The organism is Mycobacterium sp. E183, from assembly GCF_001667735.1.
In the GTDB taxonomy this organism is placed as follows: Bacteria; Actinomycetota; Actinomycetes; order Mycobacteriales; family Mycobacteriaceae; genus Mycobacterium.
In genome coordinates this window covers 1-57671 of sequence record NZ_LZJN01000191.1, presented here as the reverse complement: position 1 = coordinate 57671, position 57671 = coordinate 1, and the positions used below count along the sequence as shown (strand labels likewise).

The following is a 57671-nucleotide window of genomic DNA, read 5'->3' as shown; positions in this document are numbered from 1 at the left end:
CGCTGGGACTGGACCGCGAGGCCGACGACTTCTTCGCGTTCATCGCCGACGTCTCCGGCGCCAACAGCAACGAACGGCACCCGCTGCAGGTGATGTACGGAGTGGGCGGCGAACGCAGCCTGGTGGAGGAGGAACTCCATCACCTGTCCGGCTACGACCATGCGCGCCCGGTGCGCATCGGCAACGGCGCCTACGACCAGGTGCAGCACGACATCTGGGGTTCCATCCTCGACTCCTTCTACCTGCACGCCAAGTCGCGCGAGCAGGTCCCCGAGACGCTGTGGCCGGTGCTCAAGAAGCAGGTCGAGGAGGCCATCAAGCACTGGCGAGAACCCGACCGGGGCATCTGGGAGGTCCGCGGCGAGCCGCAGCACTTCACCTCGTCGAAGGTGATGTGCTGGGTCGCGCTCGACCGCGGGGCGAAGCTGGCCGAGCGGCAGGGCGAGAAGAGCTACGCCCAGCAGTGGCGGGCGATCGCCGAGGAGATCAAGGAGGACATCCTGCAACACGGGGTGGACGCCCGCGGGGTGTTCACCCAGCGCTACGGCAGCGACGCGCTGGACGCCTCGCTGCTGCTCGTGGTGCTGACCCGCTTCCTGCCGCCGGACGATCCGCGGGTGCGCAACACCGTGCTGGCCATCGCCAACGAACTCACCTCGGAGGGCCTGGTGCTGCGCTACCGGGTGGAGGAGACCGACGACGGGTTGTCCGGCGAGGAGGGCACGTTCACGATCTGCTCGTTCTGGCTGGTGTCGGCCCTGGTGGAGATCGGCGAGGTGGCGCGGGCCAAGCGGTTGTGCGAGCGGCTGCTGTCCTATGCCAGCCCGTTGCACCTCTACGCCGAGGAGATCGAGCCACGGACCGGCCGGCACCTGGGCAACTTCCCGCAGGCGTTCACCCACCTGGCGCTGATCAACGCCGTGGTGCACGTGATCCGCGCCGAGGAGGAGGCCGACGGCTCCGGGATGTTCCAGCCCGCCAACGCGCCGATGTAGCGGCGATCGCGAGCGCGGCCGTCAGGCCGGGCGACGCGGGTCGCCGCCATCGGTACCGCGGCGATCGCGAGCGCGGCCGTCAGGCCGGGCGACGCGGGTCGCCGCCATCCGTACCGCGGCGATCGCGAGGGCGGCCGTCAGGCCGGGCGACGCGGGTCGCCGCCATCCGTACCGCGGCGATCGCGAGCGCGGCCGTCAGGCCGGGCGACGCGGGTCGCCGCCATCAACACCGCGGCGATCGCGAGCGCGGCCGTCAGGCCGGGCGACGCGGGTCGCCGCCATCCGTACCGCGAATCAGCTCAGCGCGCTCACCTTGTCTCGCATGACTTGGGCGATGTCGAGCGCCCTGGCGTTCGCGTCACGCGTGCCGTCTTGCAATGCGCTTGGTGCGTCGAAGAAGTCGACCTCGACTTCGATGAGGCAATTGTCCCGGACCCCGACAGCCCGCTCAGCGGGAAGCGCTGGCGGCGAAAACGACGGTGGCATGTTCCACTGTGTCGAAATAGTCGCGGCGACAACGGAACTCGCGCTTTGCACGTGACTGACTTTCACTTCCAGCGGCAGACTGCCGCCCGCAATGGGGACGGTCTTTCCGTCGCATTCTTGCCACCGCCTGGCGATCGTCGAAAACAGCGCGTAGGCCTGATCGGCCGTGGGCAGGCCGATGGCGGCCTCTTGCACGCGGATGACCGCCGCGCCGGACGGGGCAGTGGGCCGCCACGTAGTGAAGGCAACGGCTTTGACGTTCGCGGACCGATAGGCGCCCGCCCGCATCATCACTGCCACCCCGAGGCAGCTTTCGGACCCCTCCGACCGCACGCGACCCAACATCTCGGGTCCCCCGACAAACGGTGGGAAACCCGGGTCGAGTTCCACGGGCTCCCTGACAACGCGGGACAGCGCGCTCTTGCCGAGGAGCACCCGCTCGAGGGTGTGCCCGTCGAGGAATCGCGTCGTGAGGTTCGCCGGAGCCCGCGCCGCGCCACCGACGGTGGTGGAGCAGCCCGTGGCCGAGATCAGCACGACCAAAAGTGCTACGGCGTAACAACGTGCTCGCCGGCCGCCGCTTCTACCGGTCGCCACGGCGACAAACGCAGAAGGCGGCAATTCGCTACCGCAAATTCTTTCCATGCGCTTCTCGGCTACCTCCCACTTCACCCGAGCTTAGGCTCGACGGCGCGGCGAAGCCGTCGCCCACGCGTGAGCACAGCTCAACCCCCAGAGAAGTCCCAGGTTTGTGGCAGCTGCCGGTCAGCTCAGCCCGCTGACCTTGTCCATCATGGCGTGCGCGATGTCGATGGCGCTGCGGTGCACATCGCCGGAGCCCTCATCCGACGAGCGCGTCGAATTGAAGAACGCCACTTCGACTTCGACGAGGCAGTTCCCCCGCACGCCGATGGCGCGCGCCTCGGGCCTGGGCCCGCTCGACGGTATGCCGGGCAATTGGGTGTCGATCGAAACGGTCGCGGCCAGAACCGATTCGGAGACCCTTACCTCAGAGATGGTGTCCGAGAAGACGATCGCGGGGCGGTCGATGATGATGCTGGGACGTCCGATGGTCACGGTCGTGCCCTCACAGTCGCGCCACTGTTGTGCAAACTGTTGGAACAGCGCGGCGGCCCCGCCGGTGCTGGACAGCGCGACCACGCCCTCGGCGACGCTGATCACCTTCGCCGGTCCGCGCTGGTTCCACCACGTCTCCCGCGCGGCGTTCTTGACGTCGGCGGATCGGTACGCATCCTTCACCATCATCGAGGTGACACCGACGCAGTTGGCGGGCGAGGCCGCGCCGAAGGCCGGCTGCAGCACCTCGGGACCGCCGAACCGCGCCGGGAGTTCGTTCTTGCTCCCGAAGGACTGGCCCAGCAGCTTCGACAGCTCGGCGTCATCGAGGAGCACTTTCTTGACGGGTTGCCCAATCACCGGGCGCGGTTTCAGATTCGGCGCGGGCCGCGCGGTGCCGTCGACCGTGCAACCCGTCGCGAGCGCGACGGTCAACAGGCAGGCGAGGATCGTCCGGCGCATCGACATCAGTTGGTGCTCGAGACTTTTCGCAACATAGCCTGAACGACGTCGACAGCCCGCGTCCCGGCCGGCACGTGCGGCGCGACGGCGACCTTGACGTCGGCGATGACGTCGCCCGCGGTGCCCACCGCCCGCTCGTCCGGGGTTGGCGGGGTGTGATGGTTGTCCCACGCGATGACGGTGGCGGAAAGTACCGGCCCGTCGACTCGGACGTCGGTCACCTTCGAGTACAACTCGGTGGCGCTCTCATCGTGTGTGTACATGGTGACCGTGGTGTCCGTGCAGTTTTGCCATTGCTGCACGAAGGACGCGAAGAGTCGCTGCGCGTCGGACGCGGTCGCCAGCTCGATCGCCGCTGCCGTCGCGCTGGACACCTGCACGCCGGAGCCGTAATTCCAGTAGCGCTGCGTCGCGACGCGGCGCACCGGGCCGGTTTCGTAGACGAGGCGCATCGCCGGGTCGACGGCGCCGAGGCATTCGATGGGAGCGGCGCCGCCGGCGTCACGAATCCCGTTGGGCAGCACCTCGATACCACCCACCAGCGGCGGACTGTGGGGCGGCAGCTCGTTTCCCACGGCGGCGCTGACCTCCGCGTCGTCCGGTAGGACCTGTTCGAGCGGCAACGCGGACGCGCCGAGAGGGCCGGTGCGGGTTGGGGTTCCGGCCACTGTCGTGACGCATCCGGTGCCCAGCAGGCTGAGACCGACGACAGTGACGGCTCGCATCAGCAGCACGGCTACTTCTTGCCCTTGTCGCCACCGGTGTCGGTGGACAGCGCCGCCACGAAGGCTTCCTGCGGCACGTCCACCCGCCCGATGGTCTTCATCCGCTTCTTGCCTTCCTTCTGCTTTTCCAGCAGCTTGCGTTTGCGGGTGATGTCTCCGCCGTAGCACTTGGATAGCACATCCTTGCGGATTGCCCGGATATTCTCGCGCGCAATGATTTTCGAACCGATGGCCGCCTGCACCGGCACCTCGAACTGCTGGCGCGGAATCAGCTCCTTGAGCTTGGTGGTCATCTTGTTGCCGTAGGCCGAAGCGCCGTCCTTGTGCACGATCGCGCTGAACGCGTCGACGGCTTCGCCCTGCAGCAGGATGTCGACCTTGACCAGCTGGGCCTCCTGCTCGCCGGCCTCCTCGTAGTCCAGGCTGGCGTAGCCGCGGGTGCGCGACTTCAGCGAGTCGAAGAAGTCGAAGATGATCTCGCCGAGCGGCATCGTGTAGCGCAACTCGACCCGCTCGGGCGACAGGTAGTCCATGCCGCCCAGCTCGCCGCGGCGCGCCTGGCACAGCTCCATGATGGTGCCGATGAACTCGCTGGGCGCGATGATCGTGGTCTTGACGACCGGTTCGTAGACCGTGCGCACCTTGCCCTCGGGCCAGTCCGACGGGTTGGTCACCACGATCTCGGTGTCGTCCTCCTTGATCACCCGGTAGACGACGTTGGGCGACGTCGAGATCAGGTCCAGGTCGAATTCGCGCTCCAGGCGCTCGCGGGTGATCTCCATGTGCAGCAGGCCCAAAAACCCGCACCGGAAGCCGAAGCCCAGCGCCACCGACGTTTCCGGCTCGTAGGTCAGCGCCGCGTCGTTGAGCTGCAGCTTGTCCAGGGCGTCACGCAGAACGGGGTAATCGGAGCCGTCCACCGGATACAGGCCCGAGTAGACCATCGGCTTGGGTTCGCGGTATCCCGTCAGCGCCTCGGTGGCGCCGTGCCGGGCCGTCGTCACCGTGTCACCGACCTTGGACTGGCGGACGTCCTTCACGCCCGTGATCAGGTAGCCGACCTCGCCGACCCCCAGGCCCGCGCTGGCTTTCGGTTCGGGCGAGACGATGCCCACCTCGAGCAGCTCGTGGGTGGCGCCGGTGGACATCATCAGGATGCGCTCCCGCGGGACGATCTTGCCGTCCATCACCCGGACGTAGGTCACCACACCGCGGTAGATGTCGTAGACGGAGTCGAAGATCATCGCGCGGGTCGGCGCGTCGGCGTCGCCCTGCGGAGGCGGCACCTCGCGCACGACGTGGTCGAGCAGGTCGGCGACGCCCTCGCCGGTCTTGCCGGACACCCGCAGCACATCTCCGGGCTCACAGCCGATGATGTGGGCGATCTCGCCCGCGTAGCGGTCCGGGTCGGCGGCCGGCAGGTCGATCTTGTTGAGTACCGGGATGATGTGCAGGTCGCGGTCCAGCGCGAGGTACAGGTTGGCCAGCGTCTGCGCCTCGATGCCCTGGGCCGCGTCGACCAGCAGCACCGCACCCTCGCACGCCTCCAGTGCCCGCGACACCTCGTAGGTGAAGTCCACGTGCCCGGGGGTGTCGATCAGGTGCAGGACGTACTCTTCGTCGCCAACCTTCCAGGGCAACCGCACGTTCTGCGCCTTGATGGTGATCCCGCGCTCGCGCTCGATGTCCATCCGGTCCAGGTACTGCGCGCGCATCGATCGCTCGTCGACGACGCCGGTGAGCTGAAGCATCCGGTCCGCCAGCGTGGACTTGCCGTGATCGATGTGGGCGATGATGCAGAAGTTCCGAATCTGCGCCGGCGCGGTGAAGGTCTTGTCGGCGAAACTGCTGATGGGAATCTCCTGGTCTGGACATGCTCGCGGCGGCGTGAACGCCGGCTCAGTTGGTATGTCCAGGGTATCTAGGCGGGGTGCCCGAGACCTACTTGGACACAATCGCACCCGCACGCGCGCGTCTATGCTGCGAATATGGCGTCTGCCCGCAAATCCCAGTGGAAGACGTTCCAGCGGTTTGCCGAGAACCTGGTCTTCGATCGGGCCCCGCGGCTGGCCCGGCACGTGCAGAACTCGCAGACGGTGCTGCGAGAACTGCAGCAGGCCGTCAAGATCACCGCGAACGTCATCGCGGCCGCCGCGCCGCAACCGCCGGCCGTCACCGCGGGCCGCCCGGTGACCAGCACGAGCTTCCCCACCGGCCAGCGGGCGCGCAAGCTGGTCTACGCCCCGGACCTCGACGGTCGAGCCGATCCCGGCGAGATCGTGTGGACGTGGGTCGTCTACGAAGACGATCCGACCCGCGGCAAGGACCGGCCGGTGCTCGTCGTTGGGCGGGACCGTCGGGTGTTGCTGGGGTTGATGCTGTCCAGCCAGGAGCGCCACGCCGAGGACCGGGACTGGGTCCGGATCGGCTCCGGGGCGTGGGACTACGAGGGCAGGCACAGCTGGGTCAGGCTGGACCGGGTGCTCGACGTGCCGGAGGAAAGCATTCGCCGCGAGGGCGCGATTCTGGATCGGGAGATCTTCGACCTGGTGGCCGAGCGGTTGCGCGCCGACTACTCGTGGAGCTAGGCGCCTGTCGCGCGGCGCTCAGCCCTGCGTGATGTAGGACTGCAGCTGCTGGTGCTCGGCCTCGAGTTCTTCCATCCGGGTCTTCACCACGTCGCCGATGCTGACGATGCCGATCAGCTTCTTGCCGTCGAGCACCGGGACGTGACGCACCCGGTTCTTGGTCATCAGCACGCTCAGCGAATCCACCGTGTCGGCCTTTGTGCAGGTCGCGACGGTAGCGGTCATGATCTTCGAGATCGGGCGTGACAGCACGCTGGCGCCATGGGTGTGCAGCTGACGCACGACGTCGCGCTCGGAGACGATGCCGACGACGCCCTCGTCGCCTACCACCACCATGGCGCCGATGTTCTGCTCGGCGAGGCCCGCGAGCAGCTCTTTGACCGTCGCCTCGGGATTGATGGTCACCACCGCCGCGCCCTTGTTCCGCAAGACGTCTGCAATCCGCATCAAGGCCTCCAGCTGGTTGTGATCGGCTTCACACCAGGCTACGGCTAACTCGCGCGGCGCAAAAGCCATGGCGAGAACCGGTAGCCGATCCGTGTCCATACCCTGACGTCGGCGTTCGAAACCGGCCCGCGCCGCCGCGCCGGGTCTGATCGCGCGATTGGGCCACTGCGCGGGGCTGGGGCTTGCAAGATAAGGGCCATGATCGAGATCACGCTGCTCGGGACCGGAAGCCCGATCCCCGACCCAAACCGCGCCGGGCCGTCGACTCTGGTGCGGGCCGGCGGGCAGGTATTTCTGGTGGACTGCGGCCGCGGTGTATTGCAGCGCGCGGCGGCGGTCGGCGTGGGCGCGGCGGGATTGTCGGCGCTGCTGATCACCCATCTGCACAGCGACCACATCGGAGACCTCGGTGATCTCCTGATCACCCGCTGGATCAGCACCTTCGCGCCCGATCCGGCGCCGCTGCCGATCATCGGGCCGCCCGGGATAGCGGAGACGGTCGAGGCCACGCTGCACGCGTTCCGCCACGACATCGAGTACCGGCTCGCCCACCACGCCGACCTGAACGCCCCGCCGGCGGTCGAGGTCCACGAATGCACCGACGGGGCGGTGTGGGACCGCGATGGCGTGTCGATCCGCGTCGCGCCGACCGATCACCGGCCGGTGGCGCCAACGATCGGGTTTCGCGTCGACTACGGGACGGCGTCGGTGGTGCTCGCCGGGGACACGGTCCCCTGCGCGGGCCTCGACGAGCTGGCCGCGGGAGCCGGCGCGCTGGTGCACACCGTGATCCGCAAGGACATCGTCGCCAACATCCCGCAACAACGGCTGCAGGACATCTGCGACTACCACTCGTCCGTAGAAGAGGCGGCGGAAACCGCCGCACGCGCGGGGGTCGGCACCCTCGTCATGACGCACTACGTGCCGGCGCTGGTGCCGGGCCAAGAAGAACAGTGGCGGGCGCTGGCGGCATCGCGGTTCGGCGGGCGGATCGAGCTCGGCGACGACCTGCATCGCGTCGAGATCGACTCCCCGTAACTCCTCATTCCCGAATGTCGTTGCGCCGCAACGGCAGCAGCGCCCCGGCCAGCACCAGCCAAGACAGCGCCAGCACCCGCGCGATTGGCAGGATCACGCCCAGATCCGGCCAGATCAACACCCCGAGCGCCGCTTCGGCGAGGGCGGCGGTTACCAGGCCGGCCCAGGCGACCGGCCTCGGGAGCACCCCCAGGTTCAGCGAGGTTGCCGCCATCGCGGCCACCAGCAGACCCAGGGCGACGATATGCCCCGGGCCGCCGACGAGGAACACCAGCAAGTACAGGACCCGGACCAACGGCGCGTCCGCGGCGACTCCGGGCTGCGACAGCGGCCAGGCCAACAATCCGCACAGCCCCAGCGCGCCCGCCGCCAAGATGCCCCCCGTCAGCGCGATCGCGGCTCCCGGCCCGCCCGCCCCGAGGCGCCGCAGCCGCACGCCCACCGTCGCGGCGTAGACGGCCAGGGGGACCGACGACGCGAACGTCGCAACCGCGACGACGCGCCCGGCGACCGGCTGCGCGCGGACGTAGGCCACGACCGCGGCCGCCGGCCCATACGGCAACGGCATCACGCCGCCCAGGCCGACGCCGACGGCGATCCCGCCGAAGAGCAGCGTCACGCACAGCGTCGAAAGCAGCGGCAACGAGAAGCCGGCGGGCCGGCGCGCGCTGTAGTCCATGCGTGCACGCTATGCCCGAACGGCTAAGCCAGCCGGGTGACCTCCACGACGACGTCGAGATCGGTCGCACCCTCTCCGGAGTAGATGCCCTTCAGGGGTGGAACGTCGGTGTAGTCGCGGCCGGCGCCCACGCTGACGTACTGCTCGGAGATCTCGGTCTCGTTGGTCGGGTCGTAGCTCCACCACCCCCCGGTCCACGCCTGAATCCAGGCGTGGCTGCGCCCGTCCACCGTGTCCCCGACGACGGCGTGGCGCTTGGGATGCAGATAACCCGACACGTAATGCGCCGGAATCCCCATGGCGCGCAACAACATCAGCGAAAGGTGCACGAAGTCCTGGCACACACCCTTGCCCGCGTTCAACGCGTCCAGCCCCGACGAGTGCACGCTGGTGGTGCCCGGCAAGTAGTCCAGCTCGCCGCGCACCCAGTGCGCCGCGGCGGCGACGGCCTCGGCGGGCTGGTGCGCCTTGGCGATCTTCTTGGCTATGGAGACAACCTTTTTGCTCGCCGGGGTGTGCGCGGTGGGGCGCAGCAACTCGTCGAACCGATCGATCACCGCCGCGGATCGCAGATCGTCCCAGCCGACGTCGGTCACCGCCGGTTCCGGCTGCTCGGTCTCGACCACCGAGGACGACGTCACGGTGAGATCGGTGTGCGGCGCGTGCAGATCGAACGCCGTCACCGCGGTGCCCCAATAGTCGATGTAGCGGTAGGACCGGGTGGCCGGGATCGTCTCGACGCGATTGAGGATGACGTTCTGCCTGGTGTTCGACCGCGGGGTCAGCCGCGCCTCGTTGTAGGAGGCGGTCACCGCCGACTGGTAGGCGTATCCGGTGGTGTGCACCACCCGCAGCCGCCACATCAGGCGTCCCCCTGCCTGCTGACCAGCCGGCGGTCGGCGGCATCCGACCACGCCACCCACGGAGTGACGTGAAAGTACTGCACGGACAACGCTTCTCCGACGTCGCGACACGTTCGCTGGAGTCCGGCCAAGCGGCTCTCCAGCGACTCCAGCAGCACACCGGGTTGCACGAATTCCAGCTCGCTGCGGGCCTGCCCGAGCAACCGCTGCGCCTCCCCCGTGGCCCCGATGCGGCTCTGGCGGTTGTGCAGCAGTTCGTCGAGGTTGTGTTCGGCCAGCCGCAGCGAATAGAACACCGAACGCGGGAACAGCCGGTCGAGCAGCATGAACTCGACCACGCGGCTGGCGTCGAGCACGCCGCGATAGGTGCGCAGGTAGGTGTCGTGCGCGCCCGCGGAGCGCAGCAACGTCACCCACGCCGGGGAGGAAGCGCTGTCCCCCACCCGCGAAAGCAACAGCCGCACCGTCATGTCGATCCGCTCGATCGCACGGCCCAGCACCATGAAGCGGTACCCGTCGTCGCGTGACAACGTCGAGTCGGCCAGCCCGGCGAACATCGCCGCGCGCCCCTCGATGTAGGACAGGAATTCATGGGGCCCAAGGCGTTTGGCCGCGCGCTCGCGTTCGGCCAGGGCATGATAGGTGCCGTTGAGGCACTCCCAGATCTCGCTGGAGGTGACCTCCCGTGCCGACTTCGCATTTTCCCGCGCCGCCGTGATCGCGTCGACGATCGATGAACCGCCCGAGGCATTGGTGCTGAAGGCCACCAGGTCGGTCAATGACCACACGTCCAGGTCGTGGCTCGGGGGATCGATCCCGAGCACCCGCAGCAGCAGCCGAGACGTCTGGTCCGGGTCGACGCTGGAATCCTCGAGCAGCTGGTGCAGCACCACGTCGAGGATGCGGGCGGTGTCGTCGGCGCGCTCGACATAGCGGCCGATCCAGAACAGCGCCTCGGCGTTGCGGGCCAGCATCAGCGCCTCCTCCGCCGCTGCTGTTGCTGAAGCTGCTGTTCCTGGGGTGATTCCGTGGTCAGCGACTGGGTTTGCGTCAGCCGCGGCGCGCCGTCCACCTCCGGGTCGGGCATCGACTCCGGCAGCGAGCGCACCACTTCCGCGGCGCCGAGCTCGTGGTCGCCGGCCGAGGTCCGCGACGCCAGCACCCAGGTGTCCTTCGAGCCGCCACCCTGGCTGGAGTTGACCACCCGCGAACCCTCGACCAGGGCGACCCGGGTCAGCCCGCCGGGCAGCACCCACACGTCGTCGCCGTCGTTGACCGCGAAAGGCCGCAGGTCGACGTATCGCGGCGCGAGCGTGTTTCCGATCTGCGTCGGCACGGTCGACAGCTCCATCATCGGCTGGGCGATCCAGCTGCGCGGATCGTCGCGAACCTTCTTGGCGACCGTGGCCAACTCCTTGTCGGAGGCTTCCGGCCCGAACACGATGCCGTACCCGCCGGACCCTTCGACCGGCTTGAGCACCAACTCGTCGATCCGGTCCAGCACCTCTTCGCGTTCGTCGTCGAGCCAGCACCGGTAGGTCTCGACGTTGGCCAGCAACGGCTTCTCACCCAGGTAGTACTCGATCATGGTCGGCACATAGGTGTAGACGAGCTTGTCGTCGCCAACACCATTGCCGATGGCGCTGGACACGACGACGTTGCCGGCGCGCGCGGCGTTGACCAGGCCTGCCACGCCCAGCACCGAGTCGGCCCGGAACTGGAGCGGGTCCAGGAAGGCGTCGTCGATGCGCCGGTAGATGACGTCGACCTGCACCTCCCCTTCGGTCGTGCGCATGTACACCTGGTTGTCCCGGCAGAACAGGTCGCGACCTTCCACGAGCTCGACGCCCATCTGGCGGGCCAGCAGCGAGTGCTCGAAGTAGGCCGAGTTGTACACACCAGGGGTCAGCACCACCACCGTGGGGTCGGCCTCGTTGGTGGCCGCGGAATTGCGCAGGGCCCGCAGCAGGTGGGACGCGTAGTCGTCGACCGCACGCACCCGGTGGGTGGCGAACAGATTCGGAAAGACCCGCGCCATGGTCCGCCGGTTCTCCATGACGTACGACACCCCGGAGGGCGAACGCAGGTTGTCCTCGAGGACGCGGAAATTCCCCTTCTCGTCGCGAATCAGGTCGATGCCGGCGACGTGGATGCGCACGCCGTTGGGCGGGACGATGCCCATCGCCTCGCGGTGGAAATGCTCGCAGGAGGTGATCAGGCGGCGCGGGATGATGTCGTCGTTGAGGATCTCCTGGTCGCCGTAGATGTCGTCGAGATACATCTCGAGGGCCTTGACGCGCTGGATGATGCCGCGCTCCAACCGGCTCCATTCGGCGGCCGAGATGACCCGGGGAACCAGGTCGAGCGGAAAAGGCCGCTCCTGGCCCGACAGCGAGAACGTGATGCCCTGATCGATGAACGCGCGGCCCAAGGCGTCGGCGCGCGCCTTGAGCTCCGAGGCGTCCGACGGGGCGAGCTCGGCGTAGATGCCCTTGTAGGGTCCCCGCACGGCGCCATGCGCATCGAACATCTCGTCGAAGGCCATCGCGTACACGTCCGACGACGTGTTGTATCCGCCGAAAATGCGCTCGCTGCGCGCGGCGCGCAAACTCCCCCTGGTTTCCTCAAGCTGACTCGGAAGACTCACGGTGTTAGATGCTGCCTCAAATTGACGTTATGGCAGGCCACGGGTTCCCGTTTTGGGAGAAAACGTAACCGACTGATAACCTGGGCAGTCGCCGTGGTGGTATCCGGCGCCCCAAGCAAACGTCGAATCGCAGAAGGAACTAAAGCGTGGCCAACATCAAGTCGCAGCAGAAGCGCAATCGCACCAACGAGCGCGCTCGACTGCGCAACAAGTCGGTGAAGTCGTCGCTTCGCACCGCCGTCCGCGCGTTCCGCGAGGCCGCCCACGCCGGCGACAAAGAGAAGGCCACGGAGTTGCTCGCGGCGACCACCCGCAAGCTGGACAAAGCGGCCAGCAAGGGCGTGATCCACAAGAATCAGGCGGCCAACAAGAAGTCCGCCCTGGCGCGCGCGCTCAACAAGCTCTGAGCCCCGCTCACCGGGTTCGGTTGGCGGCCAGCTCGGCCACCGTCCTGACCGCCGACTCCAGCGCGTAATCGGCGTCCGCGACGGCACCCTTGACGTTGGCGTTGAGCGTCGCCACCACCTTCATCGCCGCCGCCACGCTGTCACGCGACCAGTACCGTGCCTGCTTCTGGGCCTTTTGCACCCGCCACGGGGGCATGCCCAGCTGGGACGCGAGCCGATAAGGGTCGCCCGACAGCGGCCCGACCCGCCCGATCGTGTGGATGGCTTCGGCCAGCGCGTCGGCCAGCACCACCAGTGGCTCACCGCGCAGCATCGCCCACCGCAGCGCCTCGACGGCGCCCGCGACGTCGCCGGCCACCGCCTTGTCCGCGATGTCGAAGCCCTTCACTTCGGCTTTGCCGCTGTGGTAGCGGCGGACCGCGGCGGCGTCGACGACGCCGCCGGTGTCGGCGACCAACTGCGAACAGGCCGCCGCAAGCTCCCGCACGTCGGAGCCGACCGCGTCCAGCATCGCCGTCACGGTCTCCTCGTCGACCTTCACCCGCAACGCCCGAAACTCCTTGCGGACGAAGTCGACCCGCTCGCTGACCTTCGTGATCCGCGCGCACGGGTGTACGACGGCGCCGAGCGACTGCAACTCACTGGCCAGCGCCTTGGCCCGCCCTCCCCCCGAGTGCACCACCACCAGCATCGTGCCCATCGGAACGTCGGCCGCGGCGGAGGCGATCACCGCAGCCGCCTCCTTGCCCGCTTCCCCGGCCGCCTCCAGGACGACGATCCGCTCGTCGCCGAACAGCGACGGGCTCAGCAGTTCGGCGAGCTCATAGGTGCTGACGTCACCCGCCCGCATGCGGCTGACGGGAACGTCCTCGACGCCGGCCCGCTGGCGGGCCGACCGCAGCACGTCGGCCACCGCCCGCTCGACCAGCAGCTCCTCGTCTCCCAGCACCAGGTGCAACGGCGAATCGTCGCTCACCCCACGATGGTGTCACGACCGACCGACTAGACCGCCCCGGGATCCAGCAGGTCGGACAACCACCAAGCCAGCGCGCAGAGGGCGGCCGCGGCGCCGAGCCAGCGCCTTCCGCGCCGCCGCGCGACCACCACGACGATCAGCACGGTCACCGCGGCGACGAGCAGCACCCCGGGCATACCGGACGGCACGGGCACCGTCGCCGCGGGCGCGCCGGCCGACCAACGGGCCACCCGCACCACCCACCACAGCTCGGGGCCGGTGAAGCGGATCAGCAAATGGGCGCCCGCGGCCCATGCCACGCTCAACACGGCGGCGGCGCTGCCCAGCACCGTGATCGGCGCAATGACGGGTGCCGCCGCCAGGTTGGCGGCCATCGCCACCAGGCTGACCCGCCCGGAGATGCCGGCCACCAACGGGGCGGTCACCATGTGTGCGGCCGCCGCGATCGACAGCGCGTCGGCCAGCGGTTTGGGGCATCCCCTGCCCGCAAGGCGCCGCGACCAGCCCGGCGCGATGACGACCAACGCGGCGGTCGCGGCCACCGACAGCGCGAAGCCCACGTCGACGGCCAGTTGTGGGGCCAACGCGAGCAGGCCCAGCACCGTGGCGCATAACGCCGGAATGGCTTGGCGGTGCCGCGAAGTCAGGACCCCGGCCAGCGCGATGGCGCCCATCACGGCCGCCCGCAGCACGCTCGCCGTCGGCTGCACGACGACGACAAACGCGACCAGGGCCAGCCCGGCCAGGACGACGGCCGCCCGCGGTCCGACCACGCGCGCCGAGAACAGCACGGCCCCGCAGACGATGGTCACGTTGGCGCCCGACACCGCCATCAGGTGCGTCATGCCCGCCGCCCGAAAGTCGCGGTCCGTCTCGGCGGTGACCGCCGAGGTGTCACCCAGGACGAGGGCCGGCAGCATCGCCGCCTGCTCGGCGGGCAGCGTGCCGCGCACCGCGGCGGCGAACCGACCGCGCACGGTGTGGGCCGCCCGCTGCACGGCGCCCGCGGTGCCCATGGTCGGGCGGCCCGAGGCGTTGAGCACCGCGACGGTGAGGTCGCGGCGGGTCGGGTGTCCGATCCGCGCCGTGAACCGCACCGGCCGGCCCACCATCAGCCCATCGCCGTCGGATTCGAAGTCCGGGGCGCGCGCGAAGACGACGACCCGGCCCGAGATCTGTTCGTCGCGCAGGCGCTGCATCGTGGCCCGGAACATGAGCCGCCCGCGGCCCAACGACACCGGGCTTTCGCTAGGGGTGACCGTCACCGGGGCGGCGGTCCCGAACGCGGCCGTGATCGGGTGACGCTCTACCGCTTCGGCGCGTAACGCCACCGCCAAGCCGAATCCCGCACCGGTGACGCCGACCGCGGACAGGCCGACGGCGACGGCCCGCAGCCGACCGGTTCCGTCCGATCGAGCCACGGCGCTCCAGGCCAGCAGGCCGGAGACGGCGGCCAACACCACACAGCACGCCGCCACCGGCCTGCCGATCGGCCACCAGATGCCGGCGGCGGTCACCACCCAGCAGGTGAGCGCGGCCGGTACCAGGCGTGCATCGAGGCGCGCCGCGGCCGATTCGCCGGGGCACGGCTGGTCGTGGTTGTCAGACACGGACCAGGGCGCGCAGCTTCTCCAGGCGCGCCGGGCCGATGCCGTCGACGTCGGCGAGCTGGTCGACGCTGGTGAATTTGCCGTTCGCCTGCCGCCAGGCGACGATCGCCGCGGCGGTGACCGGTCCGACGCCGGGCAGCGTGTCCAAATCCTCCGCGGTCGCGGTGTTGAGGTCGAGCACCGCATCCGCCTTCGGCTTCACCGAACCCGTCCCGGGCCGCGGCGGCTTCGACGTCGGTGTCGAACCGGCAGCCACCGAGCTGCCCAACGCCGTCGGCTGCCCGGGGCCGGGGGCCAGCCCGACGACGATCTGCTCGCCGTCGCCGAGCGGGCGCGCCATGTTCAACCCGACGGTGTCCGCGCCGTTCACCGCGCCGCCCGCCGCCTGCAGCGCGTCCGCGACCCGCGCGCCGGGCGCCAGGGTGACCAACCCGGGGCTGTGCACCAGGCCCACCACGCTCACCACCACGGGCCGGTCGGGCCCGGGGGTCTCCGACGGCTTTGGACCGGCCGTCGACCCCTTCTCCACCGGCGGCAGCTTCGCCGACATCACCGGCGCCGGCCGGTCGTGAAGCAGCGTGAACACCGTCACCAGGACGGCCAGCGCGGCCACGATCGCCAATCCGATGGCGCCGGTCCGCCCCGGGTCGGCGCGCAGCCTGGCCATCCAGCCTCGATCCGGGGACGCGTCCGGCAGCCAACGTGGCAGCAGCGAATTCTGGTCCTCGTCCGCCGCCGGTGACATCGACTCCGCGCCGTCGGGCTCGGCGTCCGGTTCGGCACCGAGTCGCCGCTGGAGGCGCTCGGCGGGAAGTTCTGTCCGCATGCGCCGACCGTAGGTGCGGCGACCGCCAGCTGGGCCCCGCCGGGCGGCGCCGCGACCGGCAACTGTGGACTAAACCGAGGCTGTGCACAACCGCTCTACGCGATGGGTCAATATGGAACCAAGAACGCATCGCCAGAACCGGGCATCCATCCGACGCTGGTGGCCACGTTCACCCCCGACGACAGGAGGCCGCCGTGCAACTGGCGCTCACACCGGAGGAAGCCGCGTTCCGCGACGAACTCCGCACGATCTACACCACGAAGATCCCGGAAGAACTGCGCGAGCGGGTGCGCAAGGGCTCGGCAGAGGTGAACCACGACGACATCGTCACCAGCCACAAGATTCTGCACGAGCACGGCCTTGCGGTGCCGAACTGGCCGGTCGAGTGGGGCGGCAAGGACTGGACACCCACCCAGCACCAGATCTGGGCCGACGAGATGCAGCTGGCGTGCGTCCCCGAGCCGCTCAACTTCAACACCAAGATGGTCGGTCCGGTGATCGCCGAATTCGGTTCGGAGGAAGTCAAACAGCGCTTCCTGCCGCCGACGGCGAGCCTCGACATCTGGTGGTGCCAGGGCTTCTCCGAGCCGGAGGCGGGTTCGGACCTGGCGTCGCTGCGCACCACCGCGGTGCGGGACGGCGACAGCTACGTCGTCAACGGCCAGAAGACCTGGACCACGCTGGGCCAGTACGCGGACTGGATCTTCTGTTTGGTGCGCACCGACCCGCAGGCGCCCAAGCGTCAGGCCGGCATCTCGTTCCTGCTGTTCGACATGAAGACGCCGGGCGTCACACTGCGGCCCATCAAGACGATCGACGGCGGCCACGAGGTCAACGAGATCTTCTTCGAAGACGTCCGAGTGCCCGCGAATCAGCTTGTTGGAGAAGAGAATAAGGGCTGGACGTACGCGAAGTTCCTGCTGGGCAACGAGCGCACCGGCATCGCGGGCGTGGGCCGGACAAAGGTGCGCCTCGCCGAGGTGAAGAAACACGCCGCCGCCACCGGGGTGCTCGAAGATCCCCTGTTCGCCGCGCGGCTGGCCGAAGCCGAAAACGAGCTGCTGGCACTGGAACTCACGCAGTCGCGGGTGGTCACCGACTCCGCGAACGGACAGCCCAACCCGGCGTCGTCGGTGCTCAAGCTGCGCGGCAGCCAGCTGCAACAGGTGGCCACCGAACTGCTCGTCGAGGTGGCCGGCCCCGACGCGTTGCCGGCCGACGGCGAGGACATCTCGTCGCCGTCCTGGGCACAGCACAGCGCGCCGCACTACCTCAACTACCGCAAGACGTCGATCTACGGCGGCAGCAACGAAGTGCAACGCAACATCATCGCGTCCACCATCCTGGGATTGTGAGGCAGCCATGGACTTTCAGCTGAGCGACGAGCAAGGCCTGCTCCGCGACACGACGCGCGAACTGCTGGCGCGCACCTACGACCCGGAAAGCCGCAACAAGATCATCGACTCCGATCTCGGGTGGAGCCGCGAGGTGTGGAGTCAGCTCGCCGACACCGGCATCCTCGGCCTCGGCTTCGACCCCGACGAGTCGGGCCAGATCGAGATCGCGGTCGTGCTCACCGAAATCGGGCGCCGACTCGCCCCGGAACCGGTCCTGCATGCCGCGCTCGGGCCCGGCGCGCTGATCGCCGAGTTGGGCAGCGAGGAGCAGAAGCAACTGCTCGACGAGGTCGCGGGCGGACAGCGGTTGCTGGCGTTCGCCCACCTGGAACCGGGCCAGCGCAAACCGTCCGCCGACGTGGCCACCAAGGCTGCGCGCCAAGGCGATTCGTGGACACTGAGCGGACGGAAGAACCCGGTGCTGGCCGGCGACTCCGCCGACACCCTGGTGGTCAGCGCCGCCCTGCCGGACGGCGGCACCGGGCTGTTCCTGGTCGACGCGGCGACGGTCACCAGGCATCCGTACCCGACATTCGACGGACAACGCGGCGCCCAGATCGATCTGGACTCCACTCCGGCCGAACCCCTGGGGGAAGCGGCGGACGCGGCGCAGGCCATCCGCGGTGCCGTCATCCGCATCCAGTCGGGGCTGTGCGCCGAAGCGGTCGGAGCGATGGAGGAAGCGCTGCGACTCACGACCGATTACCTGAAGACCCGCAAGCAGTTCGGGGTCACGCTCAACAAATTCCAGGCGCTCACCCAGCGGGCCGCCGACATGTACGTCTCGCTGGAACTGGCCCGCAGCATGAGCCTCTACGCGTCGATGTCGATCGCCGACGGCAACCTGGACCCGGTGATCGCCTCGCGCGCCAAGTTGCAGATCGGCCGCGCGGGCCGGCACATCGCGCAGGAATCGATCCAGCTGCACGGCGGAATCGGCGTGACCGCCGAATATCCGGTGGCCCACTATGCGGCCCGGCTCACCGCGATCGAGCACACCCTGGGCACCTCCGGCGAACACCTGCACACTCTGATCGACCACATCGGCGACTACGACTTGGTCCGGCTCTAGCCGATGACAGAGCTGTCCGACAGGGTTGTCTCCTTCCTGTCAGCCGGCACCCGCACCGGGATGCTGGGGTACGTCACCGCCGACGGCCGGCCGCTGGTGACGCCGGTGTGGTTCGTCGTCGACGATGGGCAGCTGGCGTTCACCACGGGCCGTGACACGTCGAAAGGCCGTGCCCTGGCGCGTGATCCACGAACGGTGATCTGCGTCGACGATCCTCATCCGCCGTATTCGTTCGTTCAGGTGCAGGGCGTCGCGGCGGTCGGTGACGACCCGGCCGACGTGTTGGACATCGCCACCAGGACCGGCGCGCGGTACATGGGCGCCGATCGCGCCGAGGAATTCGGCCGCCGCAACGCCGTTTCCGGCGAGCTCGTGGTGCGGCTGCGTCCCACCAAGGTGATCGCCGGCTTCGATATCAGCGACTGAGTTTCCACCCGTCAAAGGAGACGCGATGAGCAAGCCACCGACCGACCGTCCGCTCAAGGTGATCCAGTGGACCACCGGGAACATCGGGCGGCGTTCCCTGCACGCCATCATCGGCAGGCCGGACATGGAGCTGGTCGGGGTGTACGCGCACGGGGCGGACAAGGTCGGCATGGATGCCGCCGAACTTGCCGGCTGGCCGGAACCGACGGGCGTGCAAGCGACCAACGACATCGACGCGCTACTCGCCCTGGGCGCCAATGCCTGTTGCTATAACCCGTTGTGGCCCAACGTCGATGAACTGGTCCGGTTGCTGGAATCCGGCGTCAACGTGTGCTCCAGCGCGGCGTGGATCACCGGGGGCAAGCAGACGCCCGAGGACCGCGAGCGCATCGCCGACGCCTGCAAGCGGGGCGGTTCGACCATCTTCGGCAGCGGCGCCCACCCGGGCATGACCAACATGGTGGGCATGGTCCTGTCCGGCGCCTGCGAACGCGTCGACGAGATCCGCATCACCGAGTCGGTGGACTGCTCGACCTACGAATCGGCGGAAACCCAGACGGCGATGGGCTTCTCGCAGGACCCCGATACTCCTGGGCTGGCCGAAAGCGTGCGGCGCGAAAGCGAGGTCTTCGCCGAATCGGCCGCCATGATGGCCGACGCGATCGGGGCGAAGCTGGACCGGATGACGTTCGACGTCACCTTCACCGCCGCCACCGGCGATTCCGATCTGGGCTTCATGACGATTCCCGCGGGAACGGTGGGCGGGGTTTATGGCTACCACCGCGGCTGGGAGGGCGACCGCAACGTGGTCAGTGTCGGGTTCAACTGGACCATGGGCGATCACGTGGTGCCGCCCAAACCGCTGGAGCACGGCCACGTCATCCAGGTGTACGGGCTGCCCAACATGCGCACCGTCCTGCATTGCCTGCCACCCAAGGATTGGACTGAGCCGGGGTTCATGGGATTGGGAATGATCTACACGGCCATGCCCGTCACGAACGCGGTCCCGGCCGTGGTGGCCGCCGGGCCCGGGATCGTCACGCTGGCCGATCTGCCCCCGGTCACCGGCCGCGTGGCCCGCTAGGCCCGACCCCATATGCAGTTCGCCACATCGAAGGCCCCCGGAGGAACGCTTGCGTGCACTAAGGTTTAGAGTGCTTAGCTGAGCAAATAGTCGAGAAGACAGCGATGTCGTCGACGACGTTGGTGAGCTTTGCGGCAATGCCCGGACGGCGGGTGAGCGGAAGGCGGTCAGGTGGTGGCTGGTCACGACTCGGGTCCACGTACCGGCACCATGACCCGTGTGCTCAAGCGGGCGTGGATACCACTGTTGTTGGTGGTCGTGCTGGCCGTTTCGGCGTTGATCGTGTCACGGCTCCACAGGATCTTCGGCTCTCAAGACCTCAACGCGAACGCCGGCAAGGGGATCGAAATCGTGCAGTTCAATCCGAAGGTCGTCGTCTACGACATCACCGGCCCGCCCGGGGCCACCGCCAACATCAACTACTGGGACGAGAACGCCAACACCCACCAGGTGAACGCGGCACCGCTGCCGTGGTCGACCACCATCTCGACGACCTTGCCATCGGTCAGCGCCAACATCATGGCGCAGAGCGACAGCGGTGAAATCAGCTGCAAGATCACCGTGGACGGCGTCGTGCGCGAACAGCGGAGTTCCGACGGGCACAACGCGCAGACCTTCTGCCTGGTGAAGTCCGCATGAGCAACACGAGCAACGAGACCCAACGTGACCTGAGCGCGGCCGACACCGGCCCGATCAGCGCCAAGGGCCTGTCCAAGGCCGAGCGGGGCCACCGCCCGTACCTGCCGCACGCGATCCGCATCTTCGCGGTGCCGATCATTTTGGTCTGGCTGTTCGTGACGGTCTTGGTGAACGTCATCGTCCCGACGCTGGAGAAAGTCGGTGAGGCGCACTCGGCGCCGATGACCCCGCTGGACGCGCCGTCGATGAAGGCGATGATGCGCCTCGGCCACAATTTCCACGAATTCGACTCCAACAGCACGGTGATGATCGTGTTGGAGGGCCAGCAACCGCTCGGCCCCGACGCGCACCAGTACTACGACAAGCTGATTCGGCAACTCCGCCAGGACCCCAAGCACATTCAGCACATCCAGGACTTCTGGGGCGACCGACTGACGGCCGCGGGTGCGCAGAGCGCCGACGCCAAGAGCGCCTATGTGCAGGTGAACCTCGCCGGTAACCAGGGCACGACGCTGGCCAACGAGTCCGTGGACTCCGTCCGCAAGGTGATCGAGGAGAACAAGGCGCCACCCGGCGTGAAGGCCTACGTCACCGGTCCCGCCGCCCTGTCCGACGATATGCACATCATCGGTAACGCCAGCCTGGCCAAGATCACGCTGTTCACCCTGGGCGCCATCGCGATCATGTTGCTGCTGGTCTACCGGTCCATCGTCACCACGCTGGTGCAGCTGTTCATGACCTTTGTCGCGCTGGCATGTTCGCGCGGGGTCGTCGCGGTTCTCGCGTACCACAACGCATTCGGGCTCACCACCTTCGCCGCCAACATCCTCACCATGCTGGCGATCGCCGCGGGGACGGACTACGGCATCTTCCTGATCGGCCGCTACCAGGAGGCGTTGGCCGCGGGCGAGGACCGAGAAACCGCGTACTACACCACATTCAAGGGTGTCGCCCCGGTCGTGTTGGGGTCGGGCCTGACGATTGCGGGTGCGACGTATTGCCTCAGTTTCTCGCGGCTGCCGTGGTTCAACACCATGGGGGCGCCGGTGGCGATCGGCATGATCGTCGTCGTGCTGGCGGGCGTCACGTTGGGGCCCGCGGTGGTCTTCGTCGGCAGCCGCTTCCACTTGTTCGAGAGGCAGGCCAAGCGTGGCCGGCTGTGGCGCCGGGTGGGCACCGCCGTAGTGCGTTGGCCCGCACCGGTTTTGGCCGTGAGCGCCGCGGTCGTGCTGGTCGGCATGATCGCGCTACCCAGCTTCCACACGAGCTACAACGACCGCCATTACCTGCCCCTGTCGGCCCCGTCCAATCAGGGACAGGAGGCCGCGAACCGGCACTTCTCCGAGGCACGGATGAACCCCGACCTGCTGATGGTCGAGTCCGATCATGACATGCGAAACCCGGCCGACATGCTGGTGCTGGACCGGGTGGCCAAGAACGAGATGCGCACGCTGGGCATCGCGATGGTCCAGGACATCACCCGGCCGCTGGGCATTCCGATCCAGCACAGCTCGATACCGTTTCAGAACAGCGTCCAGAGTCAGACGACGATGCAGAACATGAGCTTCCTCAAGGAACGCATCGCCGACATCCTCCGGATGGCCGACGACCTGCAGACCCAAATCGAGACCACGCAACGCCAATACGAGGTGTCGCTGGACCTGGCCAACGCCGCCGACGACAGCGCCAAGACCACCGCGGTGACGTCGCAGATCACCGACACCCTGCGCGACCACATCGCGGATTTCGACGACACCTTCCGGCCGATCCGCAGCGTCTTCTACTGGGAGCGGCACTGCTACGACATTCCCGTGTGCATCGGGCTGCGGTCCCTGTTCGACACGTTCGACGGGTTCGATCAGCTCGCCGAGCAGTTCCACTACCTGACCACCGACATCGAGCACACCGCCAAAGCCTCACGCGACCTGACCGCGCTGTTTCCCACGCTGATCACCACGCTGAAAACCACCAGGGGCATCACGCTCACCCTGTATCAGACGTTCAAGGCGATGATCGACCAGATGGAGGCGATGAGCAACACCGCGATCGTGATGGGCCAAAGCTTCGACGCGTCGAAGAACGACGACTTCTTCTACCTGCCGCCCGAGGCGTTCGACAACCCGGACTTCCAGACCGGCCTTCGAATGTTCTTGTCGCCGGACGGTAAATCGGCGCGGTTCTTCATCACGCATCAGGGCGATCCGATGTCGCCGGAGGGCATCGCGCAAGTCGACGCCGAACGCACCGCCGCGCAGGAGGGTCTCAAGCAATCGTCGCTGTCCGACGCCCGGGTCTATCTGGGCGGGACCGCCGCAACGTTCAAGGACATGGCCGACGGCGAGAAGTACGACCTGATGATCGCCGTGGTGTCCGCCCTGACGCTGATCTTCATGATCATGCTGCTGCTCACCCGGAGCGTGGTTGCGGCGTTGGTGATCGTCGGCACCGCGGCCAGCTCGATCGCGGCGTCGTTCGGCCTGTCCGTGCTGATTTGGCAGGACCTGTTCGGCATCAGGATCCACTGGATCGTGATGGCGCTGTCCGTGATCATCCTGCTGGCCGTCGGATCCGACTACAACCTGTTGCTGGTCTCCCGGTTCAAAGAGGAGATCCATGCCGGCCTCAAGACGGGAATCATCCGGTCGATGGCGGGTACCGGCGGGGTGGTGACCGCGGCCGGTCTGGTGTTTGCGTTCACCATGGCGGCCATGTTGGGCAGCGACTTGCGGGTGCTGGGGCAGTTCGGTTCGACGGTGTGCATCGGTCTGTTGCTCGACACGCTCGTCGTGCGCACGCTGCTGATGCCGTCGATTGCGACGCTGCTGGGCCGTTGGTTCTGGTGGCCGCAGGTGGTGCATCCGCGGGGTGACAACGCCCGGCGACCGGTGCCCGCCGCCGTTTAGGGCTGCACGACAACCGCGACGGCTCCGGCGCCGACGTGCAGCGCGAGCACCGGCCCCAACGGGGTGATGATCGCCGGCTCACAGGCCGGCAGCCGCCGCGCCAGCGTCGCCGCCACGTCCTTGGCGCCGTCCGGGTTGGCGACGTGATGCACCGCCAGGGCGGCGGAACCGTCGCCGACGACCTCGCAAACCCGGTCGATCATCGCCTCCGTCGCGTGGGTGACGGTGCGTACCCGTTGCGCCAGAACGAGTTTCCCGTCGTCGATGCGCAGCAGCGGCTTGAGCGCCAGCGCGGTGCCCAGCCACGCCTTCGCCCCGCCGATCCGCCCGCTGCGCCGCAGGTTGTCCAGTCGATGCACCACCATGAACGCATGGGTCCGCCGTGCGGCCGCATTCGCCGCCTCGGTGACGGCGTCGAGGTCACCGCCCGCGGCCGCGACCCGCGCGGCCGCCAACGCGACGAAGCCGGTGCCCATCGCGGTCGACTTCGAGTCGACGACCCGCACGTGCGGGTCCAGGTCGGCGGCCGTCCGTTGCGCGGCACCGCAGGTCCCCGACAACGCGGACGAGATGTGCACCGCCACCACGCCGTCTCCGCCGCTGTCGGCCAACGCTTGCTGATACGCGTCGGCCAGTTCGGCGGGTGTGGCCGCTGCGGTGGTCGCGTGGCGCTGGTAGACGTCTTCGGGGATCTCGTCGACACCGTCACGCAGATCGACGCCGTCGAGCAGAATGTGCAACGGGACGACGCGTATCGCCCATTCGTCCAGCAGCTCGGCGGGCAAGCGCGCCGACGCGTCGGTTACCACAACGACAGTCACGGGGATTACCCGCGCGGCTTGTCGGTCGGCACGCCAGCCTCGGCCAGCGCCTTGAGCATCAGCTCGGCAACCGCTTGGTGCGCTTCGAAGTTCCAGTGGATGCCGTCGGGATTGCCCCGGCCGGACATGATCTGTTCGGCGACGGCGGCTTTCAGGTCGACCAGCGGCACATCGTGGGTCTGCGCCCACTCGGTGATCGCCGCCGCCGTTCCCGGCCGGCCATGGTGGGCGTGGGCGTAGGTGTCGGCGATGTGCACCGAGGGCAATGCCGCCACGATCGGGATCCCCGGGCGATTGAAATCGATTGCGCCGCGGGTCTGTTCGAGGTATTCAACGCTGAGATGTGGGGGCAGCGCCGACCGGGCCACCGGTGACAGCCGGGGCTGCAGCCAGCCGTAACCGTCGCGAACCCAGCGCCGCAAGCGAGGCGGACGCACGTAGCGGATCAGTTCCCGCAGCGCGGTCGGCAGCACCGACGGCAGCGAATCCATGCCGCCGGTGGCGAAGATGACGGCCCCCGCCCTGGGCAGCGCCGCCCACGCGCGCGGGTCCTGGGTGGCCGCCCACCAGATATCGCGACAGGTCCAGCCGATGCGGCCGATGAGCTCGACGTCCCAATCCAGTTGTTTGGCAACGATGTTCGGCCAGATCCGGGGGTCGTCCGCGGGCAGGCCACCGGTGGGCCCGTAGTACGCCAGTGAGTCGGCGAAGATCAGCAGAGTCGGACGCGCCTCAGAGGACATCGTTGGACACCTGCGCCGAAGCGTTCCACACGTCGAGGCGCCACCGGATGGCGTCGAAACCCGCGCCCTGCTCGTCGGAGTGACCGGACAGCTGAACCCAGCTGGCGTTTCCCATGCCGCCCAATACCGGCCAGTTGGCGACCGGGAGTTTCAGCAGGGCGGCCGACAGCGCGGCGATCAGGCCGCCGTGGGCCACCAGCACCACCGGCCGCTCGGCTTGCTGTGGATCACCCCAGTCCGGTTCGCCGGACACCAGTTCGGAGACGAGTGGCACGCTGCGGGCGGCCACATCGACGCGGCTCTCGCCGCCGTGCGGCGCCCAGGTGGCGTCCTCGCGCCAGGCCAGCCGCGCGCCCGGAGCCTGCGCGTCCACCTCGGTGTGCGTCAACCCCTGCCAGTCGCCGAGATGGGTTTCCCGCAACCGTTTGTCCACCCGGATCGGCAGGCCGGTCCGCTCCCCCAGCCTGATCGCCGTGTCGTAGGCACGATGCAGGTCCGACGACACGATCAGCAACGGCTGCAGCTTGCCCAGGACCTCGGCGGCGGCGACCGCTTGGGCGCGACCGAGCTCGCTGAGTTGGGAATCCAGTTGCCCCTGCATCCTGCTGCCGGCATTGAACTCGGTTTGCCCGTGCCGCAACATGATCAGCCGACGAATCGTCATGGCGCGCCCACCGAGTCGTCGGGTTCTTCGGTTAGATCCACGGGCACCACCGGGCAGTCGCCCCACAACCGGTCCAGGGCGTAGAAGTCGCGGTCGTCCTGGTGCTGGATGTGCACGACGATGTCGCGGTAGTCCAGCAGCGTCCAGCGCCCTTCCCGGGTGCCCTCCCGGCGCGCCGGCTTGTAGCCGGCCCTGCGCATCTTCTCCTCGACCTCGTCGACGATGGCGTTGACCTGCCGCTCGTTGGACGCCGAGGCGATCACGAAGCAGTCCGTGATGACCAGCTGGCCCGACACGTCGATCACGATGACGTCGTCGGCCAGCTTCGATGCGGCCGCACCTGCGGCCACGGTCGCCATGTCGATGGCCTCCTGCGTGGCGCTCATGTGTTGTTCCCGGCGGGCAGCGTTGATCGGCTCACGGAGTCCTTCGATTGGTCGCCGGCGCGATACAGCCGGCGCTTGGAGACGTATTGCACGACGCCGTCGGGCATCAGGTACCAGAGGGGCCGGCGTTGTTCGGCGCGCAGCCGGCAATCGGTCGACGAGATGGCCAGCGCCGGAATCTCGACGAGGGTGAGCACATCCTCGGCCAGCTCGCCCAGCACGCCGGTGATGTGTTCGCGCCGCAGCTCGTATCCCGGCCGGCTGACGCCGACGAACCGCGCCAAGTCGAACATCTCCTGCCAGCCCTGCCACGACAGGATTGAGGCGAGCGCGTCCGCGCCAGTGATGAAGTACAGCTGCGAATCCGGGTTGAGGGCGTGCAGATCCCGCAGGGTGTCCTTGGTGTAGGTGGGGCCTGCGCGGTCGATGTCGACCCGGCTGACCGAGAAGCGCGGGTTGGACGCGGTGGCGATCACCGTCATCAGATACCGGTCCTCCGCCGCGGAAACGTGCCGATCCTTTTGCCAGGGCTGGCCGCTGGGCACGAAGACCACTTCGTCGAGGTCGAACAGGTCGGCGACCTCGCTGGCGGCAACCAGGTGCCCGTAATGGATGGGATCGAACGTCCCACCCATCACACCCAGCCTGCGCAGCTCCTTTTGCACGATTTGCCAGCTTACTTGAGGCGACGCCGTCGCCCGATTTCGTCACACCGGCCACAGCAGGTCCACGCGAGAGGCTCCCGCCTGCGGGCGCCACGCTGGCGTGACACACGGCGCTCGCGATCACGCTGGCGTGACGCTCGCGGGCCGTGCCCCGGTGCCCCGTGCGCCGCGACGAGCCGGCCCTACACCGGCAGCAGCTGGTCGATCACCGCGGCCAACTGCTTGGCCGACCGGCATTCGTGCATCGTGATGACCTCTTGATAGCGCGGCACCGCCGAGTCGCCGCTGCCCCACAGGTGCTTGGGTTCGGGATTCAGCCAGTGCGCGTGCCGGCTGGCGGTCACCATGTGGGAGAGCAGCTCGGTCTCCGGATTGCGGTAGTTGGTGCGTCCGTCACCGAGCACCAGCAGCGAGCTGCGCGGCGACAGCACGTTGGGGAACGCCTGCGCGAACGACGCGAACGCGTTGCCGTAGTCGGAATGCCCGTCGCGGCTGAACACACCGGCCTCCCGGGTGATCCGCTGGATCGCCACGGCCAGATCGGCTTCCGGCCCGAACATGTGCGTCACCTCGTCGGTGGTGTCGATGAAGGCGAAGACCCGCACTCGCGAAAACTGTTGGCGCAGAGCGTGTACCAGCAGCAGGGTGAAGTGGCTGAACCCGGCGACCGAGCCGGACACGTCACACAGCACCACCAGTTCCGGCCGCGCCGGGCGGGGCTTGGCCAACACCACATCGATCGGCACGCCGCCGGTGGACATCGACTTGCGCAGCGTCTTGCGCAGATCGATCACACCCGCGCGGGACCGTCGCCGCCGGGCCGCGAGCCGGGTGGCCAGTGTGCGCGCCAGCGGCGCCACCACCCGTTGCATCTGGCGCAGCTGTTCACCCGAGGCCCGCAGGAACTCGACATTCTCCGAAAGCTGTGGGATGCCGTACATCTGGACGTGATCGCGGCCGAGTTGCTCGGCGGTGCGCCGCTTGGTCTCGGCGTCGACCAGCTTGCGCAATTGCGAAATCCGCTGCGCGGCCATGGCTTTGGCGATCTGCTCCTGCGTGGGCGTGGGCTCGTCACCATACGGGGCGAGCAGCCCCGCCAGCAGCTTGCCCTCCAGCTCGTCCAGCGCCATGGCTTTGAGCGCCTGGTACGACGAGAAGGACGGGCCCCGGCTGGAGCTGTACTTCCCGTAGGCCTCCACGATGCGCGCGATCATCGCGACGAGCCGCTCGTCCATGTCGGCGAGGTCGGGGTTCTCGTTGAGCAGGTCCAGCAGCATCTGGCGCATCGCCTCGACGTCGTCGGGCGGCAACGAGTCGTCGCCTTGTGACCCGTCGGCTCCTTCGTCGGTGACCACCGCGCGTGCGCCCAGCGCCGCGGGGAACCACAGGTCGAACATGGCGTCGTAGGTGTCACGGTGATCGGGTTGGCGTAGCACGGCGCAGGCGATGCCCTCGCGCAGCACCTCACGGTCGCTCAAGCCCAGGGTGGCCATCACGCGGCCGGCGTCCACCGTCTCGGACGGCCCCACCGAAATGCCAACTCCGCGAAGCGCTTCGACGAAGCCCACCAGGTGGCCCGGCAGCCCGTGCGGGGCGAGCGGCCGGGTTGGTCGGATGCGGCGGGCGGCCATCAGTTCAGCCGGAGCTCGCCGCTTGCGCGCTGCTGATCGGACTGATGCTTGAGGACGACGCCCAAGGTGGCGGCAACGACGGCGTCGTCGATGGTGTCCAGGCCCAGCGCCAACAGGGTGCGACCCCAGTCGATGGTCTCGGCGATGGACGGCACCTTCTTGAGTTGCATGCCGCGCAACACGCCGATGATGCGCACCAGCTCATCGGCGAGGTGCTGGGGCAGCTCGGGCACCCGCGACAACAGGATGCGGCGCTCCAGCTCGGGACTGGGAAAGTCGATGTGCAAGAACAGGCAGCGGCGCTTGAGGGCCTCGGACAGCTCCCGGGTTGCGTTGGAGGTCAGCACGACGAACGGCGTCCGCTCCGCGGTGATCGTGCCCAGCTCGGGGACCGTCACCGCGAAGTCGGACAGCACCTCGAGCAGCAGGCCCTCGATTTCGATGTCGGCCTTATCGGTTTCGTCGATCAGCAGCACCGTGGGCTCGGTGCGCCGGATGGCGGTGAGCAGCGGCCGCTGCAGCAGGAACTCCTCGCTGAACACGTCGTCCTTGGTCTGATCCCAGTCCCCGGAGCCGGCCTGAATACGGAGTATCTGCTTGGCGTGGTTCCACTCGTACAGGGCGCGCGCCTCGTCCACCCCCTCGTAGCACTGCAGGCGGACCAGTCCCGAGTCGGTCGCCTGGGCGACGGCGCGAGCCAGCTCGGTCTTGCCGACACCGGCCGGACCCTCCACCAGCAACGGCTTGCCGAGCCGGTCGGCCAGGAACACGGCGGTGGCGGTGGCGGTGTCGGGCAGGTAACCGGTCTCGGCCAACCGTCGCGAAACGTCGTCGATGTCGGCGAACAACGGCTTGGGCCGGGCGGGCACGCTCACTATCTCGGTTCTCCTAAAGCACTTTCGTCGCGGTCAGGCGGGCCGGACTTGCCCGTCACCCCACGCGATCCACTTGGTCGAGGTCAACTCCGGCAGCCCCATCGGGCCGCGCGCATGCAATTTCTGGGTGGAGATCCCGATTTCGGCGCCGAAGCCGAACTGCTCGCCGTCGGTGAACGCCGTCGACGCGTTGACCATCACCGCCGCCGCATCGACCCCGTCGCTAAACCGTTGCGCGGCAGCCATATTGCTGGTCACAATCGCCTCGGTGTGCCCCGTCCCGTACTCGTTGATGTGAGCGATCGCGGCGTCGATGCCGTCCACCACGGCGACGGCGATGTCCATCGACAGGTACTCGCGGCGCAGGTCGTCCTCGGCGGCGTCCGCCGAAACCCCGCCGTGCACGGTCACGCCCGCGTCCTCGAGGGCCGACACCAACCGGGGCAGCGCCTTCTTGGCGATCGTGGCGTCGACCAACAGCGTCTCGGCGGCATTACAGACGCTGGGGCGGCGGGTCTTGGAGTTCAGCAGGATTCGTTCCGCGAGGTCCAGGTCGGCTCCTTCGTGCACGTACACGTGGCAGTTGCCGACACCGGTCTCGATGGTGGGCACCTGCGCGTCGCGAACCACTGCGTCGATCAGGCTCGCTCCGCCGCGCGGAATCACCACGTCCACCAGGCCGCGGGCCTGGATCAGGTGCGTCACCGTGGCGCGATCGGCGGCCGAAAGAAGTTGCACCGCATCGGCGGGCAGGTCCTCACTGACCAGCGAGGCGCGCAGCACCTGCACCAGCGCCTGATTCGACCGCGCCGCCGACGAACTCCCGCGCAACAGCACCGCATTGCCCGACTTGAGCGCCAGGCCGAAGGCGTCGACGGTGACGTTGGGCCGGCCCTCGTAGATCATGCCGACGACGCCGAGCGGCACGCGCTGCTGCCGCAGGTGCAAACCGTTCGGCAGGGTGTACCCGCGCAGCACCTCGCCGACCGGGTCGGGCAGCCCGGCGACCTGGCGCAGGCCGGCGGCGATCCCCTCGACGCGTTTGGAGTCCAGCGCCAGCCGGTCGAGCATCGCGGTCGGTGTGCCCGCGGCTTCGGCAGCGCTGAGGTCGTCGGCGTTGGCGGAGAGAATCAGATCGGTGTGAGCCGCTATCGCGTCGGCCGCGGAGCGCAGCGCCTGGTCCTTGGCCACCGTCGGCAACAACGCCAGGACGCGAGAGGCGACCCGGGCGCGCCGGGCGGCATTGTGGACCTCGCGACGCAAGTCAGGAAGCGATGGTGCTTGCAGACTCATTGAACCAGGGTATCGGGCCTTGACCGGCCCAGCGCGGCGGCCCGGGTATTACGCCATCCGCTCCGCACGTAACGCGCCGGGACCGAGATTTCAAGCGTCGGCGAGTCAGCGCCGCGGTTTGGCCGGCTGCTGTCGCTCGACACCGGCATGGCCGGCCCGGTCGCGGCGGCCCGCCTCTCGCACCTTGGCCTGCCGCTCATCGATCAGTCGCCCTAAGTCTTGAAGCAGCAACGGTTTACGCATCACGAGGTGCTCGAGGTGCTCACGCTCGATCTGCAGCGCCGTCACCTCGTCCAGCGCGTAGGCGCCGGCCAGGTTGGGTTGACGGGTCAGCGCCGTCAGGCCGAGGAACGATCCCTCGTCGAGGATGCTGGCAGGCACCACCGACCCGTCCTCGGTCGTCGCCGTCAGCCGGACCCGCCCGGCGACCAGGAAGGTCATGCCCGAGGACACCTGACCGGCGGACTCGATGATTTCGTCGGCACCGTAGCGGACGAGCTTGGCGTACGGCACCAGCGATTGCTGATCGGTGTGACTCAGCCGCAACGCCGGGGCGACCACCGTGCGCAGCGCTTTCTCCACGCGCTGCTTGGTGGAGTAGTTGTCGTCGGCGCCGTCCAGCCGCAGGCGCGACCGCCGCGCGGCGTACCAGACCCAGCGCAGGAAGGTGGCTTCGGTGGCTTCCGCGTCGGCGGGCGACGTCAGCCTGATGGTGGTGCGGTACTGGGCGCCGCCCAGCGCGACGGTGGTCGGCAACACCTCCGGTCTGCGGGCCGGCAGCGCACCGGCGACCCGCGTCAACATCGCGCACACCTTGTCCGGGGCATCGCCGGCCGCGAACTTCGTGGTGATTGCACAGTCGTATGCCCGCGACGGGCGACTCAGGTTCGTGAACGAGGTGCTGGCCAGCATCGAGTTGGGCATGATGCGGATGCCGCTGCCGGTGTCGATGTGGACGGACCGCCAGTTCACTTCGACGACGCGCCCCCGCGTGGTACCGGTGTCCAGCCAGTCGTTGATCCGGAACGGCTGCTCGAAGAGCATGAACAAGCCGGACACGACCTGGCCCACGGAGTTCTGCAGCATCAACCCGATGACCACCGAGGTGATGCCCAGCGCCGTGAACAGGCCGCCGATCCGGACGCCCCAGATGTAGGAGAGCATCACCGCGAGCCCGACGCCGATCACTCCGAAGCGGGCGACGTCGATGAAGATGGCGGGCAACCGCTTGCGCCAGCTTTCGTCGGGCGCGCCCTCGAACACGGTGGCGTTCAGGGCCGACAGCACCAGCACCAACACCAACAGGCCGAAGATCGTGGTGAGGATCCGCACCGAGCCATCCCCGGCCGGGATCTGCGACGCCTTGACGACCAACAGCAGCAGTGCGCCCAGCGGCAGCAGATAGTTGCGCAGCAGGCTGACCTGCCTGGCCAGGTGGCTTCTCCGGCGGACCAGCGCGCGGTGCAATTCGGTGAGCAGGATCAAACAGACCGGGAATCCCAGCGCGACCCCGATCGCCCAGTAGAACCACGACGATTCGAACAGGTTCATGATCGCTCCGACAACCGGTAGATCGCCTGGTCCGTTCCGCCGACCGAGATGGTTCCCGCGGGCGCGAACTGGCGCACGTCACGCATCGCCTCGTACACCTGCGATGTTACGTAGATGCCCGATTGGTTTGAGCCGCTCTGCATTTGGTAGGCCAGGCTCACCGCGGCGCCCCACATGTCATACACGAGCCCCGAGCGGCCGACCAGTCCGCTGATGACGTTGCCGGTGCTGATGCCCACTCGAAGGCGCAACTCGTGACCCGTCTGGTTGTTGAACCGCTCGATGATGTGGCGCATTTCGAGCGCGAAGTCGACGCTCCGGTGAATGCTGTCCAGCCGCGGCGTGACCACGCCGCAGCTGGCGAGGTAGCCATTGTGGAAGGTGCGGATTCGCTCGACGCCGAGAGATTCGGCGGCCGAGTCGAATTGCCGGAAGAGTTCGTCGACGATCCCCACCAGCTCGTCGCCGGATATGCCGACGGAGACCTCGTCGAGCCCGACGATTTCGGCGAAGATGACGGCCACGTCCTGGTGTTCCTGCGCGATGGTCTCCTGTCCCTCGCGATATCGCTGCACGACGGACTCGGGCATCAGCGCCAGCAACAGGCGGTCGTTCTCCCTGCGCTGTTCGTTGAGCAACTCCTCCTTGATCGCCAGGTTGCGGCTCATCTCATTGAAAGCCGCAGTCAGCTCGCCGATTTCGTCGCGCGTCTTCACCGGGATGTTGACCTCGTAGTCGCCCGAGGTGATCTTCTGCGTGCCGGCCTGCAGCCGACGGATCGGGCGCAACATCAGCTGGGCCAGCACCATCGACGCCACGCAGATGGCGAAGATCATGATCGACACGGCCAGCACGAGCGTTCTGCTGAACCGGCCGAGGCGTGCGAACGCGTCGGAGTTGTCGCGCGTTGCCAGGATCGACCAGTGCAGATCGGAGTTCGGCACCGTCAGCGGGGCGTAGGCCTCCAGTTCCCTGTTGCCCAGATAGTCGGTGGCGCTGAGGACTCCGGTTTGTCCGCGCTGGGCGGCGCGAAGGCCCGCGGTGGGCACCGGCTGCACCAGCGTCGTGCCACCGAGGCGGATCGCTTGCTCGACGACGTCGGGCGGGGTGCCGGACGCCACGGCCTCGCGTTTGTACTCGGCGGGATCCTCGAGGAAAAGCCTTGAGTCGGAACGCATCAGGTTATCCGGACCGGCGAGGTAGGTCTCGGTGGCCGGGCCCATCCCGGCGGCCTCCCAATGTTTGTCGGCCGTCATGATCTTGTTGATCTTCGAGATCGGCAGCGGCAGCGCCATCACGCCGTTGAATTTTCCGTTCATTCCCACCGGCGACACCACCCACGCCGTCGGGGCGTCGAGTTGCGGCTGGTACGGCTGGAAGTCGGTGATCCAGACGAAGTCGAGATCGTTGGAGCGCAGGGCCTTTTGGTATGCGTCCCGCAGATTGGACTCGCGGTACGGGCCGGTGAGGATGTTGGTGCCCAGATCGGGGCCCTTGTTCACCGAGTACACGACGTTGCCCTGCATGTCCAGCAGCAGCGCATCCGGGTACTCGAAACGGGTGACGATGTCGCGCATGTAGAAGCCGTAGCGGCCGCTGGCCGCCGACCAGGCGCTGCCGTCCCCCGCGTCCTCGACCTTCCTCGCCTCGGCGATCGATGGGTACTGCGCGGTGTAGTTGGCCTGAAGGTACTTCTGTGCGTTGGAACTCGGGAAGATCGCGTTGCGATCGAGCTCCTCACCGGTGATGCGCTTGATCGGCTTGATCATGTTGTTGTCGTAGTAGTTGACGAGGGCCTGCTGTTGGGCCGGGGTGATCGTCGCGTTGGACAACTGCGCGAAGCCATCGGTGAACGCCGTGGTCGCCTCGACGATGCTGAAGCCGCCGCTGTACACGATCAGCGAATTCGTGACCTCTTTGAACAGTGACTGCACCTGCCGCGCCTGGGACTCGCGCAGTTCGGTGAGTCGCTCGGATTCGACCTGGCGCAACGCGTTGCGGCCCGACGACGCCCCGATGAAGGCGATCACCCCGATCGACAGGATGCTGCACAACAGCAGCGTCAGCAGGAGCTTGGATTGCAGGCCGATCCGGAAGAGCCGACGACGGCGGAACTTACGGCCTCTACGGGCCTCGCCCGATTGCGCCACAACCGTTTCGGCCGGGTCGGGTGCCGGGGCGGGCGCAGGTGCGTTCTGGGAAGCCGGCTCAGCGTCTCGTAGCTCGCTCGATGTCACTCGACTTCGCCCTTCCTCGGACAGGCAGCATCGCTCACGCAGCACACTAGCGCGCGCGCCTCGAGATATGGGCGATTGCGGCAAAGCGTTCAAGGCGAAGAACGCTCGGGCCTTCAACAACCCGACTGAGTGCACCTATCCTTGGCGCTATGAGCGACGCCTGCGCGGACGGTTGCGGCTGCGGCCCCAGCGACGTGGCGACCGTCCGGGGCGCCGAGCCCGACGCCGCTTGGACACGCGCCGCGCGCCGGGCGCGATGGCTCGCGTGGGCGAGCCTGTGCTGGATGTGCGCGGAGGGCGCGCTCGGGCTGTGGCAGGGGTTCGCCGTCGGGTCCATCTCGCTGATCGGCTGGGCGCTCGGCAGTGCCGTCGAGGGCTTGGCGAGCGTGATCGTCGTGTGGCGGTTCACGGGTGACCGCACGCTGTCGGAGACCTCGGAGCGCCATGCCCAGCGCGGGGTGGCCGTGTCGTTCTGGCTCATCGCGCCCTACATCGCTCTCGAATCGGTCCGGAATCTGCTCACCGGGGCCCGCCCCGGGACGACGGTGATCGGGATCGCCTTGACCGCGGTGGCGCTGGTCATGATGCCGCTGCTGGGATGGGCCAAGCGGCGGCTCGCCGGGCACCTGAACTCGCGGGCCACCGCCGGGGAGGGCACCCAAAACTATTTGTGCGCCGCGCAGTCCGCGGCGGTGCTGCTGACGCTGGCCGTCATCGCCGTGTGGCCGGGCGGCTGGTGGCTGGACCCGGCGGTCGGCCTGGTCATCGCCGGTGTTGCGGTCCGCGAGGGATTTGAGGCGTGGCACGGCGAGGACTGCGAATGCTGATGCAAGAGCCAAAATCGCGGCGCCGCAGACTGTTTGGCGGTTGCAATCGACTGACGTCGGCGTAATGGCGCGAGTCTGCGTGGTCGGCAGCGTGAACATGGACCTGTCGCTGCGCGTCGACACCCTCCCCCGCCCCGGCGAGACGGTGCTGGCGTCGTCGCTGACCTCCGCGCCGGGCGGCAAGGGGGGCAATCAGGCGGTGGCGGCGGCGCGTGCGGGTGCGCAGGTGCAATTCGTCGGAGCGTTCGGCGACGACTCGGCCGCGGCGCGGTTACGCGCCCACTTGCTGGACAACGGGGTGGCTCTGGACGGCACCGCCGCAGCGCCCGGGCCGAGCGGCACGGCGATCGTGGTTGTCGACGCCGACGCCGAAAACACCATCGTGGTGGCGCCCGGGGCGAACGCGCGGCTGACGCTGGACCGCGCCGCCGCGCGCGGCGCCATCAGCGGCTGCGACGTCTTGTTGACGCAGTTGGAGATCCCCGCGCAGGCGGCGGCGACCGCGGCACAGCTGGCCCGTTCGGCCGGCGCGGTCGTCATCGTCAACGCCTCACCGTCCGGGCAGGACCCCGGCTCGTTGTCCGACCTTGCCGCCGCGGCAGACGTGGTCATCGTCAACGAGGCCGAGGCCGACGAATGGCCGTGGCGCCCCGATCACCTGGTCACCACCCTGGGGGCGCGCGGCGCGCGGTACGCAGGTGTCGACGGCGACTTTGTGGTGCCCGCTCCGGCGGTGGCCGCGGTGGACACCACCGGCGCCGGGGACGTGTTCGCCGGTGTGCTCGCGGGAAGCTGGCCACCCCATCCGGGCTCGCCCGCCGGACGGCTGCACGCGCTGCGACGCGCCTGCGCCGCGGGGGCGCTGGCGACGCTGGTAGCCGGTGCCGGCGACTGCGCACCGGATGCCGAAGCGATCGACGCGGCGCTGCAATCGCTGGCCTGACCTGCGGTTGGCAGCAGTTGGCAGCGTCCGGCGTCGATCTGGCAGTGGTTCGCGGGCAACGTCGGTGGCGATCGTTTTCAGCCATCGAGAAAGGAACATCATGTCCGCTACCACGATTGATCGCACGGGCACCCGGGACGGCCTGCTGCGCCTGGCCATGCGCGCCGACGCCGCCATCAGCGGGCTGGTCGGCCTGGCCGGCATCCCGCTGGCCGGCCGGCTCGCCGAGCTCTCGGGTACCACGAAAGCGTTCGAGTACGGGATGGGCGCCTTCTTGCTCGGCTACGGCGTGCTGGTGTTCGGGCTCGCCAACCTGCCGTCGGTGCGCCGCGCCGGCATGGCCGTCATCATCGGCAACCTGCTCTACACCGTGGCCGCCGTGGTGCTGGTGCTCACGGACGTCTTCCCGCTGACCTCGGCCGGCGTCGCGTTGAACCTGGCGGCCGGGGCCTACACGCTGGTGTTCGCGGAGCTGCAATACCAGGGCTGGCGCCGCGCGAGGGCGTGAGCCGGGCCGTTCGTGGCCCGTCCGGCGATCCCGGGCGGGCCCGCAGCACGTTATTCCTCGGGAATCTGGCGGTCGATCTCGTCGAGCCAGATGCGCGCGGACATGTCCGACGGGGCGCGCCAGTCACCGCGGGGCGACAGCGCGCCGCCGTGCGACACCTTCGGGCCGTTGGGCAGCGCCGAACGCTTGAATTGGCTGAACGAATAGAAGCGCTGCACGAAGACCCCGAGCCAATGCCGAATCTCCTTCAGCGAGTAGGTCGGTCGCTTGTCCTCGGGGAATCCCGGCGGCCAGTTGCCCCGCTCGGGGTCGCTCCACGCGTGCCAGGCCAGGAACGCGATCTTCGACGGCCGGAACCCGTAACGCAACACGTGGAACAGTGAGAAGTCCTGCAGCGCATACGGTCCCACCTTGTCCTCGCTGCTCTGCAGCTCTTCCTCTTCGCCCTTCGGGACGAGCTCCGGGGAGATCTCGGTGTCAAGCACCGACTCCAGCACGTCGGTGACGTCGGATTCGAACTGGCCGGACGAGATCACCCAGCGGATCAGGTGCTGGATCAGCGTCTTCGGGACACCGCCGTTGACGTTGTAGTGCGACATCTGATCGCCCACCCCGTAGGTCGACCAGCCCAGCCCGATCTCGGAGAGGTCGCCGGTGCCGAGCACGATTCCGCCGCGCTGGTTGGCCAGCCGGAACAGGTAGTCGGTGCGCAGGCCCGCCTGCACGTTCTCGAAGGTGACGTCGTAGACCTTTTCCCCACGCCCGAACGGGTGGTCCATCTCTTTGAACATCACCATCGCGGTCTCGGTGATGTCGATCTCGGCGAAGGTGACACCGAGCGCGCGGCACAGCTCGATCGCGTTGCGTTTGGTGCGGTCGCCCGTCGCGAAACCGGGCAGCGTGAACGCGAGAATGTCGCTGCGCGGCCGTTCCTCCCGGTCCATCGCGCGCGCGGCGACGATCAGCGCGTGCGTCGAATCCAGGCCGCCGGAGATCCCGATCACGATCTTCGGGTAGTTCAGCGCGCGCAGCCGCTGCTCGAGCCCCGAAACCTGGATGTTGTAGGCCTCGTAGCAATCCTGTTCCAGGCGTTCGCGATTGGCCGGGACGAACGGGAAACGCTCCACGTCGCGGCGCAATCCGAGGTCGCCGGCCGGCGGCTCCAGCCGGAAGTCGACGCGCCGGAACGACTCGGCCGCCCCGCGATGGTGGCGCCGGTTGTCGTCGAACGTCCCCATTCGCAGGCGTTCTGAGCGCAGCAGGTCGAGATCCACATCCGCGACGCTGCGTCGCTCCCCTTTCGGGAAGCGCTCGGACGAGGCCAGCAGTTCGCCGTTCTCCCAGACCATGGTCTGACCGTCCCAGGCCAGGTCGGTGGTCGACTCGCCCTCGCCCGCGGCGGCGTAGACGTAGGCGGCCAGGCAGCGCGCCGACGCCGAGCGGGCCAGCAGGCAGCGGTCTTCGGCGCGGCCAATCGTGATGGGACTGCCGGACAGGTTCGCCAGCACCGTCGCGCCGGCCAACGCCGCCTCCGCACTGGGCGGGATCGGCACGAACATGTCCTCACAGATTTCGACATGCAGGACGAAGCCGGGGATGTCGGAGGCGGCGAACAGCAGGTCGGGGCCGAACGGGACGTCGGCGTCGCAAATCCGGATGGTGCCGCGCTCGTCATCTCCCGGCGCGATCTGGCGTCGTTCGTAGAACTCCCGATAAGTGGGCAGGTACGACTTGGGCACCACCCCCAACACGGCGCCACGGTGAATCACCACCGCGGTGTTGTAGATGCGATGGCGATACCGCAGCGGGGCGCCGACGACGAGGATCGGCAGCAGATCGGTCGAGGACGCGACGAGGCTCTCGATCGCGGCCGTCACGTCGTCGAGCAGGAGGTCCTGCATCACGATGTCCTCGATCGAATACCCGGACAGCGTCAGCTCGGGGAACACCGCCACCGCGACGCCGTCGTCGTGGCACTCGCGCGCCAGCCCCAGGACCGACTCGGCGTTGGCCGCCGGATCGCCGATCGTGGTGTGATGGGTGCACGCGGCAACCCGGACAAAGCCCTGGCTGTAAGCGTTGTAAAAGTCCATCGCCCTTCCATTGTCGCCTGACCGGTGTCAACCCGCGGCCGCCGGGTATCCCCTCCATCATGAGCGATACTGCCGTCGTGGTGGTCGACATGATGAACACCTATCAGCATCCCGACGCTGAAGAATTGATACCCAATGTGGGCAAGATCATCGACCCGCTGGCCGATTTGGTCCGGCGCGCACGGGAATCCGACGACGTGGACCTGATCTACGTCAACGACAACTACGGCGATTTCGCCGCTCAGTTCTCCGACATCGTCAGCTCCGCGCTCGACGGAGCCCGGCCCGATCTGGTGAAGCCGATCGCGCCGTCCGGAGACTGCCGCGTGATGACCAAGGTGCGGCACAGCGCCTTCTACGCGACCGCGCTGGCGTATCTGTTGAACCGGCTGGAGACCAAGCGGCTGGTCATCGCCGGGCAGGTCACCGAGCAGTGCATCCTCTACACCGCACTCGACGCCTACGTGCGCCACTTTCCCGTCGTCATCCCGACGGACGCCGTGGCCGGCATCGACACCGACCTGGCCGAGGCGGCGTGCAAGATGATGGAGAAGAACATGTCGGCCGAGATCACCACGGCCGCCGACTGCCTCGGTTAGTCAGGCGCGCCAGACCCGAAGGCCCGCCCTGGGAGAGCCACCCGGCGGGATCAGGCAACGAATTTCGGTGGCGGAAGCACCCTGCGGGTCGCGCGCGTCGTCAGCCCCGGAGACGAGCCCCAAGGCCCCATGTCGCTGCAGTCCCAGGCGTAGGCGGGCACACCGTCGCGGAGCAGCGGCGCGAGCTCGGGTATCGACAATTCCCTCGCGGACCAGGAGTACAGCTGGTCAAGTCGTGGCCGGATGACGCCGAGGTCGAGAACACGACCGAATCCGTTTTCCCGGCCGACGTACCAGTCCAGGTCCTCCCGCAGCGGGTAACGGTCCGGCAGCACCCTCGACAGCTGCAAGAAGATGCCGGTGACTGCCAGGCGCGGGTCGCCCAACAAGGGTGCGAGCGGTGACAGCCAGCCCAGCGCCAACCGCGGCGCGGCCACCAACGCGTGCGCGAAGAGGACCCGCACCAGCACCAGGTTGATGAAGAAGCGTTCGACGCGCGACTCGCCCTCGGCCAACTCACGGTTATCCAGGTAGGCCCTGACGATGATGGCGTTGTGGGCCCGGTACCACGTTCGCACCGACGGCCGGCGGATGAACGTCACCGAGTCGGCGACGCTCGACGAGGTGGTGGGGCCGCCCAGGCCGAGCACGTGGGCGCGCGCTTCGGCGGTATCGCGCAAGAGCCGGTCGTTGATCGCACGCCACCAGGGACTGCCCGGCGCCGCGGCGTCAGTGGGGTTCAGCACTCCGCGACGCAACTCCCAGCGCATGAACGCCAGCGCCGCGCGCCGGTAGGGCAGACGCCGCTCGTCCCAGCCGGCCGGTGTCTCGTAGAGGGTCCGCAGCAGCGCGAGCCGCGCCATCGGGTCATCACGCACCGAAGCGAGCTGTCCCGCGGCATGCTCGGCGGCTGTGGCCATGGCAACAATCAACCACATTGCGCCCGGTGACCGCTTGTGAAGGCAGACGTCCGGAGCTCGACGCCCCGTACCCTCGAACAGGTGACCACCCGCCGCGCCGAATCGCCGGAGCTGGTCGCGTTGCTGACCGGTCGCCGGATCGCGGTGCTGACCGGCGCCGGCCTGTCCACCGACTCCGGCATCCCCGACTACCGCGGACCCGATTCGCCGCCCAGCAATCCCATGACGATCCGCCAGTTCACCTCGGATCCGGCGTTCCGGCAGCGTTACTGGGCGCGCAACCACGTCGGCTGGCGACACATGGACGACACGCTGCCCAACGCCGGGCACCGGGCGTTGGCCGCCCTCGAGCGCGCTTCGGTGGTGACCGGGGTGATCACCCAGAACGTCGACCTGCTGCACACCAAGGCCGGCAGCACCAACGTCGTCAACCTGCACGGCACCTACGCGCGGGTGGTCTGCCTGGGCTGCGGCTACACCATGAGCCGCGCCGCGCTGGCCGATCAGCTCGAATCGCTCAACCCGGGATTCGTCGAACGCGCCGGAGCGGGCGGCGGTCTGGCCGTAGCCCCCGACGCCGACGCCGTCGTCGCCGACACCACGTCGTTCCACTACCTCGACTGCCCGAGCTGCGGCGGCATGCTCAAACCAGACATCGTCTACTTCGGTGAGAGCGTGGCCAAAGCGGTTGTCGACCAAGCCTATTCACTGGTGGAAGAAGCCGACGCGCTGCTGGTCGCCGGCTCCTCGCTAACAGTGTTCTCGGGCTACCGGTTCGTGCGTCATGCGGCAGCGCTCGGCACGCCGATCGCCATCGTCAACCGCGGTCCTACCCGCGGGGACGACCTGGCCACCGTCAAGGTCGACGGCGGCTGCTCCGAGCTGCTGACGTTGCTCGTCGACGAATTGTCGCCGATCGCAATGCTTTAGAACGTGCACCGCATGCTGCGGATGGCGTGGACGAAATTGCCCGCCACGTAGGCGGGATCGCCCGCCTGGATATCCGGCAGCTGGCGCAGCAGCTCCGCGAAGATGGCCCGCAGCTGTGCCCGGGCCACATGGGCACCGAGGCAGAAGTGCAGCCCGCCCCCGCCGAACCCGACGTGCGGGTTGGGACTGCGGCTCAGATCCAAGCGCTCCGGATGGCCGAACACCTCGGTGTCCCAATTGCCGGACGGATAGAACATCACCACCTTCTCCCCCGCCCGGATCGTCTGGTCGCACAGCTCGAAATCCGTTGCCGCCGTGCGCCGGAAGGTCATCACGGGACTGGCCCAGCGCACGAATTCCTCGACGGCCGTTCCTATCCGGTTGTCGAAATCCTCCAGCAACCAGGCTCTTTGATCTCCGAAGTCGGTCAGCGCCTTCATCGCGTGGCTGGTGGTCTGACGGGTGGTGTCGTTGGCGGCCACGGAAAGCAGCACGAAGAAGGCCGCCACCTCCGCGTCGGTCAGCCGGTCGCCGTCGACTTCGGCGTTCACCAGGCCGCTGAACAGATCGTCGCCGGGATGATTGCGGCGCTCGGCCGCCAGCGCGCCGGCGACCTGGTGCAGGTACCCCTGATTTTCGAGCAGAACCTCCAGGGGGTGGCGACCGTCGAGGTAGATCGGGTCGGCCCAGGACACCAGCGCGTCCGCGGCGTGCGCCACCCGCTCTCGCTCCGATTCCGGAATCCCCACCATGTCCGACAAGGTGCGGATCGGCAGTTGCTTGGCGCAGTGCTCGACGAAGTCCGCCCCGCTGCCGGCCGCGCGCAGCTCCTCGACGATCGCCCTGGCGTTCGCCCTGATCGAGTCCTCGATGCGCCGGATCTGGCGTGGGGTGAACGCGGCGCTGACCAGCTTGCGCAGCTTCGTGTGCCGCGGCGGGTCCATCGCGAGGAACGACTGCGACGCTTCGAGGAGTTCCACCGGGATGTTCTCGAACATGACGCCCTGGCCCGAAAGGAACACCTCGTTGTTGCGGCTGACCGTGGCGATGTCGGCCCGCCGGGTGACCGCCCAGTAGCCCGGATCCGCGGGATCGGGCATCAGCGCGTCCTCGACCGGCGGATGCCAGCTCACCGGCCGCTCGGCCCGCAGCACCGCGAACGATCGTTCGCGGTCGGCCGCCGTCGTCGACCAGAACGCGCGGGAGGACAGGTCGATGGGGTCGTAGGGGCGGCCGGGCTTTTCGCTGCCCGACGTTCCGGTCATCACGGTCATGGCGATCCTCCGTTGCGTATGACCTCGGTCACAGACTCCAGCGACACTATTCCTAGACATCATGTCTAGTCAAGTTGTCCAAGATGGCTCTATGCTGGGGGAATGCCATCAGTCACCCGGAAGCCGCAGGCCAACCGCGAGCAGGAGCGACAGCAGCGGCGAGAACAGATCGAGCGCCGGTTGCTGGACGCCACCGAGCGACTGATGCGCGACGGCGCCAGCTTCACCGAGCTCAGCGTGGACCGGCTGTCGAGTGCGGCCGGTATCTCGCGCGCGAGCTTCTACATCTACTTCGAGGACAAAGGCCACCTGCTGCGCCGCCTGGCCAACCAGGTGTTCGCCGACCTCGCGGACAGCGCCGACCGCTGGTGGAGCGTGGCGGGTCGGCACGATCCCGGCGACGTCCGCGCCGCGATGGACGGCATCATCGCCAGCTATCGGCGACACCAACCGGTACTGGTCGCCCTCAACGAGATGGCCGGCTACGACCCGCTGGTCGCGGCGACCTACCGCAACCTGTTGACCGCCGTCACCGGGCGGATGACGCGGGTCATCGAAGACGGCCAGGCCGATGGCTCGATCCGGGCCGAGTTACCCGCGGCCACCACCGCCAGCGCGCTGACTTGGATGGTCGAGCGGGCGTGCCAACAGAATCTGCCGACCTCGCCGGCTGATTACGACAGCGAACTGGCCGCCACGCTGGCCGAAATCGTCTGGGGTGCGCTGTATCTCAAGCCGACCTCGGATCGCTGATGCGCGGGGTGTGACGAACGCGATATAGTTAATACCCTAACTATTCGCCTACCATGCAATTATGGCATCGCTGGCCGCACCGGAGATCGACCCGCTTTCCCTCGAACAGCAGGTCTGTTTCGCGCTGAGCGTGACCAACCGGGCCGTTTTGGCTGTCTACCGGCCGCTATTGGAGCCGTTGGGGCTGACCCATCCCCAGTACCTGGTGATGCTGACCCTTTGGGACCACCAGAAGGCGGCAGGGGCACGGCGGAAACCGCTGTCGGTCAAGGACATCGCGACCACATTGCAGATGGATTCCGCGACCCTGTCGCCGATGCTCAAGCGTCTGGAAGCGATCGGCCTGATCACCCGTACCCGAAGCGCGGTCGACGAGCGCTCCACCGAGGTGAAGCTCACCGAGAGCGGCGCCGCCTTGCGTCGCCGTGCGCTCAAGATCCCACCCGCCGTGGTCGAGCGCCTGGGTGTCGACATCACCGAACTTCGGCACCTGCACGAAGTGCTTACCCGCATCAACACGGCCGCCCTGGCAGCGGGCGCATTACAGTCCTGACCCGTCCGCACTAGGAGCCACCATGACCGACACCAAACCGAACGTCTGGCAACGCATCACCTACTCGTACGGTCGATGCCTACCCAGCTCGATGCGTACCTGGGTGGCCAACGACCTGGCCGGCCCGGGAGCCGTGCGCAGGCACATGATTCGGTGGGCCATCCCGCCGCTGTTCGTTCTCGCACCGTTCTGGCTGCTGCCCGCGTCGCTGTATGTGCACTCTGAGATGACGGCGCCGCTCTACATCTGGGCCCTGCTGATCTCGCTTGCGCTGAACAAGGTTTGGCGCCGGCACCGGCTGGCGCAGCACGGTCTCGACCCGAACCTGGTCGATGTGATCAAGAACAAGAAGCAGGCCAAGATGCACGAGGACTACGCCCGCCGGTTCGGGCCGCGGCCCGAATCGGCCGCCTGGCAGGACAACAGCAACCCGTTCAGCTAGCCGCCCTATACGGCCACGAGGTCATCGGCGTGCACCGCGGGCCGGCGGAGTTCGCCTGGCAGCTCTGAGGTCGACCGGCCGATCATGGTCGCCAGTTCGGTGGCGTCGTAGGCCACCACACCCCGGGCCACCATGGCCGTGTCCGGGCCGCGCAATTCGACGACGTCCCCGGCGTAGAACCGGCCCGACACGGCGGTGATGCCGGCGGCCAACAGCGACCGACGCTGGTCCACCACCGCGCGCACCGCGCCGTCGTCGAGGATCAGCGCGCCGGCCGCCTCGGCGGCATACCGCACCCAGAACCGGCGAGCCGACATCCGGGCCGGCCGTGCGGCGAAGACCGTGCCGACCGATGCGTCGGTGAGCGCGGAGGCGGCGTCGGACGCCGCGGCCAGCAGGACCGGCACCCCGGCGTCGGCGGCCAGCAATGCCGACGACATCTTCGACACCATTCCTCCGGTCCCGAGGTCGCTGCCCGGGCCGGCGACCACACCGGACAAATCCGCCGCCCCGGAGACTTCCCCGATGAACCTGGCACCCTTGATTTTTCGGGGATCGGAGTCGTAGAGGCCGTCGATGTCGGAGAGCAGCACCAGGGCTTCGGCACCGACGAGGTGGGCCACCAGCGCCGACAGCCGATCGTTGTCGCCGAACCGGATCTCGTTGGTGGCCACCGTGTCGTTCTCGTTGACGATGGCCACCGCGTGCAGGGCGCGCAACCGGTCCAGGGTGCGCTGGGCGTTGGTGTGCTGGGCCCGCATCGAGATGTCGTGAGCGGTCAGCAGCACCTGTCCCACCGTGCGGCCATAGCGCGCGAACGCCGCGCTCCACGCGTTCACCAGCGCAACCTGCCCGACGCTGGCCGCCGCCTGTTTGGTCGCCAAATCCTTGGGGCGGCGGGCCAATCCGAGCGGTTCGATGCCGGCGGCGATGGCGCCCGACGAGACGATGACGACGTCGGTGCCCGCCTTCATGCGCGACTCGATGGCGTCGGCCAGCCCGGCCAGCCGGCCGGCGTCGAACACGCCGGACTCGGTGGTCAGCGCGTTGGTCCCGACCTTGACCACCAGGCTGCGCGCGGTCCGGATGGCCTCACGCTGAGCTGTCACGGTGCGCCCCGCCTCATCGCTTCGCTCTGCGTCGTCACCGGCGGTCACGACTCGTCACCGCGCTCGCGACGCTGCCGCCGGGCCGCCTTGCGCTCCGAGGCGCCCGTGCGCTCGCTGCGTTCCAGCCGCACATCGGTGCCCCGCCCCGACATCGCGACGTGTTGTCCCGCAGGCGTTTGCGGCTCCCAGTCGAACGTCATGTCCCCGATGGTCACGGCGCACCCGGGTTGCGCGCCCAGCCGCAGCAGTTCCTCCTCGACACCCAGCCGGGCCAGGCGGTCGGCCAGATAGCCGACGGCTTCGTCGTTGTCGAAGTTGGTCTGCCGGACCCAGCGCTGGGGCCGGGCACCGGTGACCACGAAGCCGCCCTCGCCGTCCGGCTCGACGGAGAAGCCGCTGTCGTCCACCGGAACCGGACGGATGACCGGCCGGCGCGGCACGATCTCCGGCTGGGCCTCGTTGTACTCCGAGATGATCCGCCAGAGCCCGAATATCAACGGCTGCAGGCCTTCCCGGGAGACCGTCGACACCAGGAAGACGGGCCAGCCGCGCTCGGCGATCTCATCGCAGACGAACTCGGCGAGCTCGCGCGCCTCGGGCACGTCGATCTTGTTGAGCACCACCGCCCGCGGCCGCTCGGCGAGGTCACCCAGCGTCGTATCCCCTTGCAGGGTCGGCTTGTACGCGGCGAGTTCGGCTTCCAGGGCGTCGATGTCGGAGATCGGGTCGCGGCCGGGCTCCGCGGTCGCGCAGTCGACGACGTGCACCAGAACGGCGCAGCGCTCGATGTGCCGAAGGAAATCCAGGCCCAGGCCGCGGCCCTGCGACGCGCCGGGAATCAGGCCCGGCACGTCGGCGACGGTGAACGTGTGCTCGCCCGCCGACACCACACCGAGGTTGGGCACCAGCGTGGTGAACGGGTAGTCGGCGATCTTGGGCTTGGCCGCCGAGATCGCCGACACCAAGGACGATTTCCCGGCCGAGGGAAACCCGATGAGACCAGCGTCGGCGACGGTCTTGAGTTCCAGCGTCAGGTCCCGGGTCTCACCCTCCTCGCCGAGCAGCGCGAAGCCGGGGGCCTTGCGGGCGCGTGACGCGAGCGCCGCGTTGCCCAGGCCACCGCGGCCGCCGGCCGCGGCCTCGAAGCGGGTGCCCGCCCCCACCAGATCCGCTAGCAGGCGGCCGTTTTCGTCCAGCACGACGGTGCCGTCGGGCACCTTGACTTCCAGATCCGCACCGGCCGCCCCGTCGCGGTTGTTGCCCATCCCCTGTTTTCCCGACGGCGCGGTGACGTGCGGATGGAAGTGGAAGTCCAGCAAGGTGTGGACCTGCGGGTCGACGACGAAGACGATGCTTCCGCCGCGGCCGCCGTTGCCGCCGTCGGGACCGCCCAGCGGCTTGAATTTCTCGCGGTGGACGGACGCGCAGCCGTTACCGCCGGAACCCGCGCGCGCGTGAATGACGACCCGATCGACAAATCGAGGCATCGAATACCAGCCCTTCGAATGTCACGCCAGGGCGAAAACACCTCGTGAAGCCGCCGCAGCGTTGCCCCGCACGGGGGCGGTGCCCCCGGCTCGCGGCGCCTAGACCTGGGGCGTGATGCTCACGGTTTTGCGTCCGCGCTTGACGCCGAACTCGACGGCGCCGGCCGCCTTGGCGAACAACGTGTCGTCGCCGCCACGCCCGACGTTCACGCCGGGGTGGAACTTGGTGCCACGCTGGCGAACGATGATCTCGCCCGCCTTGACGATCTGGCCGCCGAACCGCTTCACGCCCAGCCGCTGAGCAGCGGAATCGCGGCCGTTGCGCGAGCTGGAAGCGCCCTTCTTGTGTGCCATGTCTGTCGCCTCCCGCTACTTGATCCCGGTGACCTTCAGGACCGTCAGCTGCTGACGGTGTCCCTGACGCTTGTGGTAGCCGGTCTTGTTCCTGAACTTGTGGATACGGATCTTGGGGCCCTTGGTGTGCTCGAGCACCTCGCCGGTCACCGCCACCTTGGCCAGGGCCGCGGCGTCGGTGGTGACCTTCGCACCGTCCACGACCAGGGTGACGGGCAGCGAGACGTTAGCGCCCGGGTCGGAGTCGAGCTTCTCGACCTTGACCACGTCCCCGACGGCGACCTTGTACTGCTTGCCGCCCGTCTTGACGATTGCGTAGGTCGCCATCGTTACTCCTGCCTTCTTTCCTCTGCTCAGCCGGTTCTTCGGCGCTTCGCGCGCGAGCCACCGGCGTGCGCGTGGTGGGTCTGGGTTGCGGGTCCGCGCCGACTGCCCGGGAGCCCCGCTGTCGCCGGCCAAAGTCCGAACGGCCTGGCGACAACTGTCCTAGGGTACTTGACCAGCGGCTAAAGGGTCAAACCGGCCCGGTCAGTCCGCATGGATCGGCGGTCCCGCCGGCCTACCGGCCGCGCGTCGCCGCCGCGGACGTCCGAACCCCGGTCCGGCGTCGACGGACCCGTCGTCGTCGGAGTCATCGGAGTCGTCCTCGACGTCCAGGTCGTCGTCGTCCATTTCCAGGTCGTCGTCATCGTCACCGAGGTCTTCCTCGTCGTCGAGGTCATCGTCGTCGTCCTCGTCGAGGTCATCGTCGGACTCGTCGTCGGCGTCTTCGTCACCGTCTTCGTCGGACTCCTCGAAATCCTCCTGATCGGTGTCCTCGACGTCGGCCACGTCCCGTTGCTGCTGCTCGTCGGGCTCGTTGGCCGCTTCCTCGGCGGACTCGTCGGATTCTTCGTCGTCGGGGCCGTTCTGGGTGGAGCCGCCGGCTGCCATCGCCTTGAACATCGGGTGTTCGCCGGGGGCGTGCGCCGGCACCTTGGCCACCACCGGCTCTTCGGCGCGGTTCTTCTTGGAGCGCCTGCCGCGGCGGCCACCGGATTCGGACTTGCGCCCGTTCGAGGGAGCCGAGTCCACCGGGTCGGTGTGCAGCAGGATCCCGCGGCCGCCGCAGTGGGTGCAGGACGTCGAGAAGGCCTCGATCAGCCCCGTTCCCAGCCGCTTGCGGGTCAGCTGGACCAGGCCCAGCGACGTCACCTCGGAGACCTGATGGCGGGTGCGGTCGCGCGCCAGCGCCTCGGTCAGCCGCCGCAACACCAGGTCGCGGTTGGACTCGAGAACCATGTCGATGAAGTCGATGACCACGATGCCGCCGATGTCGCGCAGCCGCAATTGGCGGACGATCTCCTCGGCCGCCTCCAGGTTGTTCTTGGTCACGGTCTGCTCGAGGTTGCCGCCGGAGCCGGTGAACTTGCCGGTGTTGACGTCGACCACCGTCATGGCCTCGGTCCGGTCGATCACCAGCGTGCCACCCGAGGGCAGCCACACCTTGCGCTCCATCGCCTTGGCGAGTTGCTCGTCGATACGGTGCACGGCGAACACGTCCGGACCGGCCTGGCCTTCGGGGCCGCTGGGCGGCTCGTACTTGCTCAGCTTCGAAACCAGATCGGGCGCAACGGAATTCACATAGTCGGTGATGGTCGTCCACGCCTCGTCACCGGAGACGATCAGGCCGGCGAAGTCCTCGTTGAACAGGTCGCGGATGACCTTGACCAACACGTCCGGCTCTTCGTAGAGCGCGACGGCGGCGCCGGCGGCCTTCTCGGTGATCTCGGTGGCCTTGGCCTCGATCTGCTTCCACCGCTCCTGCAGGCGGGTGACGTCGTTGCGGATGTCGTCCTCTTTGACGCCCTCGGACGCGGTGCGGATGATCACCCCGGCATCCGACGGCACCACCTCGCGCAGGATCTCCTTGAGCCGTTGGCGTTCGGTGTCGGGCAGTTTGCGGCTGATCCCGGTCGACGACGCGCCCGGCACGTAGACCAGATACCGGCCGGCCAGCGACACCTGTGTGGTCAGCCGGGCACCCTTGTGGCCGACGGGGTCCTTGCTGACCTGGACCACGACGTAGTCACCCGGTTTGAGCGCCTGTTCGATCTTGCGGTCCGACCCGCCCAGTCCCGCGGCTTCCCAGTTGACCTCGCCGGCGTAGAGCACGCCGTTGCGGCCGCGGCCGATGTCGACGAACGCGGCCTCCATCGAGGGCAGGACGTTCTGCACGATCCCCAGGTAGATGTTGCCCACCAACGAGGCGGACGCGGCCGACGTGACGAAGTGCTCGACGACGATGCCGTCTTCGAGGACCGCGATCTGGGTGTATCGCGCCCCCTGGTGCGGCGGCTCGGTGCGGACCCGGTCGCGCACCACCATGATCCGCTCGACGGCCTCACGGCGCGCCAGGAACTCCGCCTCGGTCAGGACCGGTGGGCGGCGCCGTCCGGCGTCGCGGCCGTCCCGGCGCCGTTGCCGCTTGGCCTCCAGCCGGGTGGAGCCGTCGATGCCCTTGATCTCGGCGTTGGACGAGCCGTTGCCGCCGTCGTTCTTGCCGTTGCGCGGCGCCCGCTCGTGCACCACCGTGTTCGGCGGGTCGTCCGGCGACGAGTTTTCGTCACCGTCGTCGCTCGAGCCCGATTTGCGGCGCCGGCGCCTGCGGCGGCGGCGGCTGGCGCCCTCCGGCGAACCGTCGTCGCCGGTGTCGGAGTCGTCGGAGTCGTCGGAGTCGTCGCCCTCGTCGTCCTCGGCGTCGGAGGAGTCGCCCCGGCCGGCCTTCTGGACCCGCTGCTGCGGTTCGTCGTCGTCACCGGCTTCGCCCTGGCCGTCGGGACCGCCCTGCTCACCGCGGCCTCGGCCACGACCGCGACGGCCACGCCGCCGCCGCCGGTTGGCCGGTCGATCGGTCTGCTCGTCGTCTTCGTCGTCGACGTCGGAATCGTCGGAGTCCGAGTCGTCGTCGGCGTTCCCGTCCTCTTCGTCGGCCTGCATCGGCTGCGGCGCGACGAACAACGGCATGTAATGCGGCCGCTCGGCGGCGTTCTCAGGGGCCGCCAGCATCAGCCGGGATTCGGGTTCCTCGGCGTTTTCGCTGGTCGCGTCCGCGTCGGCGGCTTCCGCCTCGGCATCGGGCTGGGCCGCCAGCAGGTCGCGGACGCGGACCGCGTCCTCGCGGTCCACCGTGGAGTGCGCGCTGCGGATCCGCCCGTCGAGCGCGCTCAGCGCGTCCAGCACCCGCTTACTGGTGGTTCCCAGCGTCCGTGCCAGCGAATGGACTCTCAGGCGGTCCGGCAGTTCGTCGTGCCGTGTCGGCTCTTCGGATGACTCTGTGGATGGTGCACCGTCTACCACGTATTCTCCTCAAGCCCCCGGGCGCGTCCTGCGACGCGGCCACGCGAGGGCTTCGCTATGGGCCCGGGTGACTTCTCCCGGACTTGTGATGGTCTCGCCCCGAGCGGTTCGCGGGGAACGCACTCGGCGCCGTGCTGAATGACGGCCTGACATGCCGCGCACCAACGCGGGATCGCGATGATCGCGCTTGTCTAAGTCTTCATTCGGGTGTCCGACACCGGTCCGGCGACGTTCACCCTCCGTCAGTATCCCACATCACTCGGCGAGCCCACCCGCCCCTGAGCAAACGCGTCCCGGGCGGGGCCGCGCGGCGGCGTTAGCTGGGGTCCCCGGCGTCGGGAAACCAGAGTGCGATTTCGCGCTTCGCGGACTCGGTGGAATCGGACCCGTGCACCAGGTTGAACTGTGTCTCCAGCCCGAAGTCGCCCCGGATCGTCCCCGGGGTGGCCTTCTCCACCGGGTCGGTACCGCCCGCGAGCTGCCGAAACGCGGCGATCGCCCGCGGTCCCTCGACGATCGCGGCCACCACGGGCCCCGAGGTGATGAACTCCAGCAGGGATCCGAAGAAGGGCTTGCCTTCGTGCTCGGCGTAATGCGCGGCGGCCAGGTCCTCGCCGACGCGCCGAAGCTCCAGCGCGACGATGGTCAGGCCCTTGCGCTCGATCCGGCTGAGGATTTCCCCGATCAACTGCCGCTCGACGCCGTCGGGCTTGATGAGTACGAGGGTCCGTTCGGTCACGGCGCACAGCGTACAGAACCGGGCGGCGATCTCCTCGGGTGGCGACCGCGCCCGGCCCTACCGCTGACGCCGCAGCACCTCGGCCCGGAAATACGCGATCAGCGCCCACAAGCCGGTGAACAGCACCCCGATGAAGCCCACGCCCGGGTACACCGCGAAGCCGACGAGTAGGAGCAGCTGAGCGGCCAGGTTCACCCAGATCGCCCACGGTTTGCGCTGCAGCCCGCCCAGCACGATGAGCAGGCCGGCCACGCTGACCAGGTAGCCCAGGGACACCGAGGTCAGCCCGCCGCCCACCGCGCCCACCACCGGAATCGCCAGCAATACGACGATCGCCTCCAGCAGGAGCGTCGCGGCCATCACCGCGCCGAAGCTCTTCCAGGGGTCGGGCCGGTCGGGATCGGTCATTCCGGATCCCGGCCAAAGAGGGTCCGCGCCGCCCCGGCGGTGACGACCGAGCCGGTAATGACGATCCCGGTGCCGGAGAACGCCTCCGCGTCGGCGTCCAGCGTCGCGTCGTCGACCAGCGCGGTCGCGGCGTCGATGGCGTCGCGCAGGTTCTCGGCCGAAACCACCCGTTCGGGGCCGAATCGCTCCCCGGCCGCCAGCGCCAGCGACTCGACGTCCAGCGCCCGCGGGGACCCGTTGTGGGTGACGACGACGGCGTCCAACACCGGTTCGAGCGCGCCAAGGATGCCGTCGACGTCCTTGTCGGCCAGCACGCTGAGCACACCGACCAGGTAGCGGAAGTCGAATTCCTCGCTCAGGGTCTGCGCCAGCGCGGCCGCGCCGGCCGGGTTGTGCGCGGCGTCGATGAACACGGTGGGCGCGCTGCGCATGCGCTCCAGCCGGCCGGGGCTGGTGACGGCGGCGAAGCCGGCCCGCACCGCCTCGACGTCGAGCTGCCGCTGAGCGCCGGCGCCGAAGAAGGCCTCCACCGCCGCGAGCGCCACCGCCGCGTTGTGCGCCTGGTGTTCGCCGTGCAGCGGCAGGTACAGGTCGGAGTACACCCCGCCGAGGCCCTGCAGTTCCAGCACCTGGCCGCCGATCGCGACCTGACGGCTCAAGACCGCGAACTCCGAATCCTCGCGGGCCACCGCGGCGTCGGCGCGCACCGTCTGGGCCAGTAGCACCTCCATCGCCTCGGGGGCCTGGCGCGCGATGACGGCGACGGTGTCCGGCGCGCCGTCAGGTGCTTTGGTGATGATCCCGGCCTTCTCGCCGGCGATACCGGCGAGGTCGTTTCCGAGGTACTCGACGTGGTCGATGCCGACCGGGGTGATGACCGCCACCGGGGCGTTGACGACGTTGGTGGCGTCCCACCGCCCGCCCATGCCGACCTCGATGACCGCGACGTCGACGGGTGCGTCGGCGAACGCAGCGAACGCCATCGCGGTCAACACCTCGAACTTGCTCATCGCCGGTCCGCCCGCGGCTTGCGACTTCGCGTCGATCATCTGCACGAAGGGCTCGATCTCCCGGTACGTCGCGACGTACTGCGCGGGGGTGATCGGGCGCCCGTCGATCGCGATGCGCTCCACCGCCGATTGCAGGTGCGGGCTGGTGGTTCGCCCGGTACGCCGGTGCAACGCGGTCACCAGCGCGTCGACCATGCGCGCGACCGAGGTCTTGCCGTTGGTGCCGGCGATGTGGATCGAGGGATAGGCCAGTTGCGGCGAGCCCAGCAGGTCCATCAGTGCGCTGATCCGGGTCAGGCTCGGCTCGATCTTCGTCTCCGGCCAGCGTTGGTCCAGCAGGTGTTCGACCTGGAGCAGGGAGGCGATCTCGTCGGGGGTCGGGGCCAGGCTGGTGGCGCCGTGATCTTCGCGGCCGGGCTCGGACCAGTCGGAGGGCTCGCTCACTGCAACCCGGCCAGCCGCGCGGTGATCCGGTCGGTTTCGTCCTGGGCCACCCGTTGGCGGTCCCGGATCTTGCCGACGACGTTCGGCGGGGCCTTGGCCAGGAAGTCCTCGTTGGCCAATTTGGCGGTGGTCGAGGCCAATTCCTTCTGCGCCGCGGCGAGATCTTTCTCCAGGCGGCGGCGTTCCGCGGCGACGTCGATGGTGCCCGAGGTGTCGAGTTCGACGACGACCGTGTGGTCCATGTTGGGCCCGAGCCGCACCTCCAGAGACACCGACGGCTCGAAATCGTCGCCCGGCGCGGTGAGCCAGGCCAGCGATGTCACCGCGGCCACCTGGGTGCTCAGATCCGCGCCGTCCACCCCGCCCAGCCGCGCCGGCACTTTCTGCCGGTCGGCCAGGCCTTGGTCGCTGCGGAACCGGCGGACCTCAGTGACCAGCCGCTGCATGTCGATGATCCGTTGCGCGGCAACGGGATCCAGCCCGATACGCGACGACTGTGGCCAGTCGGCGATCACCAGCGACTCCTGGTCGGTCAGCGCCTGCCACAGCGCCTCGGTGAGGAATGGGATCACGGGGTGCAGCAGGCGCAGCAGGGTGTCCAGGACGGCGGCGAGGACGGCGGTGGTGTGCGCGCCCCCCTCGGCCAGCTGCGTCTTGGCCAATTCGACGTACCAGTCGCAGAATTCGTCCCACGCGAAGTGGTACAGCGCCTCGCAGGCGCGGCTGAACTCGTAACCGTCGAGCGCCGAATCCACCTCGGCGCGAACCTCTTCCAGCCGTCCCAGGATCCAGCGGTCGGCATCGGTCAGCTCGTTCTGCGCCGGAAGCGGCGCGAGCTGGGCCCCGTTCAGCAGCGCGTAACGAGTGGCGTTGAAAAGCTTGGTGCAGAAATTGCGCGACGCGCGCACGGCGTCCTCGCCGACGGCCAGGTCGCCGCCGGGGCTGGCGCCGCGGGCGAGCGTGAACCTCAGCGCGTCCGCCCCGAACATGTCCACCCAGTCCAGCGGGTCGATGACATTGCCCTTGGATTTGCTCATCTTGCGGCCGAATTCGTCGCGGATCAGCCCGTGCAGGAACACGTCGGTGAACGGCACCTGCGGGCCGCGCCGGCCGTCCAGGGTGATGGCGTCGTCGCCCCCCACGAACGTGCCGAACATCATCATCCGCGCCACCCAAAAGAACAAGATGTCGTATCCGGTGACCAAAACGCTTGTCGGGTAGAACTTTTCCAGTTCCGGGGTCTTCTCCGGCCAGCCCAGTGTGGAAAATGGCCATAGCGCCGACGAGAACCAGGTGTCCAGCACGTCGGGGTCCTGCTCCCAACCCTCCGGCGGCGTCTCGTCGGGCCCCACACACACCTGTTCCCCGTTGGGCCCGTACCAGATCGGGATGCGATGGCCCCACCACAGCTGCCGCGAGATGCACCAGTCGTGCATGTCGTCGACCCACGCGAACCAGCGCGGCTCCAGGCTGGCGGGGTGAATCACGGTGTCGCCGTTGCGAACCGCGTCACCGGCGGCCTTGGCCAGCGATTCCACCCGCACCCACCATTGCAGCGACAGCCGCGGCTCGATCGGCTCGCCGCTGCGCTCGGAGTGCCCGACGCTGTGCAGGTAGGGGCGCTTCTCCTCGACGACGCGGCCCTGGGCGGCCAGCGCCTCGCGCACCGCGACCCTGGCCTCGAAGCGGTCCATGCCGTCGAATTGCGTTCCCGTGTCGGCGATCCGGCCCTTGGTGTCCATGATCGAGATCATCGGCAGTTGGTGCCGCAACCCGATCTCGAAGTCATTCGGATCATGCGCCGGCGTGACTTTGACTGCGCCCGTGCCGAATTCCGGGTCGACGTGCTCGTCGGCCACGATCAGCAGCTGCCGGTCCAGGAAGGGATGCGGCAACGTGGTGCCGACGAGGTCGCGGTAGCGCGCGTCGTCGGGGTGGACCGCGATCGCGGTGTCGCCGAGCATCGTCTCGACCCGCGTGGTGGCGACCACGATGTGAGGTTGCGAGTCGTCGAGCGAGCCGTAGCGGAACGACACCAGCTCGCCTTCGACGTCAAGGTAGTTGACCTCGAGGTCGGAGATCGCCGTCTCGAGCACCGGGGACCAGTTCACCAGCCGCTCGGCCTGATAGATCAGCCCCGCGTCGTAGAGCCGCTTGAAGATGGTGCGCACCGCCCGTGACAGGCCCTCGTCCATGGTGAACCGGTCGCGGCTCCACGCCACCCCGTCGCCGAGCCGGCGCATCTGGCCGCCGATGGCGCCCCCGGACTCGCGCTTCCAGTCCCACACCTTCTCGACGAACAGCTCCCGGCCGAAGTCCTCCTTGGTCTTGCCGTCGACCGCGAGCTGCTTTTCGACCACACTCTGGGTAGCGATGCCCGCGTGGTCCATGCCCGGCTGCCACAACACCTCATATCCCTGCATGCGCTTGCGGCGCGTGAGGGCGTCCATCATGGTGTGTTCCAGCGCGTGACCCATGTGCAGGCTGCCGGTGACGTTCGGCGGCGGCAGCACAATGGAGTACCCGGGTTTGGCACTGGTCGGGTCGGCCTCGAAGTAGCCCGCATCGAGCCACTTCTGGTAGATAGCGCCTTCGGCCGCAGCGGGATCCCACGACTTCGGCAGGTCGGTGGCGGGGCTGCGGCTGGCGGTCACCCGTCAATTCTAGGGAGCGCCGTTCACCCCGATGTAAGTGCCTGAATCGCCGGTGAGGCAGCTCACTATGGCAGTCGGTCGACGTGCAGTGTCACACCGGCGGCGGGGAACCTGGCCAGCAGCGCGTCGCCCATGGCGGCCGCGGGAGTGAGGACGCCGCGCAGGTCGGTGAGCTTGTCACGGTCGAACGCGAGTGCAAGGCCGCACTCCCCCAGCAGCACGGAGGTCGCCTTGTAGCCGGGGTCTCCGCGCTGCTCCATGCGCGCCACGTATCGCGCGCCGGTGGTTGTGGTGGTGTAGGTCTCGACGCGGTAGTAGCCGCGCTCGCGGACCGCCGCGCTGGGCCCGGTGCCGGGCTTCGGGATGACGCGCTCCACCAGCCGGCGCGGCAGCAACTTGAAATAGCGGCTGCCCAACTCCATGCTCGCGTTGCCCACGCCGCTCAAGACGGCGGATCCCACCGGCGCCAGGGGCGATGATCCCAAGCTCATGCTCTCGGTGTAACGGAACCGCCGGCCGTAGGCCCAGTCCAGTAACGCGTTGCTGCGCCTGACGATTCGCGTGTTGGCCGGCGCCATCATGAATCCGCCGGTCCACACGCCGGCCAGTTCGGGCGCGATCTCGCGGCCACGACGCCAGGGCAGATCGGGCTGGCGGCCCAACTCCGGTTCGGCGGCGCGATCGCCGCTCAGCGTGTAGGGGTCGGCCAGCTGGCGCCGGATGTCGGGATCCCCGGAGGCGGCGTCGAGAACTTCCAGGAGCGAGGCGATGGTGCCGCCGGACAGTCCGCCGGACAGCGAACGCACGACGAAATCGGTCTCGGCAAGCTCGCCCGCGCCGTCGTCGCGCGCCGCGAGATACAGCGCATACACCGTGAGATCCGACGGAACGGAATCGAATCCGCACGCGTGCACGATGCGGGCGCCGGTGTCGGCGGCCTGCTTGTGGTAGGAGTCGATGCTGTTGCGGATGAACGGCGGTTCGCCGGTCAGGTCGGCGTAATCGGTGCCCGCCGCGGCGCACGCAGCCACCAGCGGAAGCCCGTAGCGGGTGTAGGGGCCGACCGTGGTGATGACGACCTGGGTGCGGGCCGCCATCTCGTTCAGCGTCGACGGCGACGAGGCGTCGGCGGCGATCAGCGGCCAGGACTGGGCGGACTCGCCCAGCGTGCCGCGGACGGCCCGCAGCCGCTCGGTTGACCTGCCGGCCAGCGCCACCCGCGTGCCCGGACCCGACCGTGCCAGGTATTCGGCGGTCAACTTCCCGACGAAGCCGGTCGCCCCGTACAACACGATGTCGAATTCGCGCGGCGTTGCGGTCACGCGCCCGACGCTACCGGACCCGCAGATAAGTAATGCCGGGCCCAAGGCCCGGCATTACTTATTAGTGCGATGGTCAGCCGCGGCGTCCGCAGACCGGCCAGGCGCCGATGCCCTGCGAGTGCAGCACGTTCTCGGCCACCCGGATCTGCTCCTCGCGGCTCGCGCCGGCGGGAGAGCCCGACCCGCCGTTGGCGCGCCAGGTGCTCGGCGTGAACTGCAGGCCGCCGGAGAAGCCGTTGCCGGTGCTGATTCCCCAGTTGCCACCCGACTCACACTGCGCGATGGCGTCCCAGTTCACGCTGTACGCCCGCACCGGCGGAGGCGGCGGGGCTTCCGGGCCGGGAGGCGGCGGCAGGTTCGGGTCGAAGCCCGCGGGTGCGCGGGGCCGCGGACGGCGAAGTCGCGTCCGTGGCCGGCGGTAACACTCCGCCGGGCGAATCGAGCCCACCGCTGTCGTGCCAGGACAAGCCGGCACGTTCCGAAGCAGGTTTCCGCACCAACCAAAAACCGTCAGCCCACCCCCGTGGGCTTGCTTTGGCGCGCGCGCCCCGCGAAAGGAAAGATATTGAAGAACGTCCGTAAGACGCTCGTTCTTGCCGCGGTCACGGGCACCCTCGTGACCATCCCTTCGGCGACCGCCACCGCGGAGCCGACGGGCTTCGACCCCAACATGGCGCCCGCCGCGGCGCCCGCACCGACCCGGAAGCCCGTAGCGGGTGTAGGGGCCGACCGTGGTGATGACGACCTGGG

The 57671-nt window shown here is 68.5% G+C and carries 52 protein-coding genes and 3 pseudogenes (1 of these 55 running past the window's edge); 19 read left to right on the top strand and 36 right to left on the bottom strand.

The window, feature by feature from the left end; all coding sequences use genetic code 11:
• Positions 1–995, top strand: the end of a protein-coding gene (locus A5691_RS23130; RefSeq protein ID WP_067747535.1) for a glycoside hydrolase family 15 protein. 1042 nt of this gene lie to the left of the window's left edge; the window shows 995 of its 2037 coding nt (coding positions 1043–2037); its start codon lies beyond the left edge, outside the window; the stop codon is at positions 993–995.
• A 294-nt stretch (positions 996–1289) separates the two neighbouring features.
• Here A5691_RS23130 and A5691_RS23125 read toward each other — a convergent pair whose 3' ends face one another.
• The 4 genes and pseudogenes from A5691_RS23125 to lepA form a co-directional block, all read right to left on the bottom strand.
• The gene (locus A5691_RS23125; protein ID WP_082950467.1) at positions 1290–2126 is read right to left on the bottom strand and encodes a sensor domain-containing protein; all 837 of its coding nucleotides are present in this window, start codon (positions 2124–2126) and stop codon (positions 1290–1292) included.
• 120 nt (positions 2127–2246) lie between these two features.
• Positions 2247–3026, bottom strand: coding sequence for a sensor domain-containing protein (locus tag A5691_RS23120; protein ID WP_231978478.1), 780 nt, complete (start codon positions 3024–3026; stop codon positions 2247–2249).
• Positions 3026–3745, bottom strand: coding sequence for a sensor domain-containing protein (locus tag A5691_RS23115; RefSeq protein WP_067785185.1), 720 nt, complete (start codon positions 3743–3745; stop codon positions 3026–3028). The genes A5691_RS23120 and A5691_RS23115 overlap by 1 nt, the downstream gene beginning before the upstream one ends.
• A gap of 11 nt (positions 3746–3756) precedes the next feature.
• Positions 3757–5701, bottom strand: a pseudogene (lepA, locus tag A5691_RS23110) (translation elongation factor 4).
• Between the two features lie 32 nt (positions 5702–5733).
• Between lepA and A5691_RS23105 the strand changes: the two are divergent.
• Positions 5734–6333, top strand: a complete 600-nt coding sequence (locus A5691_RS23105) for a type II toxin-antitoxin system PemK/MazF family toxin (protein WP_067890785.1) — start codon at positions 5734–5736, stop codon at positions 6331–6333.
• 18 nt (positions 6334–6351) lie between these two features.
• Here the strand turns inward: A5691_RS23105 and A5691_RS23100 are convergent, their stop codons facing one another.
• Positions 6352–6780 (bottom strand): CBS domain-containing protein, encoded by a 429-nt coding sequence (locus tag A5691_RS23100; protein ID WP_067747652.1) that lies wholly within the window; start codon positions 6778–6780, stop codon positions 6352–6354.
• A gap of 198 nt (positions 6781–6978) precedes the next feature.
• Between A5691_RS23100 and A5691_RS23095 the strand changes: the two genes are divergently transcribed.
• Positions 6979–7818: a ribonuclease Z gene (locus A5691_RS23095; protein WP_067890783.1), complete on the top strand. Its 840-nt coding sequence runs from the start codon at positions 6979–6981 to the stop codon at positions 7816–7818.
• A gap of 4 nt (positions 7819–7822) precedes the next feature.
• Here the strand turns inward: A5691_RS23095 and A5691_RS23090 are convergent, their stop codons facing one another.
• The 4 genes from A5691_RS23090 to A5691_RS23075 all read right to left on the bottom strand — a co-directional run bounded on the left by A5691_RS23090 (position 7823) and on the right by A5691_RS23075 (position 12007).
• Positions 7823–8398 (bottom strand): hypothetical protein, encoded by a 576-nt coding sequence (locus A5691_RS23090; protein WP_156675743.1) that lies wholly within the window; start codon positions 8396–8398, stop codon positions 7823–7825.
• A 122-nt stretch (positions 8399–8520) separates the two neighbouring features.
• Positions 8521–9360 carry a transglutaminase family protein gene (locus A5691_RS23085; RefSeq protein WP_067756731.1) on the bottom strand — a complete coding sequence of 280 codons (840 nt, stop codon included), beginning with the start codon at positions 9358–9360 and terminating at the stop codon, positions 8521–8523.
• Positions 9360–10334 (bottom strand): alpha-E domain-containing protein, encoded by a 975-nt coding sequence (locus A5691_RS23080; protein WP_067756734.1) that lies wholly within the window; start codon positions 10332–10334, stop codon positions 9360–9362. Before A5691_RS23080 ends, A5691_RS23085 begins: the two co-directional genes overlap by 1 nt.
• On the bottom strand, positions 10334–12007 hold the full coding sequence (locus tag A5691_RS23075; RefSeq protein ID WP_068019076.1) for a circularly permuted type 2 ATP-grasp protein: 1674 nt from the start codon (positions 12005–12007) through the stop codon (positions 10334–10336). The genes A5691_RS23080 and A5691_RS23075 overlap by 1 nt, the downstream gene beginning before the upstream one ends.
• Positions 12008–12153: 146 nt before the next feature.
• Here A5691_RS23075 and rpsT point away from each other — a divergent pair, with 146 nt between their 5' ends.
• Positions 12154–12414 carry a 30S ribosomal protein S20 gene (gene rpsT, locus A5691_RS23070; protein ID WP_067756740.1) on the top strand — a complete coding sequence of 87 codons (261 nt, stop codon included), beginning with the start codon at positions 12154–12156 and terminating at the stop codon, positions 12412–12414.
• A 7-nt stretch (positions 12415–12421) separates the two neighbouring features.
• Here the strand turns inward: rpsT and holA are convergent, their stop codons facing one another.
• The 3 genes from holA to A5691_RS23055 are packed head-to-tail and all read right to left on the bottom strand — an operon-like array spanning position 12422 to position 15826.
• Entirely contained in the window at positions 12422–13372 is a 951-nt protein-coding gene (holA, locus tag A5691_RS23065; protein WP_156734813.1) for a DNA polymerase III subunit delta, read from the bottom strand.
• 44 nt (positions 13373–13416) lie between these two features.
• Entirely contained in the window at positions 13417–15000 is a 1584-nt protein-coding gene (locus A5691_RS23060; protein WP_068019081.1) for a ComEC/Rec2 family competence protein, read from the bottom strand.
• Positions 14993–15826: a ComEA family DNA-binding protein gene (locus tag A5691_RS23055; protein ID WP_068019083.1), complete on the bottom strand. Its 834-nt coding sequence runs from the start codon at positions 15824–15826 to the stop codon at positions 14993–14995. Before A5691_RS23055 ends, A5691_RS23060 begins: the two co-directional genes overlap by 8 nt.
• A 194-nt stretch (positions 15827–16020) precedes the next feature.
• Here A5691_RS23055 and A5691_RS23050 point away from each other — a divergent pair, with 194 nt between their 5' ends.
• The 6 genes from A5691_RS23050 (at position 16021) to A5691_RS23025 (ending at position 23347) form a co-directional block, all read left to right on the top strand.
• Positions 16021–17181, top strand: a complete 1161-nt coding sequence (locus A5691_RS23050; RefSeq protein WP_067752544.1) for an acyl-CoA dehydrogenase family protein — start codon at positions 16021–16023, stop codon at positions 17179–17181.
• 7 nt (positions 17182–17188) lie between these two features.
• Positions 17189–18295, top strand: a complete 1107-nt coding sequence (locus A5691_RS23045) for an acyl-CoA dehydrogenase family protein (protein ID WP_067752536.1) — start codon at positions 17189–17191, stop codon at positions 18293–18295.
• Between the two features lie 3 nt (positions 18296–18298).
• Positions 18299–18721: a PPOX class F420-dependent oxidoreductase gene (locus A5691_RS23040; RefSeq protein ID WP_067752535.1), complete on the top strand. Its 423-nt coding sequence runs from the start codon at positions 18299–18301 to the stop codon at positions 18719–18721.
• 25 nt (positions 18722–18746) lie between these two features.
• Entirely contained in the window at positions 18747–19805 is a 1059-nt protein-coding gene (locus A5691_RS23035) for a dihydrodipicolinate reductase (RefSeq protein WP_068019086.1), read from the top strand.
• Positions 19806–20015: 210 nt separating this feature from the next.
• Entirely contained in the window at positions 20016–20444 is a 429-nt protein-coding gene (locus A5691_RS23030) for an MmpS family transport accessory protein (protein ID WP_067752531.1), read from the top strand.
• Entirely contained in the window at positions 20441–23347 is a 2907-nt protein-coding gene (locus tag A5691_RS23025) for an RND family transporter (RefSeq protein WP_068019089.1), read from the top strand. The genes A5691_RS23030 and A5691_RS23025 overlap by 4 nt, the downstream gene beginning before the upstream one ends.
• On the opposite strand, the gene A5691_RS23020 is transcribed toward A5691_RS23025, so the two are convergent.
• The 10 genes from A5691_RS23020 to A5691_RS22975 form a co-directional block, all read right to left on the bottom strand.
• A complete protein-coding gene (locus A5691_RS23020; protein ID WP_068019092.1) occupies positions 23344–24168 on the bottom strand; it encodes a DegV family protein in 825 nt (274 codons plus the stop codon). The genes A5691_RS23025 and A5691_RS23020 overlap by 4 nt on opposite strands.
• A gap of 5 nt (positions 24169–24173) precedes the next feature.
• Positions 24174–24911 (bottom strand): diglucosylglycerate octanoyltransferase, encoded by a 738-nt coding sequence (octT, locus tag A5691_RS23015; RefSeq protein WP_067752519.1) that lies wholly within the window; start codon positions 24909–24911, stop codon positions 24174–24176.
• Positions 24901–25575, bottom strand: a complete 675-nt coding sequence (gene gpgP / locus A5691_RS23010; RefSeq protein WP_067888131.1) for a glucosyl-3-phosphoglycerate phosphatase — start codon at positions 25573–25575, stop codon at positions 24901–24903. The genes octT and gpgP overlap by 11 nt, the downstream gene beginning before the upstream one ends.
• Entirely contained in the window at positions 25572–25961 is a 390-nt protein-coding gene (gene rsfS / locus A5691_RS23005; protein WP_068019095.1) for a ribosome silencing factor, read from the bottom strand. The genes gpgP and rsfS overlap by 4 nt, the downstream gene beginning before the upstream one ends.
• The gene (nadD, locus tag A5691_RS23000) at positions 25958–26614 is read right to left on the bottom strand and encodes a nicotinate-nucleotide adenylyltransferase (RefSeq protein ID WP_255369132.1); all 657 of its coding nucleotides are present in this window, start codon (positions 26612–26614) and stop codon (positions 25958–25960) included. The genes rsfS and nadD overlap by 4 nt, the downstream gene beginning before the upstream one ends.
• 194 nt (positions 26615–26808) lie before the next feature.
• Complete coding sequence (locus A5691_RS22995; protein ID WP_067752513.1) at positions 26809–28257, bottom strand: VWA domain-containing protein; 1449 nt, start codon at positions 28255–28257, stop codon at positions 26809–26811.
• Complete coding sequence (locus A5691_RS22990) at positions 28257–29132, bottom strand: MoxR family ATPase (RefSeq protein ID WP_067781981.1); 876 nt, start codon at positions 29130–29132, stop codon at positions 28257–28259. The genes A5691_RS22995 and A5691_RS22990 overlap by 1 nt, the downstream gene beginning before the upstream one ends.
• Positions 29133–29165: 33 nt before the next feature.
• Entirely contained in the window at positions 29166–30425 is a 1260-nt protein-coding gene (locus A5691_RS22985) for a glutamate-5-semialdehyde dehydrogenase (protein WP_067752508.1), read from the bottom strand.
• Positions 30426–30530: 105 nt separating this feature from the next.
• Positions 30531–31976, bottom strand: coding sequence for a mechanosensitive ion channel domain-containing protein (locus A5691_RS22980; protein WP_067752505.1), 1446 nt, complete (start codon positions 31974–31976; stop codon positions 30531–30533).
• On the bottom strand, positions 31973–34213 hold the full coding sequence (locus A5691_RS22975) for an adenylate/guanylate cyclase domain-containing protein (RefSeq protein ID WP_067781975.1): 2241 nt from the start codon (positions 34211–34213) through the stop codon (positions 31973–31975). Before A5691_RS22975 ends, A5691_RS22980 begins: the two co-directional genes overlap by 4 nt.
• Positions 34214–34362: 149 nt before the next feature.
• Between A5691_RS22975 and A5691_RS22970 the strand changes: the two genes are divergently transcribed.
• The 3 genes from A5691_RS22970 (at position 34363) to A5691_RS22960 (ending at position 36491) form a co-directional block, all read left to right on the top strand.
• On the top strand, positions 34363–35040 hold the full coding sequence (locus tag A5691_RS22970) for a cation transporter (RefSeq protein ID WP_082950459.1): 678 nt from the start codon (positions 34363–34365) through the stop codon (positions 35038–35040).
• A gap of 64 nt (positions 35041–35104) precedes the next feature.
• Positions 35105–35983 (top strand): PfkB family carbohydrate kinase, encoded by an 879-nt coding sequence (locus A5691_RS22965; protein ID WP_068019098.1) that lies wholly within the window; start codon positions 35105–35107, stop codon positions 35981–35983.
• Positions 35984–36083: 100 nt separating this feature from the next.
• Positions 36084–36491 carry a hypothetical protein gene (locus A5691_RS22960; protein WP_067752556.1) on the top strand — a complete coding sequence of 136 codons (408 nt, stop codon included), beginning with the start codon at positions 36084–36086 and terminating at the stop codon, positions 36489–36491.
• Between the two features lie 50 nt (positions 36492–36541).
• On the opposite strand, the gene A5691_RS22955 is transcribed toward A5691_RS22960, so the two are convergent.
• Complete coding sequence (locus A5691_RS22955; protein ID WP_067752497.1) at positions 36542–38584, bottom strand: NAD(+) synthase; 2043 nt, start codon at positions 38582–38584, stop codon at positions 36542–36544.
• A gap of 59 nt (positions 38585–38643) precedes the next feature.
• On the opposite strand from A5691_RS22955, the gene A5691_RS22950 reads away from it, so the two are divergent.
• Positions 38644–39183 carry a cysteine hydrolase family protein gene (locus A5691_RS22950; protein ID WP_067752495.1) on the top strand — a complete coding sequence of 180 codons (540 nt, stop codon included), beginning with the start codon at positions 38644–38646 and terminating at the stop codon, positions 39181–39183.
• A 50-nt stretch (positions 39184–39233) separates the two neighbouring features.
• Here the strand turns inward: A5691_RS22950 and A5691_RS22945 are convergent, their stop codons facing one another.
• Entirely contained in the window at positions 39234–40103 is an 870-nt protein-coding gene (locus A5691_RS22945; RefSeq protein WP_068019101.1) for a hypothetical protein, read from the bottom strand.
• A gap of 81 nt (positions 40104–40184) precedes the next feature.
• Here A5691_RS22945 and A5691_RS22940 point away from each other — a divergent pair, with 81 nt between their 5' ends.
• Positions 40185–41033: an NAD-dependent deacetylase gene (locus A5691_RS22940; protein WP_067752553.1), complete on the top strand. Its 849-nt coding sequence runs from the start codon at positions 40185–40187 to the stop codon at positions 41031–41033.
• Here A5691_RS22940 and A5691_RS22935 read toward each other — a convergent pair.
• A complete protein-coding gene (locus tag A5691_RS22935; protein ID WP_068019109.1) occupies positions 41030–42307 on the bottom strand; it encodes a cytochrome P450 in 1278 nt (425 codons plus the stop codon). The genes A5691_RS22940 and A5691_RS22935 overlap by 4 nt on opposite strands.
• 102 nt (positions 42308–42409) lie before the next feature.
• Here A5691_RS22935 and A5691_RS22930 point away from each other — a divergent pair, with 102 nt between their 5' ends.
• The 3 genes from A5691_RS22930 (at position 42410) to A5691_RS22920 (ending at position 44055) form a co-directional block, all read left to right on the top strand.
• Complete coding sequence (locus A5691_RS22930) at positions 42410–43060, top strand: TetR/AcrR family transcriptional regulator (protein ID WP_067752479.1); 651 nt, start codon at positions 42410–42412, stop codon at positions 43058–43060.
• 61 nt (positions 43061–43121) lie between these two features.
• Positions 43122–43613 carry a MarR family winged helix-turn-helix transcriptional regulator gene (locus A5691_RS22925; protein WP_067783124.1) on the top strand — a complete coding sequence of 164 codons (492 nt, stop codon included), beginning with the start codon at positions 43122–43124 and terminating at the stop codon, positions 43611–43613.
• A gap of 22 nt (positions 43614–43635) precedes the next feature.
• The gene (locus tag A5691_RS22920; RefSeq protein WP_067752474.1) at positions 43636–44055 is read left to right on the top strand and encodes a DUF5313 domain-containing protein; all 420 of its coding nucleotides are present in this window, start codon (positions 43636–43638) and stop codon (positions 44053–44055) included.
• A 5-nt stretch (positions 44056–44060) separates the two neighbouring features.
• Here the strand turns inward: A5691_RS22920 and proB are convergent, their stop codons facing one another.
• From proB to A5691_RS29225, 11 genes and pseudogenes are all read right to left on the bottom strand, one after another.
• Entirely contained in the window at positions 44061–45164 is a 1104-nt protein-coding gene (gene proB / locus A5691_RS22915; protein ID WP_067752550.1) for a glutamate 5-kinase, read from the bottom strand.
• A gap of 44 nt (positions 45165–45208) precedes the next feature.
• Entirely contained in the window at positions 45209–46651 is a 1443-nt protein-coding gene (obgE, locus tag A5691_RS22910) for a GTPase ObgE (RefSeq protein WP_068019112.1), read from the bottom strand.
• 99 nt (positions 46652–46750) lie between these two features.
• The gene (gene rpmA, locus A5691_RS22905) at positions 46751–47005 is read right to left on the bottom strand and encodes a 50S ribosomal protein L27 (RefSeq protein ID WP_067752467.1); all 255 of its coding nucleotides are present in this window, start codon (positions 47003–47005) and stop codon (positions 46751–46753) included.
• Between the two features lie 15 nt (positions 47006–47020).
• Complete coding sequence (gene rplU / locus A5691_RS22900) at positions 47021–47332, bottom strand: 50S ribosomal protein L21 (RefSeq protein WP_007169506.1); 312 nt, start codon at positions 47330–47332, stop codon at positions 47021–47023.
• 201 nt (positions 47333–47533) lie between these two features.
• The gene (locus A5691_RS22895; RefSeq protein WP_068019116.1) at positions 47534–50344 is read right to left on the bottom strand and encodes an Rne/Rng family ribonuclease; all 2811 of its coding nucleotides are present in this window, start codon (positions 50342–50344) and stop codon (positions 47534–47536) included.
• A 316-nt stretch (positions 50345–50660) separates the two neighbouring features.
• A complete protein-coding gene (gene ndk, locus A5691_RS22890) occupies positions 50661–51083 on the bottom strand; it encodes a nucleoside-diphosphate kinase (RefSeq protein ID WP_067752461.1) in 423 nt (140 codons plus the stop codon).
• 57 nt (positions 51084–51140) lie between these two features.
• Complete coding sequence (locus A5691_RS22885; RefSeq protein ID WP_067888110.1) at positions 51141–51491, bottom strand: DUF4233 domain-containing protein; 351 nt, start codon at positions 51489–51491, stop codon at positions 51141–51143.
• On the bottom strand, positions 51488–52945 hold the full coding sequence (locus A5691_RS22880; RefSeq protein WP_067752455.1) for a folylpolyglutamate synthase/dihydrofolate synthase family protein: 1458 nt from the start codon (positions 52943–52945) through the stop codon (positions 51488–51490). The genes A5691_RS22885 and A5691_RS22880 overlap by 4 nt, the downstream gene beginning before the upstream one ends.
• Entirely contained in the window at positions 52942–55599 is a 2658-nt protein-coding gene (locus A5691_RS22875; RefSeq protein WP_068019120.1) for a valine--tRNA ligase, read from the bottom strand. Before A5691_RS22875 ends, A5691_RS22880 begins: the two co-directional genes overlap by 4 nt.
• 65 nt (positions 55600–55664) lie before the next feature.
• Positions 55665–56921, bottom strand: coding sequence for a trans-acting enoyl reductase family protein (locus tag A5691_RS22870; RefSeq protein ID WP_068019124.1), 1257 nt, complete (start codon positions 56919–56921; stop codon positions 55665–55667).
• Between the two features lie 73 nt (positions 56922–56994).
• A pseudogene (locus tag A5691_RS29225) lies at positions 56995–57487 on the bottom strand (transglycosylase family protein).
• On the opposite strand from A5691_RS29225, the pseudogene A5691_RS28840 reads away from it, so the two are divergent.
• Positions 57487–57671 (top strand): annotated as a pseudogene (locus tag A5691_RS28840) (resuscitation-promoting factor RpfE); the annotation flags it as partial. The pseudogenes A5691_RS29225 and A5691_RS28840 sit on opposite strands and share 1 nt — an antisense overlap.

What these genes read in the sequence shown, in the direction of transcription:
- A5691_RS23125 (WP_082950467.1), bottom strand. Translation starts at nt 2,126, where the DNA reads ATGGAAAGAATTTGCGGTAGCGAATTGCCGCCTTCTGCGTTTGTCGCC.
- A5691_RS23120 (WP_231978478.1), bottom strand. Translation starts at nt 3,026, where the DNA reads ATGTCGATGCGCCGGACGATCCTCGCCTGCCTGTTGACCGTCGCGCTC.
- A5691_RS23115 (WP_067785185.1), bottom strand. Translation starts at nt 3,745, where the DNA reads ATGCGAGCCGTCACTGTCGTCGGTCTCAGCCTGCTGGGCACCGGATGC.
- A5691_RS23105 (WP_067890785.1), top strand. Translation starts at nt 5,734, where the DNA reads ATGGCGTCTGCCCGCAAATCCCAGTGGAAGACGTTCCAGCGGTTTGCC.
- A5691_RS23100 (WP_067747652.1), bottom strand. Translation starts at nt 6,780, where the DNA reads ATGCGGATTGCAGACGTCTTGCGGAACAAGGGCGCGGCGGTGGTGACC.
- A5691_RS23095 (WP_067890783.1), top strand. Translation starts at nt 6,979, where the DNA reads ATGATCGAGATCACGCTGCTCGGGACCGGAAGCCCGATCCCCGACCCA.
- A5691_RS23085 (WP_067756731.1), bottom strand. Translation starts at nt 9,360, where the DNA reads ATGTGGCGGCTGCGGGTGGTGCACACCACCGGATACGCCTACCAGTCG.
- A5691_RS23080 (WP_067756734.1), bottom strand. Translation starts at nt 10,334, where the DNA reads ATGCTGGCCCGCAACGCCGAGGCGCTGTTCTGGATCGGCCGCTATGTC.
- A5691_RS23055 (WP_068019083.1), bottom strand. Translation starts at nt 15,826, where the DNA reads ATGCGGACAGAACTTCCCGCCGAGCGCCTCCAGCGGCGACTCGGTGCC.
- A5691_RS23045 (WP_067752536.1), top strand. Translation starts at nt 17,189, where the DNA reads ATGGACTTTCAGCTGAGCGACGAGCAAGGCCTGCTCCGCGACACGACG.
- A5691_RS23040 (WP_067752535.1), top strand. Translation starts at nt 18,299, where the DNA reads ATGACAGAGCTGTCCGACAGGGTTGTCTCCTTCCTGTCAGCCGGCACC.
- A5691_RS23035 (WP_068019086.1), top strand. Translation starts at nt 18,747, where the DNA reads ATGAGCAAGCCACCGACCGACCGTCCGCTCAAGGTGATCCAGTGGACC.
- A5691_RS23030 (WP_067752531.1), top strand. Translation starts at nt 20,016, where the DNA reads ATGACCCGTGTGCTCAAGCGGGCGTGGATACCACTGTTGTTGGTGGTC.
- A5691_RS23025 (WP_068019089.1), top strand. Translation starts at nt 20,441, where the DNA reads ATGAGCAACACGAGCAACGAGACCCAACGTGACCTGAGCGCGGCCGAC.
- octT (WP_067752519.1), bottom strand. Translation starts at nt 24,911, where the DNA reads ATGTCCTCTGAGGCGCGTCCGACTCTGCTGATCTTCGCCGACTCACTG.
- gpgP (WP_067888131.1), bottom strand. Translation starts at nt 25,575, where the DNA reads ATGACGATTCGTCGGCTGATCATGTTGCGGCACGGGCAAACCGAGTTC.
- rsfS (WP_068019095.1), bottom strand. Translation starts at nt 25,961, where the DNA reads ATGAGCGCCACGCAGGAGGCCATCGACATGGCGACCGTGGCCGCAGGT.
- A5691_RS22995 (WP_067752513.1), bottom strand. Translation starts at nt 28,257, where the DNA reads ATGGCCGCCCGCCGCATCCGACCAACCCGGCCGCTCGCCCCGCACGGG.
- A5691_RS22985 (WP_067752508.1), bottom strand. Translation starts at nt 30,425, where the DNA reads ATGAGTCTGCAAGCACCATCGCTTCCTGACTTGCGTCGCGAGGTCCAC.
- A5691_RS22980 (WP_067752505.1), bottom strand. Translation starts at nt 31,976, where the DNA reads ATGAACCTGTTCGAATCGTCGTGGTTCTACTGGGCGATCGGGGTCGCG.
- A5691_RS22970 (WP_082950459.1), top strand. Translation starts at nt 34,363, where the DNA reads ATGAGCGACGCCTGCGCGGACGGTTGCGGCTGCGGCCCCAGCGACGTG.
- A5691_RS22965 (WP_068019098.1), top strand. Translation starts at nt 35,105, where the DNA reads ATGGCGCGAGTCTGCGTGGTCGGCAGCGTGAACATGGACCTGTCGCTG.
- A5691_RS22960 (WP_067752556.1), top strand. Translation starts at nt 36,084, where the DNA reads ATGTCCGCTACCACGATTGATCGCACGGGCACCCGGGACGGCCTGCTG.
- A5691_RS22955 (WP_067752497.1), bottom strand. Translation starts at nt 38,584, where the DNA reads ATGGACTTTTACAACGCTTACAGCCAGGGCTTTGTCCGGGTTGCCGCG.
- A5691_RS22950 (WP_067752495.1), top strand. Translation starts at nt 38,644, where the DNA reads ATGAGCGATACTGCCGTCGTGGTGGTCGACATGATGAACACCTATCAG.
- A5691_RS22945 (WP_068019101.1), bottom strand. Translation starts at nt 40,103, where the DNA reads ATGGCCACAGCCGCCGAGCATGCCGCGGGACAGCTCGCTTCGGTGCGT.
- A5691_RS22935 (WP_068019109.1), bottom strand. Translation starts at nt 42,307, where the DNA reads ATGACCGTGATGACCGGAACGTCGGGCAGCGAAAAGCCCGGCCGCCCC.
- A5691_RS22930 (WP_067752479.1), top strand. Translation starts at nt 42,410, where the DNA reads ATGCCATCAGTCACCCGGAAGCCGCAGGCCAACCGCGAGCAGGAGCGA.
- A5691_RS22925 (WP_067783124.1), top strand. Translation starts at nt 43,122, where the DNA reads ATGGCATCGCTGGCCGCACCGGAGATCGACCCGCTTTCCCTCGAACAG.
- A5691_RS22920 (WP_067752474.1), top strand. Translation starts at nt 43,636, where the DNA reads ATGACCGACACCAAACCGAACGTCTGGCAACGCATCACCTACTCGTAC.
- obgE (WP_068019112.1), bottom strand. Translation starts at nt 46,651, where the DNA reads ATGCCTCGATTTGTCGATCGGGTCGTCATTCACGCGCGCGCGGGTTCC.
- rpmA (WP_067752467.1), bottom strand. Translation starts at nt 47,005, where the DNA reads ATGGCACACAAGAAGGGCGCTTCCAGCTCGCGCAACGGCCGCGATTCC.
- rplU (WP_007169506.1), bottom strand. Translation starts at nt 47,332, where the DNA reads ATGGCGACCTACGCAATCGTCAAGACGGGCGGCAAGCAGTACAAGGTC.
- A5691_RS22885 (WP_067888110.1), bottom strand. Translation starts at nt 51,491, where the DNA reads ATGACCGATCCCGACCGGCCCGACCCCTGGAAGAGCTTCGGCGCGGTG.